This window comes from Winogradskyella sp., from assembly GCF_965656915.1.
Lineage (GTDB): Bacteria > Bacteroidota > Bacteroidia > Flavobacteriales > Flavobacteriaceae > Winogradskyella.
In genome coordinates, this window is record NZ_CBFHMI010000005.1 from 1 (window position 1) to 57671 (window position 57671).

General features: G+C 34.0%; 58 protein-coding genes and 1 pseudogene (1 of these 59 running past the window's edge). 31 read left to right on the top strand and 28 right to left on the bottom strand.

Features of this window, described 5'->3' with window-relative positions; all coding sequences use genetic code 11:
* Positions 1-19 precede the first annotated feature (19 nt).
* From ACTG3Y_RS02760 to ACTG3Y_RS02780, 5 genes are all read left to right on the top strand, one after another.
* A complete protein-coding gene (locus ACTG3Y_RS02760; protein WP_439151398.1) occupies positions 20-793 on the top strand; it encodes a glycosyltransferase family 2 protein in 774 nt (257 codons plus the stop codon).
* A 51-nt stretch (positions 794-844) separates the two neighbouring features.
* Complete coding sequence (locus ACTG3Y_RS02765) at positions 845-1924, top strand: glycosyltransferase family 4 protein (RefSeq protein WP_439151399.1); 1080 nt, start codon at positions 845-847, stop codon at positions 1922-1924.
* A gap of 22 nt (positions 1925-1946) precedes the next feature.
* Positions 1947-2756, top strand: a complete 810-nt coding sequence (locus ACTG3Y_RS02770) for a polysaccharide biosynthesis/export family protein (protein ID WP_439151400.1) — start codon at positions 1947-1949, stop codon at positions 2754-2756.
* Position 2757: 1 nt separating this feature from the next.
* Positions 2758-5118, top strand: a complete 2361-nt coding sequence (locus ACTG3Y_RS02775) for a GumC family protein (protein ID WP_439151401.1) — start codon at positions 2758-2760, stop codon at positions 5116-5118.
* Positions 5119-5209: 91 nt separating this feature from the next.
* Positions 5210-5632: a CBS domain-containing protein gene (locus tag ACTG3Y_RS02780; protein ID WP_439151402.1), complete on the top strand. Its 423-nt coding sequence runs from the start codon at positions 5210-5212 to the stop codon at positions 5630-5632.
* Between the two features lie 23 nt (positions 5633-5655).
* Here ACTG3Y_RS02780 and rpe read toward each other — a convergent pair whose 3' ends face one another.
* The 6 genes from rpe to proC form a co-directional block, all read right to left on the bottom strand.
* The gene (gene rpe, locus ACTG3Y_RS02785; RefSeq protein ID WP_439151403.1) at positions 5656-6318 is read right to left on the bottom strand and encodes a ribulose-phosphate 3-epimerase; all 663 of its coding nucleotides are present in this window, start codon (positions 6316-6318) and stop codon (positions 5656-5658) included.
* 406 nt (positions 6319-6724) lie between these two features.
* Positions 6725-7588: a sigma-70 family RNA polymerase sigma factor gene (locus tag ACTG3Y_RS02790; RefSeq protein WP_094967995.1), complete on the bottom strand. Its 864-nt coding sequence runs from the start codon at positions 7586-7588 to the stop codon at positions 6725-6727.
* Between the two features lie 95 nt (positions 7589-7683).
* Positions 7684-8058, bottom strand: coding sequence for a hypothetical protein (locus tag ACTG3Y_RS02795; protein WP_439151404.1), 375 nt, complete (start codon positions 8056-8058; stop codon positions 7684-7686).
* A gap of 82 nt (positions 8059-8140) precedes the next feature.
* Positions 8141-9340, bottom strand: a complete 1200-nt coding sequence (locus ACTG3Y_RS02800) for a glutamate-5-semialdehyde dehydrogenase (RefSeq protein WP_439151405.1) — start codon at positions 9338-9340, stop codon at positions 8141-8143.
* Between the two features lie 18 nt (positions 9341-9358).
* On the bottom strand, positions 9359-10141 hold the full coding sequence (proB, locus tag ACTG3Y_RS02805; protein ID WP_439151406.1) for a glutamate 5-kinase: 783 nt from the start codon (positions 10139-10141) through the stop codon (positions 9359-9361).
* 5 nt (positions 10142-10146) lie between these two features.
* Positions 10147-10953, bottom strand: a complete 807-nt coding sequence (gene proC, locus ACTG3Y_RS02810; protein WP_439151407.1) for a pyrroline-5-carboxylate reductase — start codon at positions 10951-10953, stop codon at positions 10147-10149.
* A 591-nt stretch (positions 10954-11544) separates the two neighbouring features.
* Between proC and ACTG3Y_RS02815 the strand changes: the two genes are divergently transcribed.
* Complete coding sequence (locus ACTG3Y_RS02815; RefSeq protein WP_439151408.1) at positions 11545-12081, top strand: hypothetical protein; 537 nt, start codon at positions 11545-11547, stop codon at positions 12079-12081.
* Between the two features lie 76 nt (positions 12082-12157).
* On the opposite strand, the gene ACTG3Y_RS02820 is transcribed toward ACTG3Y_RS02815, so the two are convergent.
* Positions 12158-14416: a polyribonucleotide nucleotidyltransferase gene (locus tag ACTG3Y_RS02820; RefSeq protein ID WP_439151409.1), complete on the bottom strand. Its 2259-nt coding sequence runs from the start codon at positions 14414-14416 to the stop codon at positions 12158-12160.
* 219 nt (positions 14417-14635) lie between these two features.
* Positions 14636-14905 carry a 30S ribosomal protein S15 gene (gene rpsO, locus ACTG3Y_RS02825; protein WP_439151410.1) on the bottom strand — a complete coding sequence of 90 codons (270 nt, stop codon included), beginning with the start codon at positions 14903-14905 and terminating at the stop codon, positions 14636-14638.
* A 235-nt stretch (positions 14906-15140) separates the two neighbouring features.
* On the opposite strand from rpsO, the gene ACTG3Y_RS02830 reads away from it, so the two are divergent.
* A complete protein-coding gene (locus ACTG3Y_RS02830; RefSeq protein ID WP_439151411.1) occupies positions 15141-15986 on the top strand; it encodes a hypothetical protein in 846 nt (281 codons plus the stop codon).
* Between the two features lie 50 nt (positions 15987-16036).
* Here ACTG3Y_RS02830 and accD read toward each other — a convergent pair whose 3' ends face one another.
* From accD to ACTG3Y_RS02845, 3 genes are all read right to left on the bottom strand, one after another.
* Positions 16037-16897 (bottom strand): acetyl-CoA carboxylase, carboxyltransferase subunit beta, encoded by an 861-nt coding sequence (gene accD / locus ACTG3Y_RS02835; RefSeq protein WP_439151412.1) that lies wholly within the window; start codon positions 16895-16897, stop codon positions 16037-16039.
* Positions 16898-17113: 216 nt separating this feature from the next.
* On the bottom strand, positions 17114-18181 hold the full coding sequence (gene fbaA, locus ACTG3Y_RS02840) for a class II fructose-bisphosphate aldolase (RefSeq protein WP_439151413.1): 1068 nt from the start codon (positions 18179-18181) through the stop codon (positions 17114-17116).
* 110 nt (positions 18182-18291) lie between these two features.
* The gene (locus ACTG3Y_RS02845; protein WP_439151414.1) at positions 18292-20865 is read right to left on the bottom strand and encodes a BamA/TamA family outer membrane protein; all 2574 of its coding nucleotides are present in this window, start codon (positions 20863-20865) and stop codon (positions 18292-18294) included.
* Positions 20866-20962: 97 nt separating this feature from the next.
* Here ACTG3Y_RS02845 and ACTG3Y_RS02850 point away from each other — a divergent pair, with 97 nt between their 5' ends.
* Positions 20963-21697: a TrmH family RNA methyltransferase gene (locus tag ACTG3Y_RS02850; RefSeq protein ID WP_439151415.1), complete on the top strand. Its 735-nt coding sequence runs from the start codon at positions 20963-20965 to the stop codon at positions 21695-21697.
* On the opposite strand, the gene ACTG3Y_RS02855 is transcribed toward ACTG3Y_RS02850, so the two are convergent.
* Both ACTG3Y_RS02855 and ubiE read right to left on the bottom strand, forming a co-directional pair.
* Complete coding sequence (locus ACTG3Y_RS02855; RefSeq protein ID WP_439151416.1) at positions 21684-22400, bottom strand: porin family protein; 717 nt, start codon at positions 22398-22400, stop codon at positions 21684-21686. The genes ACTG3Y_RS02850 and ACTG3Y_RS02855 overlap by 14 nt on opposite strands.
* 1 nt (position 22401) lies before the next feature.
* Complete coding sequence (gene ubiE, locus ACTG3Y_RS02860; RefSeq protein WP_439151417.1) at positions 22402-23133, bottom strand: bifunctional demethylmenaquinone methyltransferase/2-methoxy-6-polyprenyl-1,4-benzoquinol methylase UbiE; 732 nt, start codon at positions 23131-23133, stop codon at positions 22402-22404.
* 132 nt (positions 23134-23265) lie between these two features.
* Between ubiE and trkA the strand changes: the two genes are divergently transcribed.
* From trkA to ACTG3Y_RS02880, 4 genes are all read left to right on the top strand, one after another.
* The gene (trkA, locus tag ACTG3Y_RS02865) at positions 23266-24615 is read left to right on the top strand and encodes a Trk system potassium transporter TrkA (RefSeq protein WP_439151418.1); all 1350 of its coding nucleotides are present in this window, start codon (positions 23266-23268) and stop codon (positions 24613-24615) included.
* Between the two features lie 12 nt (positions 24616-24627).
* Positions 24628-26121 carry a TrkH family potassium uptake protein gene (locus ACTG3Y_RS02870; protein WP_439151419.1) on the top strand — a complete coding sequence of 498 codons (1494 nt, stop codon included), beginning with the start codon at positions 24628-24630 and terminating at the stop codon, positions 26119-26121.
* A gap of 164 nt (positions 26122-26285) precedes the next feature.
* Positions 26286-26534, top strand: coding sequence for a hypothetical protein (locus ACTG3Y_RS02875; protein WP_439151420.1), 249 nt, complete (start codon positions 26286-26288; stop codon positions 26532-26534).
* A 116-nt stretch (positions 26535-26650) separates the two neighbouring features.
* On the top strand, positions 26651-26935 hold the full coding sequence (locus ACTG3Y_RS02880) for a hypothetical protein (protein ID WP_439151421.1): 285 nt from the start codon (positions 26651-26653) through the stop codon (positions 26933-26935).
* 123 nt (positions 26936-27058) lie between these two features.
* On the opposite strand, the gene ACTG3Y_RS02885 is transcribed toward ACTG3Y_RS02880, so the two are convergent.
* The gene (locus ACTG3Y_RS02885) at positions 27059-28243 is read right to left on the bottom strand and encodes a pyridoxal phosphate-dependent aminotransferase (protein ID WP_439151422.1); all 1185 of its coding nucleotides are present in this window, start codon (positions 28241-28243) and stop codon (positions 27059-27061) included.
* A gap of 18 nt (positions 28244-28261) precedes the next feature.
* A complete protein-coding gene (locus ACTG3Y_RS02890; protein ID WP_439151423.1) occupies positions 28262-29362 on the bottom strand; it encodes a fatty acid desaturase family protein in 1101 nt (366 codons plus the stop codon).
* 143 nt (positions 29363-29505) lie between these two features.
* Between ACTG3Y_RS02890 and rsmG the strand changes: the two genes are divergently transcribed.
* Positions 29506-30132: a 16S rRNA (guanine(527)-N(7))-methyltransferase RsmG gene (gene rsmG, locus ACTG3Y_RS02895; protein ID WP_439151424.1), complete on the top strand. Its 627-nt coding sequence runs from the start codon at positions 29506-29508 to the stop codon at positions 30130-30132.
* A gap of 43 nt (positions 30133-30175) precedes the next feature.
* Here rsmG and ACTG3Y_RS02900 read toward each other — a convergent pair whose 3' ends face one another.
* Positions 30176-31864 (bottom strand): T9SS type A sorting domain-containing protein, encoded by a 1689-nt coding sequence (locus ACTG3Y_RS02900; RefSeq protein ID WP_439151425.1) that lies wholly within the window; start codon positions 31862-31864, stop codon positions 30176-30178.
* A 146-nt stretch (positions 31865-32010) separates the two neighbouring features.
* The gene (gene pruA / locus ACTG3Y_RS02905; RefSeq protein ID WP_439151426.1) at positions 32011-33636 is read right to left on the bottom strand and encodes an L-glutamate gamma-semialdehyde dehydrogenase; all 1626 of its coding nucleotides are present in this window, start codon (positions 33634-33636) and stop codon (positions 32011-32013) included.
* Positions 33637-33775: 139 nt separating this feature from the next.
* Between pruA and ACTG3Y_RS02910 the strand changes: the two are divergent.
* Positions 33776-34383 (top strand): annotated as a pseudogene (locus ACTG3Y_RS02910) (hypothetical protein).
* 149 nt (positions 34384-34532) lie between these two features.
* On the top strand, positions 34533-34781 hold the full coding sequence (locus ACTG3Y_RS02915; protein ID WP_439151427.1) for a DUF6695 family protein: 249 nt from the start codon (positions 34533-34535) through the stop codon (positions 34779-34781).
* On the opposite strand, the gene apaG is transcribed toward ACTG3Y_RS02915, so the two are convergent.
* Positions 34778-35164 carry a Co2+/Mg2+ efflux protein ApaG gene (apaG, locus tag ACTG3Y_RS02920; RefSeq protein WP_439151428.1) on the bottom strand — a complete coding sequence of 129 codons (387 nt, stop codon included), beginning with the start codon at positions 35162-35164 and terminating at the stop codon, positions 34778-34780. The two genes, ACTG3Y_RS02915 and apaG, sit on opposite strands and share 4 nt — an antisense overlap.
* A gap of 137 nt (positions 35165-35301) precedes the next feature.
* The gene (locus ACTG3Y_RS02925; RefSeq protein WP_439151429.1) at positions 35302-36552 is read right to left on the bottom strand and encodes a DUF5103 domain-containing protein; all 1251 of its coding nucleotides are present in this window, start codon (positions 36550-36552) and stop codon (positions 35302-35304) included.
* Between the two features lie 162 nt (positions 36553-36714).
* Here ACTG3Y_RS02925 and ACTG3Y_RS02930 point away from each other — a divergent pair, with 162 nt between their 5' ends.
* From ACTG3Y_RS02930 to nqrF, 6 genes are all read left to right on the top strand, one after another.
* Entirely contained in the window at positions 36715-38067 is a 1353-nt protein-coding gene (locus ACTG3Y_RS02930) for a Na(+)-translocating NADH-quinone reductase subunit A (RefSeq protein WP_439151430.1), read from the top strand.
* Positions 38067-39293: an NADH:ubiquinone reductase (Na(+)-transporting) subunit B gene (locus ACTG3Y_RS02935; protein WP_439151431.1), complete on the top strand. Its 1227-nt coding sequence runs from the start codon at positions 38067-38069 to the stop codon at positions 39291-39293. Before ACTG3Y_RS02930 ends, ACTG3Y_RS02935 begins: the two co-directional genes overlap by 1 nt.
* A 2-nt stretch (positions 39294-39295) precedes the next feature.
* Positions 39296-40090, top strand: coding sequence for a Na(+)-translocating NADH-quinone reductase subunit C (locus ACTG3Y_RS02940; protein WP_439151432.1), 795 nt, complete (start codon positions 39296-39298; stop codon positions 40088-40090).
* 5 nt (positions 40091-40095) lie between these two features.
* On the top strand, positions 40096-40740 hold the full coding sequence (locus ACTG3Y_RS02945; RefSeq protein WP_185788214.1) for an NADH:ubiquinone reductase (Na(+)-transporting) subunit D: 645 nt from the start codon (positions 40096-40098) through the stop codon (positions 40738-40740).
* A gap of 75 nt (positions 40741-40815) precedes the next feature.
* The gene (gene nqrE / locus ACTG3Y_RS02950) at positions 40816-41553 is read left to right on the top strand and encodes an NADH:ubiquinone reductase (Na(+)-transporting) subunit E (RefSeq protein ID WP_439151433.1); all 738 of its coding nucleotides are present in this window, start codon (positions 40816-40818) and stop codon (positions 41551-41553) included.
* Positions 41554-41565: 12 nt separating this feature from the next.
* On the top strand, positions 41566-42876 hold the full coding sequence (gene nqrF / locus ACTG3Y_RS02955; protein WP_439151487.1) for an NADH:ubiquinone reductase (Na(+)-transporting) subunit F: 1311 nt from the start codon (positions 41566-41568) through the stop codon (positions 42874-42876).
* An 89-nt stretch (positions 42877-42965) separates the two neighbouring features.
* Here the strand turns inward: nqrF and ACTG3Y_RS02960 are convergent, their stop codons facing one another.
* From ACTG3Y_RS02960 to ACTG3Y_RS02970, 3 genes are read right to left on the bottom strand one after another with little or no spacing between them, the layout of a single operon-like run.
* Positions 42966-43412 (bottom strand): Na(+)-translocating NADH-quinone reductase subunit F, encoded by a 447-nt coding sequence (locus tag ACTG3Y_RS02960; protein ID WP_439151434.1) that lies wholly within the window; start codon positions 43410-43412, stop codon positions 42966-42968.
* A 54-nt stretch (positions 43413-43466) separates the two neighbouring features.
* Entirely contained in the window at positions 43467-43850 is a 384-nt protein-coding gene (locus ACTG3Y_RS02965) for a cupin domain-containing protein (RefSeq protein ID WP_439151435.1), read from the bottom strand.
* A gap of 13 nt (positions 43851-43863) precedes the next feature.
* Entirely contained in the window at positions 43864-44046 is a 183-nt protein-coding gene (locus ACTG3Y_RS02970; protein WP_439151436.1) for a hypothetical protein, read from the bottom strand.
* A gap of 357 nt (positions 44047-44403) precedes the next feature.
* Here ACTG3Y_RS02970 and ACTG3Y_RS02975 point away from each other — a divergent pair, with 357 nt between their 5' ends.
* Genes ACTG3Y_RS02975 through ACTG3Y_RS02985 form a run of 3 tightly spaced genes read left to right on the top strand, consistent with a single transcriptional unit; the run spans position 44404 to position 46650 of the window.
* Complete coding sequence (locus ACTG3Y_RS02975) at positions 44404-45270, top strand: DUF4846 domain-containing protein (RefSeq protein WP_439151437.1); 867 nt, start codon at positions 44404-44406, stop codon at positions 45268-45270.
* A gap of 20 nt (positions 45271-45290) precedes the next feature.
* Positions 45291-45668, top strand: coding sequence for a Na(+)-translocating NADH-quinone reductase subunit F (locus ACTG3Y_RS02980; RefSeq protein WP_439151438.1), 378 nt, complete (start codon positions 45291-45293; stop codon positions 45666-45668).
* Between the two features lies 1 nt (position 45669).
* On the top strand, positions 45670-46650 hold the full coding sequence (locus ACTG3Y_RS02985; protein ID WP_439151439.1) for an FAD:protein FMN transferase: 981 nt from the start codon (positions 45670-45672) through the stop codon (positions 46648-46650).
* Here the strand turns inward: ACTG3Y_RS02985 and ACTG3Y_RS02990 are convergent, their stop codons facing one another.
* Together ACTG3Y_RS02990 and map are read right to left on the bottom strand one after the other, a co-directional pair.
* A complete protein-coding gene (locus ACTG3Y_RS02990) occupies positions 46651-47433 on the bottom strand; it encodes a class I SAM-dependent methyltransferase (RefSeq protein WP_439151440.1) in 783 nt (260 codons plus the stop codon).
* A gap of 2 nt (positions 47434-47435) precedes the next feature.
* Positions 47436-48254, bottom strand: a complete 819-nt coding sequence (gene map, locus ACTG3Y_RS02995) for a type I methionyl aminopeptidase (RefSeq protein WP_439151441.1) — start codon at positions 48252-48254, stop codon at positions 47436-47438.
* A gap of 125 nt (positions 48255-48379) precedes the next feature.
* On the opposite strand from map, the gene ACTG3Y_RS03000 reads away from it, so the two are divergent.
* Entirely contained in the window at positions 48380-49645 is a 1266-nt protein-coding gene (locus tag ACTG3Y_RS03000) for an acetyl-CoA hydrolase/transferase family protein (RefSeq protein WP_439151442.1), read from the top strand.
* On the opposite strand, the gene ACTG3Y_RS03005 is transcribed toward ACTG3Y_RS03000, so the two are convergent.
* Together ACTG3Y_RS03005 and gpmI are read right to left on the bottom strand one after the other, a co-directional pair.
* Positions 49646-50056: a BT0820 family HAD-type phosphatase gene (locus tag ACTG3Y_RS03005; RefSeq protein WP_439151443.1), complete on the bottom strand. Its 411-nt coding sequence runs from the start codon at positions 50054-50056 to the stop codon at positions 49646-49648.
* Between the two features lie 43 nt (positions 50057-50099).
* Positions 50100-51617, bottom strand: coding sequence for a 2,3-bisphosphoglycerate-independent phosphoglycerate mutase (gene gpmI / locus ACTG3Y_RS03010; RefSeq protein WP_439151444.1), 1518 nt, complete (start codon positions 51615-51617; stop codon positions 50100-50102).
* 261 nt (positions 51618-51878) lie between these two features.
* Between gpmI and ACTG3Y_RS03015 the strand changes: the two genes are divergently transcribed.
* Complete coding sequence (locus ACTG3Y_RS03015) at positions 51879-52274, top strand: ankyrin repeat domain-containing protein (RefSeq protein ID WP_439151445.1); 396 nt, start codon at positions 51879-51881, stop codon at positions 52272-52274.
* A 45-nt stretch (positions 52275-52319) separates the two neighbouring features.
* Here ACTG3Y_RS03015 and ACTG3Y_RS03020 read toward each other — a convergent pair whose 3' ends face one another.
* Positions 52320-53087, bottom strand: coding sequence for a M48 family metalloprotease (locus ACTG3Y_RS03020; protein ID WP_439151446.1), 768 nt, complete (start codon positions 53085-53087; stop codon positions 52320-52322).
* Positions 53088-53202: 115 nt separating this feature from the next.
* Here ACTG3Y_RS03020 and ACTG3Y_RS03025 point away from each other — a divergent pair, with 115 nt between their 5' ends.
* Entirely contained in the window at positions 53203-53628 is a 426-nt protein-coding gene (locus ACTG3Y_RS03025) for a GNAT family N-acetyltransferase (RefSeq protein WP_439151447.1), read from the top strand.
* A 1-nt stretch (position 53629) separates the two neighbouring features.
* Here ACTG3Y_RS03025 and pepE read toward each other — a convergent pair whose 3' ends face one another.
* Positions 53630-54337, bottom strand: coding sequence for a dipeptidase PepE (gene pepE, locus ACTG3Y_RS03030; protein WP_439151448.1), 708 nt, complete (start codon positions 54335-54337; stop codon positions 53630-53632).
* Between the two features lie 151 nt (positions 54338-54488).
* Between pepE and ACTG3Y_RS03035 the strand changes: the two genes are divergently transcribed.
* The 4 genes from ACTG3Y_RS03035 to ACTG3Y_RS03050 form a co-directional block, all read left to right on the top strand.
* Positions 54489-55307, top strand: a complete 819-nt coding sequence (locus tag ACTG3Y_RS03035; RefSeq protein ID WP_439151449.1) for a carboxypeptidase-like regulatory domain-containing protein — start codon at positions 54489-54491, stop codon at positions 55305-55307.
* Complete coding sequence (locus ACTG3Y_RS03040) at positions 55294-56091, top strand: hypothetical protein (protein WP_439151450.1); 798 nt, start codon at positions 55294-55296, stop codon at positions 56089-56091. The genes ACTG3Y_RS03035 and ACTG3Y_RS03040 overlap by 14 nt, the downstream gene beginning before the upstream one ends.
* Positions 56092-56138: 47 nt before the next feature.
* Positions 56139-56645, top strand: coding sequence for a DUF6702 family protein (locus ACTG3Y_RS03045; RefSeq protein WP_439151451.1), 507 nt, complete (start codon positions 56139-56141; stop codon positions 56643-56645).
* Between the two features lie 63 nt (positions 56646-56708).
* Positions 56709-57671, top strand: partial view of a M1 family metallopeptidase gene (locus ACTG3Y_RS03050; protein WP_439151452.1) — the beginning only. Its footprint extends 1335 nt past the window's final position; only the first 963 of its 2298 coding nucleotides appear in the window; its start codon is at positions 56709-56711; the stop codon falls past the right edge of the window.

Here is a 57671-nt window from a genome sequence, read left to right on the forward strand (position 1 = left end):
TTACTTCTAAATTCTCAGGATGTTAGTAAGTATTATAACAGCGACTTACAATAGTGCTAGTACCATTGAAGATTGCATGGCTTCTGTCTTAGGGCAAGACTATACGTATATCGAATACCTAATCATAGATGGGGCGTCTACAGATAGTACCTTAGATACTGTTGAAAAAGCAGCAACTAAAGACGCTCGGATAAAGGTATTTAGCGCACCAGATGAGGGTATATACGATGCTTTAAATAAGGGTATAGCGCTTGCGAAAGGAGATGTTATAGGAGTGCTACATTCTGATGATCTTTTTGCAAATGCGCAGATAATTACAACTGTTGTAGACGTATTGAAAAGAACAGATTTTGATGGCGTTTATGGGGATTTAGAATACGTGACCAAGACAGATACCTCAAAAGTTATTCGCTATTGGAAGAGTTGTAATTATAACTCTAAATTCTTACATAGAGGCTGGATGCCACCGCACCCTACTTTGTTTTTAAAGACATCGGTTTACATCAGCCATGGTGTTTATAATACAGCGTACCATATAGCTGCAGATTACGACCATATATTGCGACTATTTAAAGATAAAGACCTTGTATTTGAATATCTACCTGTCGTCATTACTAAAATGAGAATAGGTGGCATTAGCAATAAGAATTTAAAAAGTATAGCGCTAAAAACAAAAGAGGATTATAAAATTATAACACAAAACAATTTTCCAAAACCCCTGTATACCTTATTATTTAAAAATTTGAGGAAACTAAAACAGTTTAGAAGACTGTTATTGTTAGTTAAAAAATAATACCTTTGTATGACAACTGAAAGTTTATAAATTAATTTAAAAACAATACCTATGTGGCCCATAGACGTTAGTAATTTGCATATTGAAATGATGCTTTTTGCGTTTATCCTGGCATTTCTTGTTTCTTATTTATCGTATGAAACGATAATCACAGTGGCTAAGGCAAAGCACCTTATGGATGAGCCAGATCAACGCAGTAGTCATAAGGGTAAGGTACCTACTTTGGGAGGTATCGCTATTTACTTAAGCTTGCTGGTCGTTATACTGCTAATGGGAGCACTTCTCAATACAAAATTTATGCTTATGGCTATAACATCCCTAAGTGTATTGCTGTTCTTAGGCCTTAAAGACGACTTATTGGTGTTAGCATCGCGTAAAAAATTTACAATGCAAGTCGTTACCGGTATTGTGTTTATAGCTTTCACGGATATCCGTATTACCAGTCTATTTGGTGTGTTTGGTATGACAACTCTTACCTATTTACATTCATTCCTGTTTTCTTTATTTGTCTATGTGTTAATTATCAATGCCTATAATATGATTGATGGCATTGATGGTTTGGCAGGCAGCTTTGGGGTGTTAGCAACACTTTCTTTTAGTACCTTACTCTATTTAGAACACGACATAGATATTGCGCTCATAGGCATTGCAGCGGCAGGAGCGTTAATTGCATTTTTGAGACTTAATTTGTCGCGATTCAAAAAAATATTTATGGGGGATACAGGTACTATGATTGTAGGCTTTTGTTTAGCAATATTAACCCTAAGATTTCTAAATATCACAGCACATAATACCAGCAGTAACTTCCATGATTCAGCCCCAGTTATAGCTATAGCGATACTTTTTTTTCCCCTACTGGATACGCTCCGCGTTTTTGCATTGCGCACGTTTAAGTACAAAACAAGTCCTTTTAAAGCCGATAGGAATCATATCCATCATTGGTTTGTAGATTTAAAACTATCACATCTTAAAGTTTCAAGTGTACTGGTAAATATTAATGCTATTCTGATAGCATCAAGTTTTCTAATGAATTTTAAGGATTGGACGAATAAATTATGGCTTTTGGCTATAACGGGTTCTAGTCTGTATATGGGTGCCTATTGGCTATTAAAGCTACTAAGAAAAAAATAACTTGTTTAATCGAATTTCAATAATGACAGACCCAAACTATTTTACAGTTACAACGAAAAAGGCAATGTGCTATGCCGCAATAGTAGTTTTGTTTATGGGGTTGTTCTCCTGCTCAACAAAAAAACAAATTATATACTTGCAAGATATTGATGCCTATAACGATTCTCAAGTGATTTTTCCAGACAACACCATACAGCCCAATGATATTTTAAGTGTTCAGGTCGCATCTGCTGTAGATACAGAAGCATCAGAGCCTTACAATAAATCAATTCAGGGAGGTAATAGGATGAATGGTGGTGGTATGCAGGGGAATTTTCAAATGCAGGGCTATTTGGTCTCAAAAGCGCTAACGATAAAACTGCCTGTACTAGGCGAGGTATCCGTGGCCAATAAAACATTAAAGGATTTAGAAATAGCGCTTGAAAAACGTTTAATAGAGGATAAACATCTCACGTCTCCAACGGTAATGGTAACTTTATTAAACGCTAAATTTACCACACTGGGGGAAATGGGAACAGGGACGCATTATTTTAACGAAAATAACCTTACTATTTTACAAGCTATTGGCAGGGCAGGTGATTTAAACATTCAAGGAAAGCGCAGCGATATTATTGTAATTAGGGAAGTTGATGGTATACGGCAAATAGGCCACGTGGATTTAACAGCGTCTAATCTTCTTGATAGTCCGTACTATTTTATTAAACCCAATGATGTGATCTACGTAAAACCAAATGACGTACGTGTGCGTTCTGCAGGATTTATTACAGGACCTTCTGCACTTATTGGTTTTGCTACACTTTTAGTAACGACAGCATTGTTAATCACAAAGTAATATGGTAAAAGCATCTCAAAACGGCGCCACTCAGGTTGAAAATAAAGGACATAAAATTAAAAAGGAAATTGCCAAATATATGCGACTTTGGCCTTTTATACTGCTGAGTCTATGTATTGCTGTTGCTTTGGTTTTTATTCAGTTACGTTACACTAAAAATCAATATAAAAGCGTTGCTAAAATTAAAATACTTAGTAGCAATAAAGGTCTGGAATTACCACAAGCTGGTTTTATCTTTAGCAGACCCAATATTAACCTAGAAAATAATATTGAAATTATAAAATCATCTCGCTTATGGCAAGAGTTAGTCGTAAAATTAAATTTAGTCACTTCGTTTCATCAATATGGAAATGTACTTTTAACTGAGATTGACCAGATTCCTTTTGATTACCATTTAAAGGTACCCATATCTTCGATAAATAGCAGTAGTAAATATAAGTTAGAAGTACGAGATACCGGCTTATATATTTTTGAAAATAATGCTGTTGACCCCATGATATTTCCGCAATACACAACCGTTGCTGAAGCTCATGATTTGCCGTTTGAAGTAGCGCCAACAAGTCTAGAAACTATAAAATCGATTGAGGGAACCGTCTATGAAATTCACATAGCCCCAGTTAAAACTGTCGCTGATCGCTTGAGGCAACAATTTAATGTTACCACGGTAGGTAAAGGCAGTGAGCTCCTTGAGTTAAGCATGGAGGGTGAGATAAAAGCCAAATCTGAGCGTATTCTAAATGGCCTGATGGAGGTATTTGAGTTAGATGGCATACGTCTGAGGCAATCCATATCAGAGCGTACTATAAATTTTATACAAGAGCGCTTTAGTGTTTTAGGAAAAGAGCTCGATTCTATAGAAACAGGTATTAAAGATTATAAGGTTGCCAATAATATGTTGAGTGTAGAAACTAAAGCAGCTTCAGATCTCACAAAATTTAATCTATCTGAAGAAGCGTTAGTGGCGATAGAAGCTCAATTTTTGGTATTAAAGTTTATAGAGCAGACCATCACATATCCCTTAGACCGCTTAGAGATTCTACCTAATTTTATCATGGAAGAAGAATTGAGCATCAACTCGGAGATAAAAGCATATAACGAGTTGGTATTTCAATTAGACCGTCTAAAGGTTGATGCCAATACCAACAATCCAAAATATAAACAATTACTCAAAGAATTAGAAGGCTTAAAACAAAATTTAAAGGTTTCATTAGAGTTACTGAAGGTACAACTACAAACCAAAAAGACTGAGTTAGAAGCAAAAAACGAGCGTTATAATGCCGATTTACGAGGCATTCCTAGCATGGAGTTGTATATGCGTAATGTAGAGCGTCAGCAACAAATTAAAGAGACCTTATATTTATTTTTACTACAAAAACGAGAGGAAGCTGCAATTAATAAGGCTATTACAGAGCCTACGATGCAAGTTGTAGAGTATGCGAGCTCTTGGTGGGATCCTATTTCGCCTGTGCCTAAAAATTTGTATGCAATGGCACTGCTTATAGGTTTGGCTGTTCCTATAGGCATTATTTATCTAAGTCTACTGCTCGATACTAAGCTGAGGTCTTCGGAAGTTATGAAATCTGTTTTGGATGGCCTTCCGCTATTGGGAGAAATTCCTTTTGTAAAAAATACAAAAGGCAATCTATTAGTAGAAAAAAATGACAATTCTCCATTTTCTGAAGCGTATAGAATATTAAGCTCTAATCTTAGTTTTGTTTTACCTACTACACCTAAGACAGAAGGGCATGTTGTACTCTCTACATCCACAATAAAAGGAGAAGGTAAAACCTTTACAAGTATTAATTTAGCATTGGCATTGCGTAGCTTAGGTAAACGGGTCTTGCTTCTTGGTGCGGATTTAAGAAATCCACAAATTCATAAATCCTTTGGAGTATCAAAAGATAATCCTGGCCTATCGAGTTATTTATACAATTCTGAAATCAATTGGAAGTCGCTTATAATGTCAATACCTTTGGAGACTTATGACGATTTAGATGTAATTACATCCGGTCCTATACCCCCAAATGCACCGCAACTCCTTAATAATGGAAGGTTAGAAGTCCTTCTTAAGGAGGCAAAATCAGAATACGATTTTATTATTATTGATTCTGCACCAACCTTATTAGTTACCGATAGTATGTTAATAGCGCCTTTAGTTGACCTAACTTTATTTGTAGCGCGTTATGGGTTTACGGATAAAGAGCTACTTAGTTACTCAAAAGATTTGAATGCTACTGGTAAGATTACAAATTTAGCTTACATCTTTAATGGGGTTAAAGCGGTAAGGTCTTATGGTTACAAGTATGGCTATAAATACGGTTATAATTATGGCTATAACTATGGTTATGGAGGTAAGACTTAGGGTATACTTTTTTAGTAACTTATGACTTTTATCATACTTTTTGTGTGTTCTATAAGCTACTTTTATTAGTGAGTAAATAAAACAAGAAGTCATGAGACATATAGAACCCATTTCCACAATAATGAGCAAAGATATCATTGCGCTGAACAGAGATGATGATTTAGAGACAGCAGAACTACTTTTTAAGCGTCATAATATAAGGCATATTCCTGTGGTTAAAGAAGATGTTATTATCGGTATGCTGAGTTACACGGATTTATTGCGCATAAGTTTTGCTGATGCTGTTGATGACGATGAAGTCGATATAGATACCTTAGTCTATAATATGTTTACGATAGAACAGGTTATGGCTAAAAATGTGATTACGGTACCGTCAACAGCAAACATAAAAGAAGTCGCTGAAGTATTGGCAAAACGCGAATTCCATGCCTTACCAGTTGTAGATGATGGCCGTTTGGTAGGTATCATTACGACAACCGATTTAATCAATTATTTGTTGAAGCAATTGAAATAAAAATAGCGCCTTTAGGCGCTTTTTTATGAGTTAGATAGATGTTTAAGACGTTTGATGGTTGCTGTGGGATCATCACTTTTAAATACATGGCTACCAGCGACAAAAGTATCAGCGCCAGCCGCTACTAGTTGTTCAATATTTTTATCGGTAACACCACCATCTATTTCTATACGCGTATCTAAACCTTGTTCGTCTATCATTTGACGCAGTTTTTTAATACGTTTATAGGTGACCTCTTCAAATTTTTGCCCACCAAAACCAGGATTAATGGACATTAATAAAATCATATAACATTCTGGTAAAATATCTTCTAAAACACTAACTGGTGTTGTGATATTTAATACGACACCAGCTTTACAGCCAGCATCTTTAATTTGTCTCAGGGTTCTATGCAGGTGTACTGTAGATTCGTAATGCACGGTGATAATATCTGCACCAACGTTCGCGAATTCTTCGATGTAGCGCTCTGGTTGTTCTATCATTAAATGGACATCTAAGGGCTTCGTTGCATGTTTCTTTATAGCAGCTATGACTGGCATGCCGTATGAAATATTAGGAACAAAATGACCATCCATAACATCAATATGAAACCAATCAGCGTCACTATTGTTTACCAGTTCTGTATCGCGTTGAAGATTGCCGAAATCTGCAGCAAGCATTGAAGGGGCAATTAATTTTGAAGCCATTATTAGAAGTACTTTAAAGTTTTTGCAAAAATACATGAATTTTTTCATTCAAAGGTTCGTAAAAACTGATAGAAAAGATTTTAAGGACTAACAAAGCGGTTGCTCATATACTCTAAATTTTGTGGGTGTATTAAATTAAAATTGAGTTGCGTTTAGAAGAAATGAAACGCAACTGAATAGTTATGAGGTAGTAAAGGGTTTATAAAAGCGAACCCACGGTAATCAGCCGTGGGTCCTTTCATCAATCAAAAAACGAACAGTTATGTTTTATAACTGTCGTTATCTTTATTACGTTATGGCTTAAATTTACAATAAACCAAGCGTAATCAAATATTTATTTCATTTTAACTTTGAATACTTTTATAATTATAATGAATACTTATTGCTAAAGTATTTTTTTCAGAAGTTAACCTAAATAGGTCTTTAATATTTTACTTCGCGAGGTATGTTTTAATCTTCGAATTGCTTTTTCCTTTATTTGTCGCACACGCTCACGAGTTAAATCGAAAGTTTCTCCAATTTCCTCTAAGGTCATAGGATGTTGATTTCCTAACCCGAAATATAAACGAATCACATCAGCCTCGCGGGGCGTTAAGGTTTCTAAAGCACGCTCTATTTCTGTGCGCAACGACTCATGCAATAAATCTTTATCCGGGTTTGGGGACTCACCACTGCGTAAGACGTCGTATAAATTAGAATCTTCACCTTCTACTAATGGTGCATCCATGCTTACATGACGCCCAGAGTTTTTCATAGACTCTTTAACATCGTTAATAGTCATGTCTAACTCTTTTGCAATTTCTTCAGCAGAAGGAGGACGCTCATGACTTTGTTCTAAAAAGGCAAACGTCTTATTAATTTTATTGATAGATCCAATTTTATTGAGCGGTAAACGCACAATACGAGATTGTTCAGCTAGTGCTTGTAAAATAGACTGTCTAATCCACCAAACCGCATATGAAATAAACTTAAAACCACGAGTTTCGTCAAAACGTTGTGCTGCTTTGATTAAACCTAAATTACCTTCGTTAATTAAATCTGGTAATGTTAAACCCTGATTTTGATATTGCTTTGCTACAGATACCACAAAACGTAGATTGGCTTTGGTCAACTTTTCCAAAGCAATTTGGTCACCTGCTTTTATACGCTGCGCTAATTCTACTTCTTCGTCTGCGGTAATAAGATCTACCTTACCAATTTCTTGTAAGTACTTATCCAACGATGCCGTTTCCCTGTTGGTAACCTGCTTGGTAATTTTAAGTTGTCTCATGTAATTCTAAGATTTGTGCAATTTTACTACAACACTATGTTGCTATTAGTATACGTAATAATGCAATAAAATGTTACACAATAATAAAAAAACTTTTAGATCTTTAATAGTTTTATAGAGTCCAGATTAATATCATCTATAGTTTCGTTAGTAAACTTGTAATGACCACGTGTGGTGATTAATCTAAATCTGTAAGATTTAATAGTGCTTAAGGTATTAAGAAATAGCCATTTAGATTTTAGAAGTCTTGGTTTTTGAGATTTTAGACTTAAATCAAAAATATGTTTTCGGCCTTCTTTCTCGGCAACAATATCTGGGGTTACAGCAATCTCACTTCCTTTTTTTAAATAAGATTTTGGTGTTTCATACCCATCAATATCAGCTTTAATATTTGAATACCCCAAATTTTCGAGATAGGAGATAGAATTCGTTAATTCGTCTTCGTATTTGTCTTTATCCTGTGTTATCATAACCTTCAATATAATGATTTCTTTAAAACAACCAAATAATTAGTATTCTTTAACGTTTTGATTTAGTGTCAATTGCGACGAATTATACCCGTATTTGACCATCTCCATAAACATAGTATTTGTTGGTTACTAGCTGATTAAGGCCTAATGGACCTCTGTGGTGTAGCTTGTCTGTACTAATGGCCAATTCGGCACCAACACCCATTTGTCCACCATCTGTAAATCGTGTTGAAGCGTTGTGATAGACTGCGGCACTATCTACATTTTGCATAAAAGTTTTAGCCTCGTCTTTGTCTTCGGTAATTATCGCTGCCGAGTGTTTACCAGAATAGGTGTTTATGATGTCTATGGCTTCATCTAAGGATTGCACTCCACCGATAAGCAGCTTTAAAGCCAAAAATTCTTCGTGCCAAATACGATCAGTCGCAACAATTTCTTTGTGAGATAAGATGCCTGAAATTTTAGAATCTACAAGAATTTCAACCTTATGTTGTTCTAATTTTTCTTGGAGCATCTTTAATCTTAGTTCATATTCTGGAAGATTTTCATTGATTAATACTTTATCGAGAGCATTACAACCTGAAATTTTATCTGTTTTTGCGTTAATGATAACATTGACGGCTTTACTCCAATCAGCATGCTCTGAGACATAAAGAAAATTATTCCCTCGACCACTTACTAGGACGGCACAAGAGGCATTTTCTTTAACAAATTTAATCAGGGCTTCGCCACCACGAGGCACAATTAAATCTAGTGGCTCCGATGGATGTTTAAGAAACTCACGGGTGTCCTCACGTTTGAGGTGCAATAGTTTGATCCAGTCTTTTGATAAACCGTTTTCCTCTAAAGCTTCATGCCAGCATTTTTCTAAGATGAGGTTACTTTGTAAGGCTTCCTTTCCACCTTTTAATAATATTTTATTATTGGCTTTAAAGGCGAGTACAGCAGCTTCGATGGTAACATCTGGTCGTGATTCGTAAATAATTAATATCGTACCAAAAGGTGCTGTGGTATTTACAATGTTTAAGTTGTTCTTTAAGGTTCTATTAGATATTTCTTTCCCGACAGGGTCTTCCTGACGCATCACAGATTTTACGGCTTCAATCATGTCGTCAACCTTTCTGTCGTTAACGATTAATCGATCATACAAAGCCTGGTCGTCTTTTGTAAAGGCCTCCAAATCCTTTATGTTAGCGTCAATAATGTGTTGGCGTTCTCTGTCCAGAATAGTAATCATGGAATTAAGAACCTTATTCTTTTGTTCTGTATTTAAAAGTTTCATTTTAATTTCTTTTAGGGTTTAGGCACTTATAAATTTGGTGCCAATCTGTTTGTTTTTGACAATATCCACAATAACATTTTCGCGTTTACCATTGGCAATGTAGGTTGGGATATCTTTGTTAGCGGTCCCTTTGGCGATTTTTAGTTTTGAAGCCATACCACCACGGCCTTCTCCTTCTTTTTTGTTGGAGGCTTGCACATATTTTTCAACATTCTCATTCGTTTTCACAACATTGAGAATTTTGGAATCATCATCATCTGGATGTCCGGTATAAAGACCATCTGTGTCAGAAAGAATGATTAAGCGATCTGCATTTACCAACTCCGCGACCAGACTTGCTAGCTCGTCATTGTCTGAAAACATGGACATGGTTAGCGATACAGCATCATCTTCATTTGCGATAGGAATGACTCCTTCAGAAAGAAGACCTTCGTAGCAATTAATCATATTTTCGCGATGCTTTCCAGCATCAAAATCACGTTTAGTGGCCAAAACTTGAGCACAACGCATGCCGTAATCATGGAATATACTATAGTAATGGCGCATCATTCTCGGTTGTCCTACTGAAGAATAGACTTGTCGTCGTATCGATTTATCTTTTATATCGGTGTCTCCTAAAATCTCCATACCAGCCATTGCTGAACCTGATGAGACTAGAATAACCATAATATCTTCTTCATAGAGTACAGCAATCTGTCGCACCAGTTCGCGCAAAACGGGTCCTAATATGCGATTGTCTTTGTTTGTTAGTACGTTGGTGCCTACTTTGACGACCACACGTTTTATCTCGTTATTAGTCATACTATTTATTTGTCTTTACCCAATTCTACAGCACGATCAAAAGCGGCATAAGCGGCTTCTTGTATCAGCTGTTTTACATTATTATCTTCCATCGAATCAATGGCGGCTTGAGTAGTGCCTCCTTTTGATGCAACCTTATCTATCCAGGATTTTGGTGATATATTATTTTGGTTGAAGAGCTCTATGGCACCTTCAAACGTACTGCTTACCAGTACTTTAGAATCGTAATCCGAAAAACCCATTTTTAATGCGGCTTCTAACATAGACTGCATAAAATAAAATACATAAGCCGGTCCACTACCAGAAATACCTGTTGAAGCATCAATAAATTTTTCGGTATCGACATGAATTGATGTTCCTGTAGTCTCCAATAAATTTCTGACCATAAGCAATTCAACTTTAGAAATTGCTTTGCCTTCTGTGTAAGATGTGACTCCTTTTCCAACCTGTGCTGGAAGATTAGGCATGGTTCTTATAACCTTGTTCTGATCTAATCCGTGTTGGATGGTTTCTATGGTCACTCCTGCCATTAAGGATACAAAAATTTGTTCCTTATTGAGCATGGGTTTCATGTCTTCAAATAAGGCTTCACTGTGATAGGGTTTTACCGCTATAAAAACGATATGTGCTTTTGGTAAGCAATCATCTAAATTAGTGTAGACATCAAAGCGTTCATCTTTATTTAAATCTTCTATTTTTTTTGGATCGGTATCATATATTCTAAGCTTATGCTTGTTCAATAAAGGGGAACTTGCCATACCTTCGGCATACGTTAAACCCATATTACCTGCTCCAATAACTAATACTTTCATACTATTTCAATTATATACTCTAATTACCACAAGGACTGTACGAGAGTGCCAAATAGAAAAATGAATTTGAAGAATTTTGAAATTACTAACCTTTTCATTCATTTATTGAGCTTTTATAGACTTTTGTGGTGTATCTTTAATAAAATCGAAATTTAATATTTTTCAGAACTACTTAAACTGTCAGTCTGTCGGTGACAAAATGTGAAATTATAACGAAATCCATCATATGTGATGGATTTTTAAATACTGTAGGTTTATATGTAGTAACCCACGCGTTAACCAATCGCACTTATTTGCCGTTACAATACCGTAAGGTGTTATCTGTAATAAATCAAAAGTGTAACGTATACTGCAGCTACAGACCCAAATAGATGCTATTGGATTGCAACGAAGCGTAAAAGGTAACTGAACAGTATGATACTAGTATAATACTCATAAATGTAGCGTCTAATTATGATAAAGGAAGTATCAATGCAAAAAACAGTATGAATCTATATAAACTGATATGTATCAGTATTGTAAAATTGTAATTTAGAGGCTTCTTTTGTAAATTTAATAGAACTATTAATAGTCACTAAAAACATTATAAATATGAAAAATATATTCAGACTTTTTTTAATTACAGTATTCTTAATAGGTTATTCATCTTGTGATGAAGTTGATGAACTTACAGAGGTAGATTTTAACACGACAATTAATGAATCTGTGTTAGTAACTGTTCCAGATGGGAATATCCAAGGTCAAATTTATGACGTCAACATATTAAATTCTGACACAGAGGAATATGTGGATCTTCTGGAGGATGTTGACATCACTAGTTTTACCTATCGACTTGTTGATTTTAACGGTGATAATCAGGGAACTATTGTAGGTTCCTTCTTGTGGATTGAGAGTATTGGAGCGGATGGTCAAGTTCTTGTTAACCATGATATGGTGGTTAGCGAAGAAGTCAATGCCGGAACTGTATTTGAAGTAACTGATGTGAGTTATTTAAATGCAATTGCTAGTCAACTAAAAAGTGGACAGGATGTTTATTTTGGTTTGGGTGGTACAGCCACTTGTGATCCAGAGATGACGTTTACTATAGAAATTACAATCGAATTAGCTGTTACAGCAGATGCCTTATAGTAGTATCATTTAATGAAAATTAAAAAGCCCATCTAATTTTAGATGGGCTTTTAATATATTGAGATTCAAAAAAGAATTAATCCTCTTTCTTATCTTCTTTGCGATTATCTCTATTGCGATTATCACGTCCACGATTGTCGCGACCACGATTGTCTCTTCCTCTGTTATCACGTCCACGATTATTATCACGCTTTGGTCTATCTTCCCAGCCTTCTGGTTTTGGTAAAATAGCTTTACGAGATACTTTCTCTTTTCGTGTTCTGGAATCAATTCCGAAGTACTTGACATCAAATACATCTCCCATGTTCACCACATCAGATACATTTTCTGTACGTTCCCAGGCGAGTTCACTTACGTGCAATAAAACCTCGTTTCCTGGTGCTTCTGTGTATTCTACAACAGCTCCAAAATCTAACATCTTTATGACTTTTACCTCATAAACGCTACCAACTTCTGGCTTAAATAATAAGGAATCGATTTTTGCCATTACAGCGTCAATACCAGTTTTACCAACACCAAGAACTTCAACGATACCTTCTTCTGTCACAGGATCTTCATTGATTACTATAGTGGTGTCTGTTTCTTTTTGTAATTCTTGAATGACTTTTCCACCAGGACCAATTAATGCTCCAATAAATTCGTTAGGAATACGTCTTGTCACCATTGTTGGTGCATGCTCCTTAACTTCGGCATTTGGTTGAGCAATTGTATCTGTTAATTTTTCTAAGATATGTAAACGACCCTCACGAGCTTGTTGTAAAGCATTTACTAAAATCTCGTAGGATAAGCCTTTTACTTTAATATCCATTTGGCATGCTGTAATACCGTCTGCAGTACCAGTTACTTTAAAATCCATATCACCTAGATGATCTTCATCACCTAAAATATCAGATAGTACAGCATACTTTCCAGAATCTGCATCAGAAATTAATCCCATAGCAATACCAGATACTGGTTTTGTCATTTGAACACCAGCATCCATCATAGCCATTGTACCAGCACAAACTGTTGCCATTGAAGACGATCCGTTAGATTCTAATACTTCAGATACAACTCTTACTGTGTATGGACATTCGTCTGGCACCATTCCTTTTAATGCACGTTGTGCTAAGTTACCGTGACCAACTTCTCTACGAGATGTTCCACGAATTGGTCTTGCTTCACCTGTACAAAATGGTGGGAAGTTATAATGTAAATAGAAACGCTCTTCACCTTCTTGAGATGGCATGTCTATTTGGTTAGCATCTCTCGATGTCCCTAAAGTCACAGTTGCTAATGCTTGAGTTTCTCCTCGTGTAAATACAGCTGAGCCATGTGTTGATGGTAAGTAATCTACTTCACACCATATTGGTCTAATTTCTGTAGTTTTACGACCATCTAAACGTAAACCTTCATTTAAAGTTAAATCTCTAATGGCAGCTTTTTCTGCTTTACGATAGTAATCAGATACTAATCCGCCGTAATCTTCTAATTCTTCTTCAGAAAAGGTTGCTTTAATATCTTCTTTGATTTGTTGAAAAGCAGCACTTCGCTCATGTTTAGATGATCCAGCTTTTGCAATGGCATAAACTTTATCGTAGGCCATGTCGTGTACTTTCTTCTCTAAATCTTTGTCTTCTCTTTCTGGCTCATACTCACGAATGTCTTTTTTACCAAATGCTTCTGCTAGTCTTACTTGAGCCGCACATTGTACTTTGATATGTTCGTGAGCAAACTTAATTGCTTCAGCCATTTCCTCTTCAGAAATCTCATCCATTTCACCTTCAACCATCATTACAGAATCAGCAGAAGCACCAATCATCATATCGATGTCAGACTCTTCTAATTGTGCAAATGTTGGGTTAATGACAAATTCTCCATTAACACGACCAACTCTAGCCTCAGAAATGGCACATTCAAAAGGAAAATCGGATAACTGAATAGCTGCAGAAGCCGCTAAACCTGCCATTGCATCTGGCATTACATCATCATCGTGAGACATTAATTGAATCATCACTTGAGTTTCAGAATGGTAATCTTTTGGGAATAATGGACGTAATACACGATCCACTAAACGCATAGTTAATACTTCTCCGTCACTTGGTCTTGCTTCTCTTTTAAAGAAACCACCAGGATAACGACCTGCAGCAGCAAATTTTTCTCTGTAATCTACCGTTAAAGGAAGGAAGTTTAAATCTTTTTGTTCGTAATTGGAAACAACTGTACATAATAACATACATTTTCCTGATTGAACTACAACAGAACCATGGGCCTGTTTTGCTAATTTTCCGGTTTCGATAGAGATTTCTCTACCATCACCTAGGTCAATGACCTCTTTGTAAGTCTTTGGAATCATAAAATTTTAATTCACGCTTCGATATTTAATATATCAAAGTCTTGTTAAACAATGGTCGTTGTGTTGTTGTGTAGTAGTTGTTGTGTGACCAATGAAAAACCGAAGTCCCAAACTCGTTTTGGGATCTCATCTGCTATTTCAATTCGAATGTTAAACTCTTCCGAATGAGTTATTCTATATCAAAAAACCACGCGGTTAGGCGTGGTCTTTACATTGAGATTATTTTCTTAATCCTAATTCTTTAACAATTGCACGATATCTTAAAATATCTTTCTTAGTTAAGTAGTCTAGTAACGAGCGACGCTTACCTACTAACTTCACTAGTGAACGCTCTGTATTATAATCTTTACGATTGTTTTTTAAGTGTTCTGTTAAATGATTAATTCTTGCTGTAAATAAAGCAATCTGACCTTCTGCAGAACCCGTATCGTTTTTTCCGTTACCGTACTTTGCGAAGATTTCTTCTTTTTTGTCTTTTGATAAATACATTCTAATATTATTGTAAATGATTGTTATGTATATGAAAGATTTTCTTTCAAGCGGCAAATATAGTATTTTTTTGTGATGTTTTGTTTTTTTTGAAAGCTTTGTTTGTTCACTAATAGTACTTTTTTAATGGATTCTAGCATAGTGTTTAAGAATAAATCTAAAAAAATATTCTGGAAGCATTAAACCTTTTTTATAAATAGAGGTCTTAATACCATAATAACATTAAAAAATAATCATGAAAAATTTGAATGTAATTAAACGAGGAGTATTAGGTGTAATGGTTTTAGGTTTAGCGTTTACATCTTGTAGCGATAATGACGAGTCCTCAGAGTCAGAGAATCAATTAGAGGAGACTTTAGAGGTGCAGCGATCTGCCGAAATAGATCAAATAGATAATGTGTTAGGAGATCTAATTATAGATGCTTATGAAGAACAAGAAACTAGCATAGATGATAGAAGTGCTTATGCCAATGCAATACCAGAATGTGTTACAATTACAATTGTTGCTCAACAGGGCTATAGACAAGTGACACTAGATTTTGGAACTGAAGGTTGTTTTGTACAAGGGCATATACTTAAAGGACAAATTGTATTTGATTATACAAGAGATCCTGAAGCACAGCAAATTAATATAAATTACAATTTAGTAGATTTCTATTTTGATGCCAAAAATGTTATTGGTAGCAGATCTATTTTAAAAGAGCTTTCTAATGATAACGGTAATCCACAATTCACACATGACTTGAGTATAACGGTTATTTGGCCAAATGGTGTGCAGGCCTCTAGAGAAGGGACTCGCATAAGAGAATGGGTTGAAGGCTTTGGCAGCGGAGTATTTAGTGATAACGTATTTGAAATAACAGGAAACTGGACCGCTACTTTTGTGAATGGTAACACACATACATATGAAGTAATAGTGCCTTTACGAAGAGAAGTCATCTGTGCTCATGTTGTAAGCGGGTCTTTCGATGTGCAGCGTACAAATTTTGGTGGCATCTTTGATTTTGGTGATGGGGAATGTGATAATATGGCAACCTTTACGTTTAATAACGGACAAGAAATAGATATTGTATTAAACTAAATGATTAAACAGGTTTTAATAAAAAAGCGAGCCGTCAGGCTCGCTTTTTTTTATTCTCTTAAGGGTTGATTTTTTATTAAATCAATATATAAATTAACCTTATTTTTTAAGTCTTTACGATGGGTTATAAAATCTAAAAAGCCGTGTTCTAATAAAAATTCTGACGTTTGAAACCCTTCTGGTAATTCCTGTCCTGTGGTATCTCTTACGACTCTTGGTCCTGCAAAACCAATTAAGGCACCTGGTTCTGCAATATTAATATCTCCCAACATAGCAAACGAAGCTGTTGTTCCACCAGTTGTAGGATCTGTACATAACGATATATAAGGTATGCCAGCATCTGCAAGCTGTGCTAATTTAGCCGACGTTTTGGCCAACTGCATAAGTGATAAAGCAGCCTCCATCATTCGCGCACCACCAGATTTACTGATAATCATAAACGGTGTTTTCTTTTTTAAGGCATAGTCTGCTGCACGCGCTATTTTTTCACCGACTACACTTCCCATAGAACCACCGATAAAGGTGAAATCCATACAGGCAATAACTAGATCTTCGCCTTTAGATTTGCCTACTGCTGTTCTAACCGCATCCTTTAAATTTGTTTTGGCTTGTGCTGCTTTTAAACGCTCAGGATATTTTTTAGTATCAATAAACTTTAAGGGATCTTTTGAAGATAGATTAGCATCTAATTCTTTAAATTTATTATCGTCAAATAAGATTTCAAAATACTCTTTGCTACCTATTCTTACATGGTAGCCATCTTCCGGACTGACATAGTAATTTTGTTCTAATTCTTTAGTATCTATAATTTTTCCGGTAGGTGATTTATACCAAAGACCTTTGGGCGTATCTTTCTTTTCTTCAGTTGAAGTTTGAATTCCTTTGTCTTTTCTTTTGAACCAAGCTGTCATATAAGTTACAATATTTTGGATTCTCGATTAAAACATTAAATCTTTTTAATCGTTGTTTTAGTTAGCTGTTATGCAAATGTAAAACATATAAAATTACTACATTCTATCTTAACTCAAAAATCAACTTTTTGTGATTTGAAGTATCTCAAAAAAATAAAACCCATTAAAACAGATTTCTGCTTTAATGGGTTGATTTATAATTTAATAGATTAGCTGTTATAGCGTATCTACATTGTTTAGATCTTCAAACGCTTTTTTAAGTCGTTCTACAAAGGCTTGTTCCCCTTTACGTAGCCAAACTCTCGGGTCATAATATTTTTTGTTAGGTAAATCAGCACCATCAGGATTTCCTATCTGAGTTTGTAAGTAGTCCTTATGGTCTTGTACGTAATCTCTAACACCACTTAAAAATGCCCATTGCATATCGGTGTCAATATTCATTTTTATAACGCCATAGCCAATCGCTTCTCTGATTTCTTCTAAAGTAGAACCAGATCCTCCATGGAATACAAAATCAATATGATTATGCTCTACATTGTATTTTTTTGAAACATACTCCTGTGAATTCTTTAGAATTTTAGGAGTCAGTTTTACATTACCTGGTTTGTAAACACCATGAACATTTCCAAAAGCTGCAGCAACCGTAAACTGATCACTCACTTTACTTAATTCTTCATAAGCATAAGCCACTTCTTCTGGTTGTGTATATAATTTAGATTCATCGACATCACTATTATCTACTCCATCTTCTTCACCACCTGTAATACCTAATTCAATCTCTAAAGTCATACCCATTTTGCTCATACGCTCTAAGTATGTCTTACAAATTTCTATGTTTTCTTCAATTGGCTCTTCAGAAAGATCTATCATATGCGAGCTGTAAAGTGGCTTTCCGGTTTCTTTAAAATGTTGCTCACTGGCATCTAGTAAACCATCAATCCAAGGTAATAGTTTTTTAGCACAATGGTCGGTATGTAGTATAACAGGTACTCCATAGGCTTCAGCCATTAAATGAATATGTTTTGCTCCGGCAATAGAACCAGCTATGGCAGCTTTCTGGCCCTCATTACTTAGTCCTTTACCAGCATTAAATTGTGCTCCGCCATTTGAGAACTGAATAATTACTGGTGCATTTAAAGCTTTAGCAGTTTCTAAAACACCATTTATAGTGTTAGAACCAATAACATTTACAGCTGGTAAAGCAAATCCTTTTTCTTTGGCTAATTTGAAAATTTCCTGAACTTCTCGTCCTGTTGCAACGCCAGGTTTGATATTGTGACTCATCTTTATATAGTTGAAAATTAGACTGTAAAAATACGTAAAATTTGAGTAATTTTTTAGCGACTATCCGCAATAAATACCGAAAACGATGTAGTTTTTAAGTGCTAATAAAATTAGAAAGGATAGTTAATACCAATATTGTAAACGGCATTTCGGAAGTTGTAATTTCTAAACCATCTGTTGCCAATACGTTGTGATGGGTCATAGGTTTTAAAACCAACATCGAAACGCAATACGAAAAAATCAAAATCGTAGCGTAAGCCAAAACCTGAACCAACAGCAATGTCTTTTAGAGAATTTAAACTATTAAAGGTTGCAGCATCTTCCTCTACATTATCCAATACATTCCAGATATTACCTGCATCAACAAAAAACGCACCTCTTAAATTTCCAAAAAGGCTAAAGCGCTGCTCGGCACTCAGATGAATTTTAAAATTAGCTTCATTAAATTCGTTAGTAGTATTAGAGCTTCCTGGTCCTAAATTATAGGCTGTCCATGCTCTGTTGTCATTTGGTCCTCCGCCAAAGAAACTTTCAGCAAATGGTACACTGTTGGAATTTCCGTAAGGAATGGCAATACCAGCATAACTTCTAAAAGCCAGAACATTTTTTCGTCCTAAATCAAAGTATTTAATATAGTCAATTTCAGATTTGAAATACTGCGAAAAGGTGACACCAAACACCTCATAATTACCATCATTATTTTTTGGTGTACCAAAAACTTCAGCCAAATTAGATAATAGATTACCTGCTAATTCTATTCTCCATTTAAAAATTGAAAAATCATTGTCAAATAAATTGGCCCGTTTGTCTTTTTTATAATCAAAACTCGTAGAAAAAATTAGGTTGTTCTCTGTTAAACGTTCTTTGCGTTCTTCAATATTATTAACTGTTAAAAAATCGTCATCGTTAGAGCTTAAACTTGTATTTCCGTTTAGAACGTCGTTAATAAATTGGTTGGCTTGATTAGGTATGCTTAAATTGTCATTAGTAGTTATATAGCCAATACTTTGGGCAATACTGTTAAGTCTTCTGTAGGAATTAGTATATACACCAAAATAGTTATCTGTGTTAAGGTTTTTTACATACTGTATATTAAATAGTTCTAATGTATTTGTAACCGTGCTAGATGGATACCAATTGTAGCTTAATAGGCTCGATAAGGTTTGCTTATCTAATCCTATATTTTGCTGACTAGTTGCCGACAGATTTATAGCTGTACTTGGAGCCATGTATTTCGGAATGATGCTATCTGTATTAAATGGTGTAAATAAACGTGGAATTACGAGCCTAATATTGCCACCAAACTCATTAATATCAAAAAAGGTGTTTTCAGATTGTGCTCCATCCTTTGAAGCTCCAATAGCTGCTATACCACTAATTTCTAGGGTTTCTGCACCTCTAAAAACATTCCTTATTTTTAAACCTGGAGTTACAGAAAACCCTATGGTTTGAATATTACTTTGAGAAACATCTAAATCAAAACTCAACTGGTATTTTTTTCGAGGTGCCAAATATATATTTGCTGTCAAGGTGGTATCAACTTCATTCGGAACATAGTCTATACTTGGATATCTAAACATTTGTAAATCATTTAGGTAACGTGATGTCCTACTTCGGGCCAAATCACTGTATGTATCTCCTTCATTTATAAATACAGCATCTGTTAATGCCTTAGGTCTAAACTTTAACTTGTTCTTACTGTAAAGATTATAGTTTTTAAACCGTGTTGTATCAGATATAGCTTTAAAGCGATTATCAAAATTGTCATCTGTAAAAATATTTACTTCTTTTATTTTATAAACCTTAAAAGGCTCAGTCGATGTGGAGTCATCTCCTCTTATGACACGATCTGATATAATCAATTCAGTATTGATTTTATGATTGGTATCAATAGTATCTGTTACAAACCGTATATAGTCTTGTCCGAAATAATAGAATCCTGCATTACGCAAATAGGAATTTATGCGCTCGCGTTCATTTTCGAAATTTTGTTCGTCGTATTGTTCACCTTTTTTTAATAAGGTCGCTTTTTTGAATTTAGGATATAAGGCTTCAATAGCAGGTGTACTAATTATTGGTTGTATTGCGTCTAATATATAGGGTTCTTTTTTAGTAATTTTATAGGTTACCTGAGCGCGCTTATTGCTATCTCTTACGATTTCATAGTTGACTTCATTATTAAACCAACCCTTGCTGTAATAATATTTTCTTAAATTGGTTACAGTTTTAATTGTTTTTTCTTCATCTAAAATAGTAGGTGCCTCTCCGGTTCTTTTTAACCACGCGTTAAAATTGCGCTTAGATTCAATAGATCTATCAAATTGTTTTTCAGATAATAGCGCTGTTCTACGTTTTACTTTTGTACTATCGCTAAGGATATTAGCCTCAATTATAGAATCTATATTTGGTCTGGCTAAATTGTACACATGTAATTTCAATGGAAAACTTAGAAAACCATCCATTCCAAGATTAGTTCGTTGTAGGATGATATTATTAATACGCTCATTTTGATTGACTTTATCATCAACTAAAATGGTATTCTTGGTTATGAGGTGTTCTCCGGTTTTTACGCGCTTTACGACATTACAAGAGCTTAGAGTTATAAAAACGCTTAGAAATACCAATGACTTACAAAGTGATTTGAAGGATAATGTTGGTATTGAAATGCCTGATTGTAAACTCAATGGTTGTGGCGTTTTTTTGATATTGATTATTAGTTACAAAAATTAGTCCAAAAAAGGTTTACTTTGTAATAACACTAACAAATGTAAAGACATTTTAATGGTTACAAAGCATCAGATAAAGTTAATTAATAGTTTAGCGCAAAAAAAATATAGACAGCAACATAAATTGTTTGTTGTCGAAGGAATTAAAGGTATAAGTGAATTTATTAATTCTAGTTTTAAGTTGCATAGCTTATATACAACAAAAGCAATTTTTGATGCACCAAAAGAAAGGACTTTTGAAATTACAGAAAAAGAACTTCGAAAAATTTCATCCTTAAAAAATCCAAATGTAGCATTAGCTATTTTTAATAGTCCAGAATCGTCTAAGCCTAAACAGGAAGGGTTAATTATTGCTTTAGACGACGTTAGAGATCCAGGAAACTTGGGAACAATCATTAGACTTTGTGATTGGTACGGTGTATCTGATTTAATTTGTAGTACTACTACAGTAGAGTGTTACAATCCAAAAGTGGTACAGGCAACAATGGGCTCATTAACGCGTGTTAATGTTAATTATACAGATTTAGAACAGTTTTTGAAAACTAGTAATACGGAAGTGTTTGGTACTTTTATGGAAGGTGAAAATATCTATAAGCAGTCATTACCAGAACATGGTATTGTAGTTTTAGGAAATGAAGCTAATGGAATTTCTGATGTTATTGAATCCTTTATAAATCAAAAAATTTCAATTCCTCGATTTGGGAAAATTCAATCTACTGAAAGTTTAAATGTTGCTAATGCAACAGCGATAGTTCTTAGTGAATTTAGGCGTCATACTATTGAAATGTAAAGTTTATAAAAATGCCTCTGGTTTGCATTTTTGCTACGTTGCCTGTCCATGGACTATTAGGGTCTTCATCTCTTACAATCTCATCATTCATGGCAAAAACTCCTCTTATGGAAGGGGTAAATTTAAAATACAGTAAATAAAAGTCAATACCAAAACCTATTTCGTAGAAGTAGGTGTTTTTTGTCATCCTGAATTGACCTGAGGCATTATCGTCAGGATTATCTTCATTACTCGATAAATTGAGCGCCATTGAAACACCACCAACAATAAAAGGCTTAAAGTTGTTAATACGTTTTGTAGATGCTTTTAATAATAAAGGGACATGTACGTAAGTAGACTTTACTTCTCTAAGCAGATCAGCATCATTAAATTCCATACCTGCAAAGTAACTTTCATCGTATTGTAAGTTTCTGGTGGTGAAAAATACACCTGGCTCTAAGCGTAAATTTAGATAATCATTAATACGCATATCACCAATTAAACCTAAATGAAATCCGAATGTATTGTCTACTAAGATATCTTTTAAATCTTCTTCGTAATCAAATTTAAAATCGTATTGGTTGAAACCAATAAAATAGCCCCAAGACAAGAATTTTTGATCAATATTGTCCACGCTATTAGCTACTTTTTCTTTGGTAAATAGCTGTGCGGTCAAAGTGTTTACTGAAAATAGAAGAGTTAAAATGATTACTAAGTGCTTCATGTTATGATTTAGATGCTGAATAAATTGTAGCTACGCCCATGGTTTGTGGTTGGTCTACGACATTTATAAACCCAATTTTTCTTAAAATATTGTTTAAAGCGTCTCCATATGGAAAAACAGAGGCTGAGTCACTAAGATATTTATAAGCTACTCGGTCCTTTGAAAATATCTTACCAATTGTTGGCAAAATAAACTTAGAATAGGTGTTATATCCAAATTTATAAACAGGATTTGTCGGTACGGAAGTTTCTAAAATAACAAAAAGACCTCCTGGTTTTAAAACGCGCAGTATTTCTGCTAATCCTTTTTCCAGATTCTCAAAATTACGCACACCAAATGCAACAGTAATGGCATCGAACGTATCGTTCTCAAAAGGTAAATCTTCAGAATCACCGATGACCATAGAAATAACACCATCTAACTTTTTAGCCGAAATTTTCTTTCGCCCAACTTCTAACATACCATCGCTAATATCTAATCCTATAATTTCTTTGGCGCTGGTTTTTGTGAGACTAATTGCTAGATCACCTGTTCCGGTAGCTATATCTAAAATATTTTCAGGATTAGATTTCTTAACCATATCAACCACTTTGTTACGCCATTTTATATCAATTCCGAAAGAAATAACACGGTTCAGTCCGTCATACTCCTCAGAAATGGTATCAAACATTTGGGTGACCTGAGCCTTTTTAGAAGCTCCACTATCTTTATATGGTTTTACTTTTTCAGCCATTAAAAATTTTTGGCAAATATAAGGCATTATAAGGGTTCATAATAGTCAATTGGTACAATTATATCGATTTCAAAATAAATTTAAGCTATATTTATGTGTATATTTGCCTCCTTATTTTGAACACATTTTAAAATGAAGATAATTATCGCGGGTGCAGGAGAGGTAGGATTTCATTTAGCAAAATTATTATCCTACGAGTCGCAAGAGATAACACTCATAGATACTAAAAAAGATAGTTTATCTTATGCCGGTGAGCATTTAGATATTAGAACCATCAAAGGCGATGCTACATCGATATCCATACTCAGAGAGGCACGAATTGATACTGCAGCGCTCTTCATTGCTGTCACATCTTCAGAAACTACAAATATTACAGCCAGTGTATTAGCTAAACAGTTAGGTGCACAGCGTACAATTGCAAGAATATCTAATACAGAATTTATTGATGAGAAAGAGACCATTGGGTTTTCTCAGTTTGGAATAGATGAACTAATTTCTCCAGAGTCTTTAGCTGCAGCTGAAATAGAGTTATTATTGAAACAATATGGGTTTAATGACACCTATGAATTTGAAGATGGTGCTTTAACCATGCTAGGCTTGCGTTTGTCTAGAACAGCGACGTTTGTAGATAAAACTGTAAAAGAAGCAGCTGAATTATATTCTGAGTTGCATTTTATCCCTATTGCTATTCAGCGTTATGGAACACAATATACCATCATACCACGAGGTGATACCATTTTTAGGGAAGGTGATAAGGTTGTATTTATGACCTCTAAAGGTGGTGATGCCGAGTTGTTTGAACTCTCAGGGAAAGTTAAAACAGAGATTAAAAATGTAATGATACTTGGTGGTAGTAAAATAGGGTTTAAAACCTCTAGAGATTTATGTGCCAGTAAATTCAATGTTAAACTTGTAGAAAATAGAAAAGCGGTTGCGGAAGATTTAGCTGAACTTTTACCAAATGCACTAGTCATTTGTGGAGATGGTAGAAATGTAGAAATTTTACAAGAAGAGAATATTTCTGAAATGGATGCTTTTATATCTGTAACTGGAAACTCTGAAACTAATATTATGTCTTGTCTCTTGGCAAAGTCTAAAGGAGTGAAAAAGACCATAGCATTAGTTGAGAATATGGATTATTACCAATTATCACAGTCTATTGGTATCGATACACTTATTAATAAAAAATTACTTGCTGCAAATAATATATTTAGATACATTAGGAAGGGTGAGGTTGTAGCTATGACCAAACTGACTAATATGAATGCAGAATTACTTGAATTTGTAGTTAAGCCAAATTCAAAAATCACCAATAAAGTGATTAAAGAATTGAATTTTCCAAGATCAGCTATTTTTGGAGGAATCATAAGAGATGGTAAAGGATTAATACCTTTAGGTAGCTTTAAAATTGAATCTGGAGACCGTGTCGTTGTATGTTGTCTGCCACGCTCTATTTCTGAAGTAGAAGCTTTTTTCTCTTAGGTTATGTCTAGAATGAAACTCAACTATAAAATCATCTTTCATTTTTTTGGATTATTACTGTTATTTAATGGTGGTTTTATGCTTGTGGCTACTTTGATTAGTCTCATTTATAAAGATGGAGTCACACTAGAATTATTTCTTGCAGGCTTAATGACTTTACTCATTGGTACATTTGCAATGATTGGTACGAGGAACCATCATAAAGAGATGAATAAACGCGAAGGTTATATTGTTGTAGCCTTTGGTTGGATTGTAATGTCCTTAACAGGTACGTTACCGTATTTGGTAACAGAATCGATTCCGTCATTTACAAATGCCTTTTTTGAAACTATGTCTGGCTACACTACAACAGGTGCTAGTATTCTGAATGATATAGAGATAATTCCCAAAGGTGTTTTGTTTTGGAGGAGTACCACACATTGGATTGGTGGTATGGGAATTATTGTATTAGCTATTGCTATATTACCCTTATTAGGAGTCGGAGGTATGCAGCTTTTTGCAGCTGAAGCGCCTGGACCTGGTGGGGATAAATTACATCCTAGAATTACAGATACAGCAAACCGATTATGGCTCATTTATGTAGGTTATACAGCAGCTGAAACCATTTTGTTGCAAGTTGCTGGAATGTCATTTTTTGATGCTATTAACCATGCATTAAGTACATTATCTACAGGTGGATTTTCAACTAAAAATGCCAGCGTGGCCCATTGGAATGATAATCCTGCTATACAATACATTATTATCTTTTTTATGTTCTTGGCTGGTACAAATTTCGTGTTAAGTTATTTCTTATTTAAGGGTAAAGTTTCTAAAATAATTAATGATGATGAATTTAAATTGTACTTTAAATTTATCGCAATATTCACTGTAGTAGCAGCTTTACTGATTTATTTTAGAGCGGACGTGTCTCAATCTTCTATTGTGCACCCTATGACTTTAGGAGAAGGTGAGAGTGCTATACGACATGGCTTATTTCAGGTACTTGCTATTGTGACGACTACAGGTTTTGTAACAGCAGACTATACCATGTGGACACCATTTTTAACAGTATTCTTTTTTGGACTTATGTTTTTAGGAGGTTCTGCTGGTAGTACAGCAGGTGGTGTAAAAGTGGTACGTCAATTAATACTAATTAAAAACGGTTTTTTAGAATTTAAGCGTGCTTTACATCCTAACGCTATACTACCTGTAAGATATAATAACAAGGCTGTTTCTGGTGATATTGTATTCAATATACTTGGATTCTTCATTTTATACATGTTATCGTTTATTGTTGGTGCATTAGTATTTTCTATGTTTCAAATTGATTTTGAATCTTCAGTTGGTTTGGCAGCATCAAGTTTAGGTAATGTTGGTCCTGCGCTGGGTGAATTCCGACCAGTCAATAATTATGCTGCACTTCCTGCATTAGGAAAATGGTGGGCATCATTTTTAATGCTTCTGGGGCGTTTAGAATTGTTCACCGTACTCATATTATTAACACCATTTTTCTGGCGAAACAGATAAATATTTCAACTTTTTTTTGAATATTATAATTTAATGTGAGCCTATATGTTTACTAGCTTTAATATTGGTAAATGCTTCAATCTTAGACTATAGTTGTGATACGGCTTGTAACATTTTTAATAATTAAACGTCATATCTATGTAACCAATTAAAAAATATCAATCATGGAATTAGTCATTAATCAAAATTTAGAATTTGTATCAGAACCCGCTGAGGTGTCTCATTTCACATCTCAAGGCTTATTAAATTCTAATTACAAATCAGTTGTGAAGCACAATTTTAACAAGTCAACGACAAAATCAATTTTTGGGATTAGACAGCGTATTAAATCTTCACAATTAAATATGGTAAATCATACAGCTGTTATCTTAAAGCTATCCGTATTTGCCATCGCCTTAGTAGCTTTATTCTAAGAATAAATTACTTAATCTGATCTTTTAACTGGCACTTTTTTAAGTGTCTTTTATATTTTGTCACTCAAAGAGATGTGGTCTTTTAACTCTTGTTTTAACTTATAAACTTTGTATTTATGGCAATTCAAGCAATGAACATAACGATAAAGAATAATAACATAATGCGATCTAAGCGTGAGAAGTTTAAAAGAACTTTGGGCGGTTATGGAAAAGGAAGTAAAACAGAATATAACCTACCAAAAGCTTCTGCAAAGCAACTCAAGGATATTGCTAAGCGTTTAAAAGAAGAACAGCAGTTACGAATGATAAAGGTTATTGTAGTTACTGTTATTCTGTTTTTAGGAGTTATTATTCTATTTGCCTATTCTGCAGAAGTGTTACGTGAATTTCTATGGTTGTGATTTAGGTCAGAATAAAATCTAAAACTATAATTTGAAATCTAAATTGTGTCAAATTTAAAAAAGCTATAATATCTAAAAGATGTTATAGCTTTTTTGTAAAAAAAGGCGATTGATGAATTTATACTAGCATAACGCCAGTTTAATACGTTTAATTGCCTCTTTAATATTTTCTTGTGATGCTGCATAAGATATTCTTATACATTTAGGGTTTCCAAATGCTTCACCTGTAACAGTTGCTACTAAGGCTTCTTCTAAGAGAAATAAAGACATGTCTGAAGCATTGTTTATGGTTTTTCCTTTAATGGTTTTTCCGAAATAGGCAGACACATTTGGGAAAACATAAAACGCACCTTCTGGTTCGTTGGTTTTAAAGCCTTCAACATCATTTAATAGGTCTAAGATGAGTTTTCTACGTTCTTTAAACTCATCAACCATATAAGAAATTTTATCAGGTGATGCTTCAAGTGCAGTTATTACAGCGCGTTGTGCTATACAGTTAGCACCACTGGTTACTTGTCCTTGCATTTTATTACAGGCTCTGGCAATCCAATCTGCAGCTCCAATATAGCCTATTCTCCAACCTGTCATGGCAAATGCCTTTGATACACCATTTACAGTAATAGTTCTATCGTACATGTCTTCAAACTGAGCCATGCTATGATGACCACCAACAAAATTTATATGCTCATAGATCTCATCTGATACTACATAAATATTAGGATATTTCTTTAATACATCTGCCAAAGCTCTAAGTTCTGCTTTATTATACACAGATCCGCTAGGATTACATGGCGAACTGTACCAAATCATTTTAGTTTTTGGAGTAATGGCAGCTTCTAATTGAGCCGCTGTCATTTTAAAATCGTTATCAATATCTGTTTTTACTTCAACAGGTACTCCCTCGTTCAGCTTTACAATATCACTATAGCTTACCCAATAAGGACAAGGTAATATAACTTCGTCTCCCTTGTTAAGCATTACAGATGCAATGTTATAAAGTGCCTGTTTTGCACCAGTAGAAACTACAATTTGAGGTAGGGTGTAATCTAAACCATTATCTCTTTTAAACTTTGCGATTATAGCATTTTTTAGATCAACATAACCATCAACAGGTGTATAACTGTTGTAATTGTCATTTACAGCTTTAATAGCTGATTCTTTAATAAAATCTGGAGTATTAAAGTCTGGTTCTCCCAAGCTTAATCCAATAATATCTTTACCCTCTGCACGCAGTTCTCTGGCTTTTGCAGCCATGGCAAGGGTTGCTGATGTCGATAGATTATTAACTCTATCTGAAAGTTGGTTCATGTTAATGTAATAATAGAATTATGCTTGCATTGAAGGGCGCATTCCCATTTCTTTTAAAAATTTGAAATGTGCCACAATTGCTTTTCTCGTAGTTTCGTATTCTTTATATGGTAAATTAAATTCCTTAGCGGTATCTTTTACAATCTTTGCTATTTTTCCGTAATGAATGTGACTAATATGAGGAAAAATATGATGTTCTACTTGATGGTTTAAACCACCTGTATACCAATTCACTAACCAATTCTTTGCGCCGAAATTTACTGTAGTTTTTAACTGATGAATAGCCCAAGTGTTTTTCATAGTACCATCTTTTTCTGGCATCGGCATTTCTGCTTCATCCATAACATGTGCCAGCTGAAAAACAACACTTAAGATTAAACCAGCAACATAATGCATAATAAAAAAACCAATAAGGATTTTGTACCATGCAATATCTGTAAGTACTATCGGTAGTACTATCCACATGGCGATATATATAAGTTTAGAGATGACTAACTTACTCCAATTCACTACTGGGTTAGGTAATTTTCCATAAGACAACTTACGTTTCATGTAGCGACGCATTTGCTGAAAATCTGTAGTAATTGCCCAGTTAATGGTCAATAATCCATATAATAGTATAGAATAGTAGTGCTGAAATTTATGATGCTTATGCCACTCAGCATGTTGAGAAAAACGTAAGATTCTACCAGCTTCAAGATCTTCATCATGACCATGAATGTTGGTATAGGTGTGGTGTAATACATTATGTTGTACTTTCCAGTTATACACATTCCCTGCTAAAATATAAATGCTACTTCCCATAAGTCTGTTGACCCATTCTTTGTTGGAGAACGAACCATGATTCCCATCATGCATAACATTCATCCCAACACCTGCCATACCAATGCCCATTACAATGGTGAGAAGTAATTGTGCCCATGTTGGAATATCTAAGGTTAATAATAAAAAGTATGGAGTTAAGAATAATGTAAACATAACAATGGTTTTTAGCCAAAGTTGCCAATTACCAGTGCGTTTAATATTGTTTTCTTTAAAATAATTGTTAACCCTTTTGTTTAATGTTCTAAAAAACTTTGCTGAGTCAGTTCTTGAGAAGGATAATGTTTGTTGTGCCATGTAATCTAATTTATGATTATAACGTAAAGTATTAAAATACCTTATAATTGAGCTCAAATATAATTAATAATTAAAATAGTCCATTGACAGTTAATGTTAATTTATACACATTAAAAAGTGTATTTTTGCCAAAAATATATAAAATGGAACTTATCCTTAAGTATTTTCCTGACTTATCTGATGCTCAAATTAATCAATTTAAGGCTTTAGAAAGTCTTTATAAAGACTGGAATGCCAAAATAAATGTGGTGTCGCGCAAAGATATAGACGAGCTTTATTTAAGACATGTGCTTCACTCTCTGGGTATAGCAAAAGTAATAGAGTTTAGTGATGGGTCTAACATATTAGATGTTGGCACTGGTGGTGGCTTTCCTGGTGTTCCTTTAGCTATATTATTTCCCAATTGTAACTTTCATTTAGTAGATAGTATCAATAAGAAACTAAAAGTAATTAATGCTGTTGCAGAAGCTATAGGATTAGATAACATTAAAACAACGCACAGTAGGGTAGAAGCCATATACGAAACCTATGATTTTATAGTAAGTAGAGCAGTAACTGCTATGCCAGAATTCACAAAATGGGTGAAGGGTAAGATTGCAAAAAAGCAAAGAAACGATTTAAAAAATGGTATTCTTTATTTAAAAGGAGGTGACTTAACCGAAGAGTTAAAACAATATTCTACGGTGAAAGCTTATTTACTATCAGACTATTTTGATGAAGAATTTTTCGATACAAAGAAAGTGATACACCTACCATTAAAGCACAAATAAAAAAAGCCTTTCAGCTGAAAGGCTTTTTTTATTTGCTGTTTGATTAATTAGCTAGAAATTTTGTTGTAAAGGTTGCTTTATTCTTGCTTGAAACATTTAAAATGTAAAAGCCTGAAGCTAGTTCTAATGGAATTGATGTTCTACCACTTAAAGTCATTGATGTGTTGAACACAACTTTTCCAGTAAGGTCAACGATACTAATATTCGCTTTTTGGGTCTGGTCTGAGAGTAAAACTAATTCGTTGTTTATTGGATTTTTTTCTAATTGAAAAGAATACAAATCACTATTGGAAACACTTAAAGGCGGATTTAAAATTTCATTAAGTGCAAAGGCTACATTGCCTTCAGTTAGTTGCACATGAGGTTCGCTATCAGTTGGTATATAGGTGTTTACAAAAGGCGTATTATTTGTTGTTGCACGACCAGCAATATCAATATTGTGATGCCAATCAATTTCATCATCAGTTATTTCTAATGCTAATGCACTTACCGAAGGGATAAAATTAAACTTATCAATATTGAGGGCATTAACGAAATCGCCAGCAAGTCCGCCACCTCCTCCAACATCTCCTGTTACACCAGCTAAATCGAATAACCCGCCAGGTGCGGCATCTATGCCATCAGAATATAAAAAAGCTTCACTTTCTGCCATAGAGCCATCAACTTCAACACCAAATACCTGAATTGAGATACTACTAGCTAAATTCGTTAAACCTGCAGCTGGTGTAAAATTAACATCAATAAAAACGTTAGCCGTAAATATTCCTACGGGAACACTCAGTGTGGTATTAATCACGGAGTAACCATTTGTAACAGTGGGTCCAGTATTGCCAACGGCAAAATATGGGTTATTTTCTCCGCTACCATTAATAATAGCAACATTGCGCACAGTTTCTGGAAAACCCAAAGGTGTTAAAGCATTTATATTAGTTTCAAATATGCCTCTAAAAGGGTGTGCTTGAGGTAAGGTTAGTGCTGGGTCAAAAGTCACTAAATCTGCACCAGACAAATGCGCTTCCAAATGGTCGGTTAATAATTGCCTTGCAGCAGCTGATTTCAGTAAACCATTAATGATTGGTTGTACTTCTGCAACAGGATTTGTTCCATTAAATGCCAAATAGTTCAATTGGTGTTGTAGCCCAATCGGAACATTTGCACCATGATGAGGTGAGTCAAAAGAAATATACAATCTCGTGTCAGAATCGAGGCTATTAGCTTCCATATAATTAAGAGCATAACGCGATATTATACCTCCCATACTCGGGCCTATAATAACATTTTGTTCGGGACTATTACTTGCCTTTGCCGTATTGATAATGTTTATTAACTCTACTAATAGCAGAGCATTACGTTCCATAAAATCTGCTCCTCCATCGATGATGGCACCATCTGCTGCTCTGGTATACGTTGGGAAGTTTAATACCACAACATCAAAACCTTCATCTCTAACAAGGTCTGCTAAATTTTGTGGCCCTTGTGAACCATTAAAATCTAAAAGACTATATAAGCCAGCTATGTCTCTGGTATCTCCAGGGTCAAAGCCATCAACGACAATTATTGGCTTATCCAATATGTTGTCAGCGCTTAAAAATATCTCATATTCTCCTTCGCCAGGATAATTGGTTGCTTCTCCATATGGAGCTAAGTCTGGTGCTATACTAGCGGTAAATGCTGTTTGAGCAAATATCAGTATAGGACAAAATAATAAAATTAAAAAGTATTGTTTTTTCATAAAAATTTTAGTTTGACAATAGCTGTAGAAAGATACAAAGTTTATAGATTGAATTAAGCATTTTTAAGTTTAGATTTTGAAATAAATAAAAAAAACCCTTGAAAACATGTGTTTTCAAGGGTTTGTCAATCAGTGTTTTAAATGTCTTATCCTAAGAAAGGGTATCTGTAATCTGTTGGAGTTACAAATGTTTCTTTTATAAGTCTTGGTGACACCCATCTTAGTAAATTTTGCGCGCTACCTGCTTTATCGTTAGTACCAGAAGCTCTAGCACCACCAAATGGTTGTTGACCAACTACAGCTCCAGTAGGTTTATCATTAATATAGAAGTTACCTGCTGAATTTTGTAATGCTTTTGTAGCTTCTTCAACAGCATAACGATCCGTTGATAGTATCGCACCTGTTAAAGCATATTCGCTAGTTTCGTCAACTAATTTTAATGTCGCAGAATAATCAGCTTCATCATAAACATAAATAGTGATTACTGGTCCAAATAACTCCGTACACATGGTGGTGTACTTAGGATTAGTCGTTACTATTACTGTTGGTTCTATAAAATAGCCCTTTGATTTATCATAACCACCGCCAGCAATTATTTCAGCATCACTATCTGCTTTAGCTCCATCAATATATTTGGCTAATTTGTCAAATGACCCTTCATGAATAACTGCGGTTATAAAATTGCTCATATCCTCCGGAGATCCCATTTTAAAAGATTTAAGGTCTTCTAAAAGATGTTTTTTAACATCAGGCCATAGGTTGGTAGGAATGTATGCTCTTGATGCTGCACTACATTTTTGTCCTTGGAATTCAAACGCTCCTCTAGCAATTGCAGTTGCGACTTGCTTCGCATTGGCAGATTTATGAGCAACAATAAAGTCTTTACCTCCGGTTTCTCCTACAATTCTTGGATATGTTTTATAGTTATGAATGTTTTCTCCGATTTGCTTCCATAATTCTTTGAAGATAAAAGTAGAACCTGTGAAGTGCAGACCAGAAAAATCGGGACTGGCTAATACTGTATTTGTAATCATAACCGGATCACCAAAAACAACATTTATGACACCTTCTGGTACACCTGCTTCTTTAAACACATCCATGATTACTTTTGCCGAATAGACTTGACTATCACTTGGTTTCCAAACAACAACATTACCCATTAAAGCCATACAAGCTGGCAGATTTCCTGCAATCGCAGTAAAATTAAATGGTGTTACCGCATATGTGAAACCTTCTAGTGGTCTATATTCAACACGGTTCCATGCATCACTAGTGCTCTCTGGTTGTTCCATGTAAATATCAGTCATAAACTGTACATTGAACCTTAAGAAATCTATGAGTTCACACGCCGCATCAATTTCTGCCTGATGAATTGTTTTAGATTGTGCAATCATGGTTGCAGCATTGATTTTTGCTCTGTAAGGTCCTGCAATTAATTCAGCTGCTTTTAAGAATATACCTGCACGTTGTTCCCATGGCATTTGAGACCATGACTTGCGAGCTGCAAGAGCTGTTGCAATAGCTTCATCTACATGTTTTTTTTCAGCTAAATGATATTCACCAACAATATGTTTATGGTCGTGCGGAGGAGACATGGTTCTGGTATTTCCAGTTTCTACATCTTTACCGTTAATATATAAAGGGACTTCAACCTTACTATTAAACATGGCTTTATAAGCTTCTTGAACCGATTTGCGCTCAGGAGAACCTGGTGCATACGATTTTACAGGTTCGTTAACAGCGACTGGTACATTAAAGAATCCTTTTCCCATAATATGTTTTATTTTTTCGTTTAAATTTTAAAGTGCAAAGGTACAATTTTTAAAGTAGAATACTAAGCGGTTACAGGCGAGAAATTGCCCTACAGAAATATATTTTTTGTAAGTTGCCTCTAAATATTTTTTCCCCATAATGATAAAAAAAGATGCAATTATATTAACACTGGCTTATCCTGAAACAATAGTGTCACATGCTGAGGAATGGTACTCTCCTTTATTAAAATATGTATCTGTTGGAAGTAAACAGCATGTAAGAGCAGGGCACGCTGCATTGGTGTTAATTGATAAGAGTCAGGTGTTTTAGAATACCATGATTTTGGACGATATATAACTCCTTCCCCAAATCGAAGAGTAAGAGGAAGACAAACCGATTTTGAACTTAATTTTCCTATTAAGGCAATTATAGAGAATGATGTCATTTCTAATTTGAATGACATTCTAGTGTTTTTAGCAACACATCCAAAACTTACGCATGGAGATGGTAATCTATATGCTTCTGTGTGTAACGCTGTAGACTATAATTTAGCTAGAACTCATATTACTAAAATGCAGAACAAAGACTTTATTAGGTATGCTGCGTTTATAAAAGATGCTTGTAATTGTGAACGTTTTGTTACAGATGCCTTAATTGCTTCGGTTGCTGATGAGAAAATAAAAAAGAGATTAAGGAAATCGAAGTGGTTTACTCCTAGTACGATTGGAAATGTGGTGATAGCCGATACTGAAAACCATATTTATTGAGTTTCCGAAATAGGTGATATACAAGAATTTCAATCTACAGTTAGTAGGGAAAACAGACGATTATTTTTAGATAGATTAAAGGGTTATAATCCAAGTTTAATCGGTACCATAGAACCAAAGCACAATGACATTAAATCCGACCATGCACAATGCTGGGTGGTGTAGCAGCAGGTGCGTGGTTTGAAATCCATGACTTAAATAGTTCTGTTGAATATCGATTTAGACGTATTTCTCCTTATGGAAATGTAGATGCAGATGGAATTTATAAGCTTAAATCAAAAGGATTTCAAATAGAATTAGAGTATAAATTTATTCAGTATTCAAACTGTAGTTTCTATCATATAGATCAAAATTCTACACAATTCCGATTTGAATTTTTAGAACACTTTAAAGATTAATTAAGTGCGAACGGAGCGCTTAATTTAAAAGAAGGTATATAAACCTTGAATTTGCTGGCTTTAGTGAAATTCACCATGTTGTAATGACCTTTCATTGCGCCAAATGGAGACGTTAAAAGGCAACCTGAATTGTAAGTATGTTTTTCACCTGGCTTGAGAACAGGTTTTTTACCTATAACACCTTCACCTTCAATAATTTCTTCATTATTTAAGGCGTCTAATATTTTCCAGTGTCTAGAATTTAACTGAACAGAATCTTTACTTTGGTTTTCGATTGTTACTTTATAACCAAAAGCAAAGTGCACTTTATAATTCTTATAAAAAGTGCCTTCAAAATTAGTTTCTACTGAAATTTTAATCCCGCTTGTAACTTGTTGTACCATAAAGATTTTTAAAATCTATGCTAAAATAAGATATTTTTTTAATGAAACACTTAAAAATCGATGAAGTGACCATTATATTTAACAAACGTTTAATATCAGTGGTTTAAAGCTCTTAATAGATGTTAAAATAGTACTTTTTAATTAGATATATCTACAGAAGTTGCCTCTCCGTAACCAATAAGTCTATCATATCTGGCTCCTAAATCTCTATAGTAAACTAATACCTTATAGTTGTTTTCTGTCTGCCAGAAGTTTCCACTTATGGCTCCTTCGTCTAACTTGCCAGTTTCTTTATCAACCGTAACGTATTTATAGTTAAAAAATCCTTGCTTTAGTCGCATCATAACTTCGTACATACCACTCTCGGTATTGAACTCCATTTTTGTTAGAGGTTCTATTGCGAAAGCATTAAAATTGCCATAAACATGGATATCCTTATCAATTATTTCTGGATGTAATAGTGAGAAATGGATCATGGTGTAATCAGCTTCAATATCAACATTAGAACGATCAATAGCTGTGATTTGAAAATTTCCGTTAATATCTGGATTGTAAGTGTATGGATTATTTTTCCGAGATCGATTCGCAAACAGGTAATTGTGATAAATATCTTTCAGGTCTATATATTGAACACCAATATTTGCAGCTCTTACATCTTTATTTTCAAAAAATAGATATTCATTGCCTCCCCAAAACGCAGATTCCGTATCGTATCTATATATGAGTTCGTTTCCAAGAGTGTATTGTGGTTTCAAATCTGAAATAGCAGTGTTTAAATTATTATTTTGAATAATAATTGTTTTAATGGTTTGGAGTGGATTATTAAAATTGATGCTGTTAGAGTTAATCACTAAATCTACTGATTGTTTCTCTGCAATTACTTTAACGTCTCTGGATCGCTTAACCTGTACGCCAACGTTTACTAGATCTTCATATACCATAAATTTTCGTGTAAACATCAGTTCGTCATAATCATCATAAATAGAAATCATGTAATTCCCTGTCTTAAGAAGTGCTCTGGTTTGCAGATTAGGTAATTGCAATTTGTAATGCGAATAAACCTGATAGGTATTAAATGAATTGTAGTATTCTAAAATTCTCTGATTGTCTAATCCTCTTAAGTATTCAGCTTTTGCTAAAACAGAAGGAGTCCAATCATAATTAAAGTGCTCAATAACGTAGTAGAAGTCCTCCTCATTGGCATTTAAGGCATCAAACTCTAGAATTAATGGCTCACCTAACCTAAGGATAGGAAGCTGTCCTTGTGTAGTATTACTTTTAAATTTTATGGTTTTAATAAAATCTGGAGGTGAAACTTCTTTTACTTGTCCGGTTATAAGCCAAGAACTTGATAAGAAAAGTAAAAGTAGAACTATGTGGTTTTTCATTGTATAAAATAAGTATTGTATAAAGATAATCAAATTCTGTGCCTTTGTCCATTTAAGTTATTTATAATGGGTATAAATAAAAAAGATGTTTTAATATGAATTTTTTTTAAGCATTAATTCGTAAATTTGCACGGATTTTTAGATAACTAATCTTTAAGACATATGTCAAAAGACATCAGAATTAAAAAGGGTTTAGACATAAAGTTGGTCGGTGCAGCCGAGAAAACTACAGAAAATGCTATTATTAGCAATTTCTATTCTATTAGACCTGAAGATTTCCACAGTATTATACCAAAACTTATTGCAAAAGAAGGAACGCGCGTTAAAGCGGGTGAAACATTATTTTACAATAAGGATAATGAAGCAATGAAATTTGTTTCTCCAGTTTCTGGTGAGGTAACTGAAGTACAACGTGGACCAAGACGTCGAATCGACGCCATAAAAATTACTGCAGATAAGGAGCAATCTTTTGTAGATCATGGAAAATTTGATTTATCTGCTGATGTAGAAAAAATTAAAACCCATTTGTTAGAATCAGGGTGCTGGGTCTTTATAAAACAAAGACCGTATGATGTCATTGCAAATCCAAATAATAGCCCTAAAGCTATTTTTATCTCTGGTTATGCTAGTGCACCTTTAGCAGCAGACTTAGACTATACCCTAGCAGGTAAAGAAGCAGAATTACAAGCTGCTGTTACAGCATTATCTAAATTAACCGATGGTGGTGTGCATGTATCAGTTGGTAAAGGCTCAAATTCGCCTTTAGCTAATTTAAATGGTATCACCACTTATGCAGTTTCAGGTCCTCATCCATCAGGTAATGTCGGAACTTTAATTAATAAAGTGAATCCTGTAAATAAAGGAGAAACGGTTTGGACTGTAAATGCTCAAGATTTAGTAATAATTGGTGACCTACTATTAACAGGGAAATTTAATGCAGAACGTATTATTGCGTTTGCAGGATCTTCTGTGAAAAAGCCGAGATATTTTAGAACTAAAATTGGTGCAGAAGTCGCAACAATGATATATGATAATGGTGTTGAGAAAGACGGCAATGACCGTATTATATCAGGCAATGTATTGTCTGGTAGGCAAATAGCGCCAGATGGAAATTTAGATTATTACAGCAATGTAATAACCGTAATACCAGAAGGTGATGACTATGAATTCTTTGGATGGAACAAACCTGTATTTGACAAAGTGTCAACATCAAGAGCATTAACATTTTCATGGTTAACTCCGAAAAAGAAATATGATTTAGATACTAATACAAATGGTGAGCATCGTGCATTTGTTGTAACAGGTAATTACGAAGAGGTATTTCCTTTAGACATATATCCACTACAAATACTTAAAGCCTGCATGTACCAGGATTTAGATGAAATGGAGGCTTTAGGAATGTATGAGGTGGCGCCTGAAGATTTTGCATTAACAGAATTTGTATGCGTATCTAAACAACCACATCAAAAAATAATAAGAGAAGGATTAGACTTAATGCTTAAAGAGATAGGATAATGGGTTTAAAACAAAGTTTACATAATTTTAAAGAGAAAAATAAAGACAAAAAGTGGCTTCCTGGTTTTAATGCCCTTTTTACGTTTTTATATATGCCAAATGAGACAACTCATAATGGAACTCATATAAAGGCAGCGGACGATTTAAAGCGAACAATGAATACCGTAATCATAGCACTTGTGCCATGTTTAGTATTCGGTATGTTTAACGCAGGATATCAGCATTACTTAGCACTTGGTGAAATAGAAGCTGCTAGTGGATTTTTAGGATCTTCATTCTGGACCTTAGACAACCTTATCATAGGAGCTTGGACTATATTACCATTAGTTGCTGTGTCTTATGGTGTTGGTCTTGCCGTAGAATTTGTATTTGCAATAATAAAAGGACATGAAGTAGAAGAAGGTTACTTAGTAACTGGTATGCTGGTGCCTTTAATTGTACCTGTTGATATTCCATTGTGGATGCTAGCAGTTGCTGTAATTTTCGGAGTTATTATTGGTAAAGAAGTTTTTGGCGGAACCGGAATGAATATTCTTAACCCTGCACTTACTATTCGTGCATTTTTATTCTTTGCATATCCAACATGGATGTCTGGTGATAAAGTTTGGGTTCATGGAGCAGTAGAACGTGATCAGATGATTGCAGCTGGTCAAAATGTAGATGCTATTTCTGGTGAAACCTTATTAGGAGCATACGCACAGAATAACTCATTAGCAGGTATTGACTATTGGGATATGTTTTGGGGATTAATTCCAGGATCGGTCGGTGAGACCTCAAAATTCTTAATTATTATTGGTGCATTATTCTTAATATTTACTAAGGTTGGTAGTTGGAGAATAATGCTGAGTACATTAATTGGTGCCTTAGTAATGGGATTAATTTTCAACGGTGTTGTTGATGCTGGTTGGATTGGTGAAACCAGTAAATTCTATGGCTTAATGAGTGTACCATTCTGGCAACACTTAATTATAGGAAGTATTTTGTTTGGTGCAGTATATATGGCTACAGATCCTGTTTCTGCGGCACAGACCAATAAAGGGAAATGGATTTACGGATTCTTGATAGGATTTATTTCAATTATGATTAGAGTCTTTAATCCTGCATATCCAGAAGGAGTATTCTTAGCGATATTATTAATGAATGTTTTTGCACCTACTATTGATCACTATGTGGTACAAGGTAATGTAAAACGTAGAATGAAACGTGTTAAAGTAAAAGCAGCGTAACCATGGAAAACAGAACAGATAAAAACTCTTATACTGTAATTTTTGCCATAGGAATGGTGTTAGTTGTAGGATCATTATTGGCTTATTTAGCATCGTCTTTAAAACCAAGAATTAGCGAAAATCAAAGATTAGAAAAACAGCAAAATATCTTATATGCTATGGGCATAAATGATAATGATGAGACTAGTGCTGTTTTTATCTCTACAGATAAAGCTCCAGAAGCTTTTTCACAGAATATAGAAGATCAAATTGTAATCACTATTGAAGCTAACGGCAAAGTGTTGAAAAGACAAACACGAGACGAGTACTTTGAAGAAACAAAGCAGGAACCTTACTTAATAGATGTTAAGAAACAACAAGCAAGTGCTAAAGCTGGAGGAGAACGTAAACTACCATTATTTGTTGGTAAGAATACCGAAGGAAAAACGGTTTATGTAGCTCCAATTTATGGTAAAGGCTTATGGGATGCAATTTGGGGTTATGTAGCAATGGATGAGAATATGATTGTTAGAGGAGCTTATTTTGACCATAAAGGCGAGACACCTGGTTTAGGTGCCAACATCAAGCAACGTTACTTTATGGACGATTTTTATGGAGAACATTTACTGACTGAAAGTGGTAGATTTAAAGGAATTACTGTTGCTAAAGGAAATGCGGATCCTAAAAATAATGATAAAACAGACAATGAGGTAGATGCTATTGCAGGTGCAACAATTACAGGTGATGGTGTTTCTGCAATGATAAAAAATGATTTAAGGTTGTATAAACCTTATTTTGATAATTTAAAAACTAAATAAACACTATGGGACTTCTTTCTAAAAAAGACACTAAGTTAATTACAGACCCATTAGCGGATAATAATCCTATTACGATTCAAGTACTTGGTATTTGTTCTGCGCTGGCAATTACTGCTGAATTAGAAGCATCTATTGTAATGTCAATTTCAGTATTATTTGTAATGGGTGTTGGTAATGTTGTTATCTCATTGATGCGTAATATTATACCTTCAAAAATTAGAATTATTGCTCAATTAATTGTTGTGGCAACGCTTGTAATTATTGTAGATTTAGTACTTAAAGCTTTTGCTTATGAATTGAGTAAAACACTATCAGTATTTGTTGGTTTAATCATTACTAACTGTATCATTATGGGACGTTTTGAAGCTTTTGCTTTAGGTAACGGTCCTTGGCGATCGTTTTTAGACGGTATTGGTAATGCATTAGGATATGCCGTAATCTTAATCATCGTTGGATTCTTTAGAGAGCTCTTAGGGTCAGGCACGTTATTGGGTATTCCTGTATTAGGAGATCCAATTGAAAAAACAGGATTGTATTCTATAGGTTATGAAAATAATGGCTTTATGTTATTATCTCCAATGGCATTAATTGTGGTTGGTATCATTATTTGGGTACAACGTAGTAGAAATAAAGCATTAATAGAAGACTAATCAGTATACAGTCAACAGTCAAAGTAAAAAAGTGATAAACTGGAAATTGAGACTGAGATTGAAAACTAATAGAATATGGAACACATAGAATTATTTTTTAAATCGATTTTTATTGATAACATGGTATTTGCAACTTTCTTAGGAATGTGCTCTTACCTGGCAGTGTCAAAGAAAGTTTCAACAGCAGTAGGTCTTGGTGCAGCAGTAATATTTGTACTAGCTATAACGGTACCACTAAACTGGTTATTGGATCAGTATATACTGCAACCAGGTGCTTTATCTTGGTTAGGTGAAGAATATGCGAGCTACGATTTAAGCTTCCTATCTTTCATTATGTTTATTGCAACCATTGCTACAATGGTACAATTAGTTGAGATTGTTGTTGAGAAGTTCTCACCATCGTTATACAACTCACTTGGTATATTTTTACCATTAATTGCGGTAAACTGTGCTATTTTAGGTGGATCTTTGTTTATGCAGTCTCGAGAAATTGCCACATTAGGATTAGCACTAAATTATGGAGTTGCATCAGGTATAGGATGGTTCTTAGCCATTTTAGCGATTGCGGCTATTAGAGAAAAAATTAGATATAGTAATGTGCCAGCTCCTTTACGAGGGTTAGGAATTACATTTATCATTACAGGATTAATGGCAATTGGCTTTATGAGCTTTGGTGGTATGCTAACAGGTGGTGATGATGAAGCTGCATCTGAAGATAAAACAGCTGTTATAGAAGTAATTGAAGAAGATATTAATAAAGAAGAGGCTAAAAGTAAGTCTGACTTAGAATTAGCTGAAAATACAAACAAGTAATTGATGAGTATGATGATATTAGCCGCAAATACAGTCGGAACTATAATAGCAACAGTGGCTGCCTTTTTATTGGTAACTTTATTGTTGGTTGCACTATTATTATTTGTGAAGCAAAAACTTTCACCTTCAGGACCTGTAAAGATCCTGATTAATGGTGAGCGTGAAATTGAAGTAGCTTCTGGTAGCACGTTATTAAATACCTTAGGTAGTAACAAGGTATTTTTACCATCTGCTTGTGGTGGAGGTGGAACTTGTATTCAATGCGAATGCCATGTTCTTGAAGGTGGTGGCGAAGCACTACCAACTGAGACACCACACTTCTCTAGAAAAGAATTAAAGGAAGGTGCGCGCTTGGCTTGCCAGGTGAAAGTAAAGCAGGATATGGAAATCACCATACCAGAAGAGGTATTTGGTATTAAAAAATGGGAAGCAACTGTTGTACGTAATTATAATGTAGCTTCTTTTATTAAAGAGTTTGTAGTAGAGATTCCAGAAGATATGAATTACAAAGCAGGTGGGTATATTCAAATTGAAATTCCACCATGCGAAATAAAATATTCTGATATTGATATTACGGCTCATCCAGAAGAACATGATACACCTGATAAATTTCAGGCAGAATGGGATAAGTTTGGTCTTTGGCCATTAGTAATGAAGAACACAGAAACTGTTGAGAGAGCTTATTCTATGGCTTCTTACCCAGCTGAAGGACGTGAAATTATGCTTAATGTTCGTATTGCAACTCCACCATGGGATAGAGCTAAAAATCAATGGATGAATGTTAATCCTGGTATTGCATCGTCATATATTTTCGCTCAAAAACCAGGGGATAAAGTTATTATTTCTGGTCCTTACGGTGAATTTTTTATCAATGAATCAGATAGTGAAATGCTTTACGTAGGAGGTGGTGCAGGAATGGCACCAATGCGTTCACATTTATATCACTTATTCAGAACAATTAAGACAGGTCGTAAAGTAACCTATTGGTATGGTGGACGATCTAAGCGAGAGTTATTCTATATAGAACATTTTAGAAATTTAGAAAAGGACTTTCCTAACTTTAAATTCTACATGGCACTTTCTGAGCCATTAGAAGAGGACAATTGGAAGGTGAAAAAAGATATAAATGACGAAGAAGGAGATGGTTTTGTAGGATTTATTCATAATTGTGTAATAGATAATTATTTAAATCATCATGACGCACCAGAAGATATAGAATTATACTTCTGTGGCCCACCATTAATGAACCAGGCCGTTCAAAAAATGGGTGAAGATTTCGGAATCCCAGATGAACACATTAGATTCGATGATTTCGGAGGATAGACAGTAATCGAAATTATGAAAAGTAATTCTGAATTTATCTTCAGAAACTTAGATAAAAAAAACCAGTACAATTGTACTGGTTTTTTGTTTTATACACTGAGCTCTTTTTGTACGTGATTTTGATATTTAAACAATGCGCTACAATCCATAATATTGTTTATGCCATCTAACTGACATAATGTAGAAACTACTTCACATAAACCATTAAACAAAATATCACTATCTTTTAAATTATCTGGTTTATGACAGAAGTTTCTTCCTAATCGGTAGCCACAACCTTTTAAAAACGAAGCTTCAATCTTAAGAAGTTCTAACGGTCTATAACCGTTGAATTTGCGTCCTAAGTTCTGATGGACTAATCCAACGTAGTTTAATTTAACCGAACCGTGGATGTCGGTCATATGTCCCCAACTATCTTTATTATCTAAAATATTTCCAACCGCACATTGTGTACAATTTTCTGGGTTCAAGGTATTATTATGAAATGCTTTATAAAGCTTGTGTATGGCACTGTCAAAACGTGAAGTAGTTTTCATAAATATTTTCTTTTTCAAGAAAAAGATACAAAAACAAGAGCAAAATTAAAAACACTACTTGTATTCTATAATTAAAAACTCTGCAATAGTTTGGCCAATATTTAATACTTCGTGACTAGTGATTGAATCTTTACTAAAACTATAACCATCTGGTATATCTACTTCGCGAGTACCTTTAATATCTGTTATTCTAAATTTTCCTCCGCGTAATGTATAACCAAAATGCGGGTTGTGGTAGTGTTTTTCGTGGCCAACGCCAGGATTAAAGACACATTTTAATACTCTTAGCTCATCATTGTTTTTTAATACTTCACATACAGGCTGGCCTTTCCAACCTGCCTCTAATGGATCAGGTAAAGTTTTAGGTTCCTCACAACTGACACCAATAATTAATAGAAAAGACCAAAATAAACGTAAAACAAAGTGATGCTTTTTCAAAAGTCTTGAATTTCTAATAAAGTATATTGTCTAAAATCCTGTCTAGTGTACCTTCTTTTCTATGGATTTTATGATCGGATGTGAAGATCTTACGTATATCATTTCTAAATTCTATTAATTCCATATCTGTAAACTCGTGATACTGTATGTTTTCATCAATCTTATCTAAACTCTCTTGCTCAGATCTTGTTAACATTTCTTTATACATTTTATTAAAATCATCAGCTGAAGTGAGTGATTGAATAAAGTCTAGTTCTTATTTGGTTTCATTATCATCAATATTAGCACAAAAGAGAAGTATGTAAGTTTTTAATTCTGATTTAGTCCATTGGTTAGGTTGTAATGACATTGTGTTAGGTGTTTTAAATTAATATTAAACTATAGAATTGACTTTTGTTTAATGATCATAACACATAGTTGGTCAATGTAGGAATTTGGAGCTAATAATACGTTGTGTAACAGTTCTATAAAAATGTCACAAAAGCATTGACTTTAAAGTTACATAATTTTATGGGCGATATAACAAAATCTAATTTTATTTCGTTAAGAATCTATGAAGCGATTAGTTATTATAGTCCTACTTAGTGTGATTGTTATAATTGTTGGGCTTATACTTTTTCCTCAACACAATTCGGTCAAAACAATTGCGGCTGCAATAGAATCAACAAGTTTAGTAAATAAAGATAGTTTAACAATAAACGGAAGAGTTAATATTCCTAAAGGATATAGACGTGTAAGCTGTGATACAGGAAGTTTTGAAGAATATCTTAGAAATTATAAATTAAAGCCATTTGGAAGTAAAATCGTTAATTATGATGGTTCTAAATATTTTTGGCAAGGTGGACATATTGGTATTTTGCAAATTCCTGTTCCTAAAAATGGATTACAACAATGCGCAGATGCACTGATTAGAATTAGAAGCGAATATCTATGGGATAACAATAGGAAAGACGAGATAGGTTTTAATTTTACTTCTGGTCATTATTGTTCATGGAATGGATATGCAAAAGGACACAGACCAAGGATAAATGGAAATAAAGTCTCATTTCACAAAACAGCTAGTGAAAACCATTCAAAAGCAAACTTTTATAACTATTTGAATTTAATCTACATGTATTCCGGAACACTATCATTATATAATGAACTAGAATCTGTTAAAGCAAAGGATTTAAATATTGGCGATATGCTCATAAAAGGTGGTTCACCAGGACATATAGTAATGATTTCTGATGAAGCCATTAATAAGAATGGCGATAAGATATTTTTATTAATTCAGGGAAATACTCCAGCGCAGAGTGTTCACTTAGTTAAGAATCTTAAAGATGCTTCAATTTCTCCGTGGTATCATTTAAAGAATAATGCAGTAATTCCAGTTTCAAATTACACGTTTAGTAGCGCTAAATTTGTGAGGTTTAAGTAGCAAGTTTGTATCTTTGCATTATGAGTAAACCACTGTCACCACAAGAAATTCATAATTTAGCCATGAACCATGTTGGCAAGGACTTAGAAACAAGAGGATTTGAGTTTATTGCCATTAATAGCAAGTTAAAAAGGCATCCTCAGTTTGTCTGTATAGACAAGAAGAATCAATATTTTTTTGTAGTTGTAAGAGCCGTAATTTTGCCTGAGAATCCGAATAATTATGATGTTGTTTGGATGGAGACATTTAAAAAGCACGCCTATGAAAAAGATGCTAAAGTATTATATGCTGGTGTTGGTTTAGGTAATCCTAATGGAGAAGACTTACCTATTTACTTAAACGAAGAGTATCTTATTGAATATAACGGTATTCAAGTTATTGAAATGAATCTTAATTAATATGAAGAAATTACTAGGATTACTATTAGTTGTTGTGTTATATGCTTGTAGTGAAGATGTATCTGTAAATGTTAAATTAACAGGTCCTGTTTTTGGTACAGGTTTTAATATTCAATACTATTCTGAAGAAAATACTAACTACCAAAAAGAAATAGACAGCTTATTTAATGTCGTTAATCAATCACTTTCTACATACATTCCTAGTTCTGATATTTCACGATTAAATAGAAATGAAATGTCAGAAGTAGATACCCATTTTCAAAAAGTGTATAAAGCCTCAAAACTAATTTATAGATATACAGAAGGTGCGTTCGATCCTACGATTGGCAATGTAGTTAATGCCTGGAATTTTGGAGCGGAACAAAATAAATTTCTTACTGATAGCACAACAATAGATAGTTTAATGCAATTCGTTGGTTTTAATAGAGTAGGTTTAAAATCTAATTTGATTAAAAAGCCAGACGAAACTTATTTAGAATTCAATGCTATTGCAAAAGGCTATGGAATTGACGCTATAGCAGAGTTTTTAGAATCTAAAGGTGTAACAAATTATCTTGTAGATATTGGAGGAGACTTAAGAGTATCTGGTATAAATTTAGAAAGTAACAAAGGGTGGACTGTAGGTATTGACGATCCTAATTTTGATGGTACCCAATCCTATTCGAAAGTTTTGGTATTAAAAGATGAAGCTATGGCAACATCTGGTACCTATAGAAAGTTTAAGATTGATGAAAACGGTAATCGTTATGCTCACATTATTAATACTAAAACAGGCTACCCTACTAAAACTAATAATTTAAGCGTATCTGTAATTGCACCAGATTGTATGACTGCAGATGGTTATGCTACGGCATTTCAGGCTATGGGAATTGAGAAGGTTACAGAATTTTTAAAATCACACCAAGAATTGAAAGCATATTTTATTTATGAAGATGAAGATAATGCATTACAAACCTTGTTGTTAAATGGCTTTCCTGAGTAACTATTTATAAACCACAGGTATAATTTCACCTTTGGCTAATCGATATTTATTGATAGACTCATCGGGAAGTTTACTGGTATAATCAACTTCTTCAACTCTAAATCCTATTGAACGAAGTTTGTCAAAGTAATCTCTACCATAAACTCTAACATGATCATATTGACCAAATATTTTTGCGCGCTCTGCTTTATCAGTAATTGAATCATCTTCAAAGGTTACTTCTCTGTTTAAGTCCTGAGGAATTTGAAGAATACCATAACCACCAGGTTTCATGACTCTATACAACTCTTTCATGGCTTTGGTGTCATTTGGTATGTGCTCTAATACATGATTACATAGAACTATATCATAAGTATCATTAGAAAACGGAAGATCACAGATATCAGCTTTTACATCTGCAATTGGAGACTCTAAATCTGTAGTTGTATAATCTATATGATCTAGTTTTTTAAAACGATTTAAAAAGCATTGTTCTGGTGCAAAATGCAGAACTTTCTTTTTTTGATTCTTCTCAGATTCATTAGAAAAAAAATCGGTTTCATTTTTTAAGTACAACCAAAGTAATCTGTGACGCTCTAGTGAAAGGGTAGATGGAGATAATATATTTGGTCGTTGGTTGCCATAGCCATAAGGTAAAAAAGACCTAAAACTATTACCATCAATAGGATCAGTATAGGTGTTTCCTTTTAATACTAGTTTTAAAAATGGGCGAAGTAAATAACTAAACCTAATTAAAAATGGTCTGGGAATTATGTTTAGAAAAAATTTAAACAATGATTTCATTACTAAAGCACAAATGCTTCTTTTCTAAATTGGTCTTCTTCAGTAGATGTAATTCCTAAAGCTTCATGCACGTATGCGAAAGTAGAAAGTATTTCTGGTTGTCCATCAACTATAGCCACATCATGTTCAAAATGAACACTAGGTTTACCATCTTGAGTAACAATTGTCCAGCCGTCCTTTAGTTGTTTTACTTTGTGTGTGCCCATATTTATCATTGGTTCTATAGCAACCACCATGCCTTCAATAAATTTTTTACCTCGTCCTCGTCTTCCATAATTTGGCATCTCAGGACCCTCATGCATTTTTCTTCCAATTCCATGTCCAACTAATTCGCGAACGACTCCATAGCCATGACCTTCACAATGCTGTTGTATGGCATAACCTACATCTCCAACACGATTTCCTTTACGTAACTTATCAATACCAACATAAAGCGATTCCTTAGTGATTTGTATTAACTTTTTAGTGTCTTCCGCTACATTTCCAACTTCAAAAGTATAGGCATGGTCACCATAAAAATCATTCATTAAGGCGCCGCAATCTATCGAAACAATATCTCCATCTTTTAATGGAGTGTCAGTTGGTAATCCGTGTACAACAGCTTCATTGACACTACAAAGCAATGTTGAAGGACAATCATATAAACCTTTAAATCCTGGCAAAGCGCCATGATCTCTTATAAATTCTTCGGCAATTGTATCTAAATAATTGGTAGTAACACCTTCTTTAATTTCTTTGGCGAGCATTCCTAAAGTCTTAGATACAACAAGTGCACTTTGACGCATTAATTCTATTTCTTCTCTGGTTTTTACTATTATCATTGTTCTCTAATTGAGCCACAAAGATAGCTAATTAAAGCAATTTTAAAATAATAACAAAAACATGATAAAAGACAGTTTTTTTCTTTATTTTCTAAGGTAAGTTTGCACTCTAAAAATTAATTTCAATGTATAAAACAGTTAGTGCCGAGGAGGCCTTAAAAATTGTAAAATCTAACGACAAAATATATCTTCATGCAGCAGCGGCTGTTCCTAATGTTCTTATAAAAGCACTTACCGATAGACACGAAGAATTACGGAATGTAGAAATTTGCCAATTACACACGGAAGGAGATGCTCCATATGCAGATCCTAAATACGCAGATAGTTTTCATGTAAATTCTTTTTTCATAGGTAAAAATGTAAGACATACATTAAAAGCAGGTAATGGTTCTTATACTCCAGTATTTTTAAGTGAAGTTCCACTTTTATTTAAACGTAATATTGTAGATGTAAAAGTTGCTTTAATACACGTGTCTGTGCCAGATATACATGGTTATTGTTCTTTAGGCGTTTCTGTGGAAGCAACTTTAGCTGCAATAGATAATGCAGATCACGTTATTGCTCAGGTAAATAAACAAATGCCAAGAACTTTTGGAGATGGAATTATTCATGTAACCGAAATAGATGCTTTTGTAGAATGCGATGAACCTTTACCCACGCATCCTAACACCATTCCTACAGAAACTGAAACTAAGATTGGTGATTATGTTGCTGAGTTAATAGAAGATAGAAGTACCTTACAAATGGGTATTGGTAATATTCCAAATGCGGTCTTATCTAGATTACATAATCATAAAGATTTAGGTTTACATACTGAAATGTTTTCTGATGGTGTTATTGATTTAATCCTAAAAGATGTGATAAATGGTAACTATAAAGGTGTTAATCCAGGGAGAGCAATGGCAACCTTTTTAATGGGATCTCAGCGCCTTTACGATTATGTCGATGATAATCCTTATGTGGAAATGCGCTCATCCGATTATGTAAACGATGTTTCTATAATCAAAGAAAACCCTAAAATGGTCGCTATCAACTCGGCTATTGAGGTTGATGTTACAGGTCAGGTTTGTGCAGATTCAATAGGTTCTAAAATGTACTCTGGTGTTGGTGGACAAATGGACTTTATCAGAGGAGCATCACTTAGTGATGGAGGAAAAGCAATCATAGCTTTACCATCTATAACAAAACGAGGAGTGAGTAGAATTGTTCCTGCCCTAAAACAAGGAGCTGGTGTTGTAACCACAAGAGCTCATATTCATTATATCGTAACTGAATACGGTGTTGCCAATTTATATGGAAAAACGATTAAGGACCGAGTTAAAGCACTCGTAAATATCGCACATCCGGACCATAGAGAATCAATAGATAAGGCTTATTACGAATTGATGTAGTTATTTAAACCAACTAAATAAACCACCTTTTCGTTTTGCACCTTTAATATTTGGAGTTTCATTGGTAATCATCTGGTAGATTTCTCCCCAACCGAGAATTCCTCCTATGTTACGATCATCAATAAAAAGATCTGCGTGAATTTTTCGGCTTCGACTGTAGTCAAATTTTTCTTCGGGGAAACTTGCGTTTACTGCATAAAAGTCAATGCCATTGTTTTTGCAAAAATCAACAGCCTCCTGTAATTTGGTGCCACTTCTGTATGTCCATAAAATAAGTCGATGACCATCTTTTTGGAGTCGTTTTAAAGTTTCAAAAGCAAATATTCGAGTTTTTCCAATTTTTGGATAGGCATCTTCAACGATGGTGCCATCAAAATCTACCGCAATTATTAATCTATCCTGAAAATTCATATGAGTAATTCAATTCTATAACAAAGGTACAATAATAAGGCCTTTATACAAGGCTGTGTTGCGTCATAGCGTCGGGTTTTGGTATTCCCATTAATTTTAAAATAGTTGGTGCAATATCCCCTAAAATACCATTGTCAATTTTGTTGAGATCTTTATCTATAAGTATAATTGGTACTGGATTGGTGGTATGTGCTGTATTAGGTGTACCGTCAGGATTTATCATGGTTTCACAATTGCCATGATCTGCAATTAGGATTGTTGTATAATCATTATCTAATGCTGTTGTAACGACATCTTTTACACATTCATCAACGGCTTCACAAGCTTTAATTGCCGCTTCCATTACCCCTGTATGTCCTACCATATCTCCATTAGCAAAATTTAAACATACAAAATCTACATCTCCTTTATTCAACTCTGGTACCAATGCATCTCGCAATTCGTAAGCGCTCATTTCTGGTTTTAGATCGTAGGTTGCTACTTTAGGAGAATTTCTTAATATTCTTGTTTCGCCTTTAAATGGTAGTTCTTGTCCTCCTGAAAAGAAAAAAGTAACATGAGGATACTTTTCAGTTTCTGCAATTCGTATTTGTTTTTTGTGATGCTTTTCTAAGACTTCCCCTAGTGTTTCTGAAAGGTTGTCTTTATTAAATACAACGTTGATGCCTTTAAAACTATCATCGTAATTCGTCAGCGTAACGTAATAAAGATTTAGTTTATGCATGTTGTATTCATGGAAATGCATTTGCGATAGTGCTTGTGTCAATTGGCGTCCACGATCAGTTCTAAAATTAAAGAATATAACAATATCATCATCCTGAATTGTTGCAATTGGCGAATTGTTGCTGTCTGTAACTACGAGTGGTTTTATAAATTCATCCGTTATATTTTCTTCGTAACTTTCTTGTATTGTTTTTAATACATTTTGAGTCTGCGTGCCTTTTCCTCCAACAATAGCATCATATGCAAGCTTAACGCGTTCCCAGCGTTTATCTCTATCCATGGCATAATATCTACCAGTTACTGTGGCTAACTTTCCTGTTGTTTTATTTAAGTGGTCTTCTAATTCTGAAATAAAACCATAGCCAGACTTAGGATCTACGTCTCTACCATCCGTAAATGCGTGCACAAAAACATCTTTTAATCCGAAGTCATTAGCGGCATTTAACAATCCAAAAAGGTGGTTTATGTGAGAGTGCACGCCACCATCACTCACGAGTCCTAAAAGATGAACTTTTTTATTATTAGTTTTTGCATAATTAAAAGCATCAACTAATACTTGTTCTTTTTGAAGGGTATTATTATCAACAGCAAGATTAATTTTTACCAAATCCTGGTAAACAATCCGTCCTGCACCTAAGTTCATATGGCCAACTTCACTATTGCCCATTTGCCCTTCAGGTAAACCTACATGAAGCCCATCTGTTCTTAAGCTTGCGTTGGCATATTTATTATATAGCGAATCTATAAAAGGAGTTTGTGCATTATCTATAGCAGAGACTTTAGGGTCTGGTGATTTTCCCCAACCATCTAAAATCATTAAAATGACTTTTTTATTCATGTCTTTTTTCTTATCAATTTCAAATATACTATTTAGATCATAAAATTAAATTTCAAAATAAAAAAATAAAAGGTTATCAGTTTTTTATGCTTAGTTAAACTTTAGATTAATGAACAATCCGTTTTTTGGATACTATTAACACTTTTGTTTTCAAATCGTTAAATGTTTGTTATATCGCATTTTTAGATGTAACAGTTTCAATCTAATGTCGTCTATTTGATATAATCAAAAAACAATCAATTAATTTAAGAAACTTTCATCATGAAAAAATCAGTAGTAGTTTTAGCCTTAGCAATTGGCTTTAGTTTTAGTAATTTAAATGCAACAAATAACGTGTTAAATTCGGATGTATCTGAAATTTATGCAAGTGTTTTAGAAGTTAATCCATTATGTAAAGCCGTAGCGACAGGAGATATTAAAGAGGTTAATCGACTTATAAAAGGTGGAGCAGATTTAGATATTAAATCTAATGCCATGTTACCAATTCACTATGCCGCAAAATATAATCGCGTGGAGATTATTAAGATACTCATTACAGCAGGATCCAAAATCCATGCAACTTGTGACTTAGGCTATACAGCATTAGGGCACGCAAAAAAAGCAAATGCCAAAGAAGCGGCACAGTTTTTGAAAAGATTTAAAAACAAGAATGTCTAGTTAAAGACAATTATTTGAGTTAGTTAGTTAGAAAATGCGTCTTTTTTAAGACGCATTTTTGTATTTACGTATAGCTTCTCTAATCTTCTCTATGCGGTTTTCAGGATCTGGATGGGTACTTTGAAATTCAGGTACTCTATTTGGTCCTGCGGCAGCTTTTAAAATCTCCATAACTCCAATCATTTCTTCAGGATTATAGCCTGCTTCCAGCATAAAATAAACACCTAATTCATCACTTTCTAATTCATCACCTCTTCCATTTTTTAGAAGTTGTCCCTGTCCAAATTGTTGCGCTACTCCTCCCATATCAATGGCAGAGCTGCCCATTGCAAAAACTTTCCAGAAGTTGGCGTTAGTGATACGCTCATTAGAATGTTTACCTAGCACATGACCTATTTCATGACCCAATACACCAGCTAGTTGATCTTCGTTTTTAAGTTGAGAAAATAAGGCGTAGGTAATAAAAATTTGTCCACCAGGTAATGCGAAGGCATTGATTGTACGTTCATTCGCAAGGAGATGAAAATCATATTTATAAGGAGTTTTTTTAGCTACACTATTATTAACAAGCTTGCTGCCGATATTGTCTACCAAGGCCTGATAATTGTTATTTGGATGCAGTCCGCCATGTTGTTGTGCCATACCAGCTGCGCTTTGCAGCCCAATAGCTATTTCTTCTTTTGGTGATAATGAAATGGCTTGTTTTTTACCTGTGTAAGGATTTATTTCTTCCTGACTGCACTTTCTTAAATATGCAAATCCGGCGATTAGGACAAAAATAAAAATTCTAACTTTAAAATTACCTCTTCTCATAGTGGTGGCGTTAATGCTTTCAATTTACAAAAGTTTGACACAAAAATTTTAAAAAAGTCATCGGTTTTGTGCTCAAGATTTTAAAGCTTTACTTTTATGAGATTAAATATTTGTTATGAATTATCAGTTCAAAATTACTCCTAAAGAAGATTTAGACCTTGTAATTGCTTTGGTTTATGAGCTTGATGAAGCTAAAATTTCTATAGAAAATTTAACATCTCGGTTTAATGAGATGATTACTCAAAATTATGAATGTGCAGGTGTTTATGTAAATGGCAAATTAATAGGGATCTCGGGTTTATGGTATTGTACAAGGCATTATGCAGGTAAATCCGTTGAACTTGATCACGTCTATATAATGCCAGAATACAGAAATAAAGGCTTAGGAAAAGAATTTATGGACTGGATACAGACATATGTGAAAGTCAAAGGATGTCAATCCACGGAATTAAATACTTATGTTCAAAATTATCCTTCACATAAGTTTTATTACAACGAAGGTTACGAGATTTGGGGTTATCACTTCTATAAAAATATTTAATCTATTTTAAAAAGCTCAAATCAGTATTAGTACTTATCTCGTAAGGAGATTTGTTGTGCTCGAAGATTCTGGCATCAAGCGTTCCTTTTAATGAAATTGAGTCATCAGAAACGCTAATCCAACTGCCTTCTCTTATACCTATAACAGGCTGTGTGTTAAAGGCGTGAAATTCTTTAATTCGTGTTTCTCTTGTTTCACCCATATGCTTACTATCTGGATTAGGGTCTAAATAATGTGGATTTATATTAAAAGGAACTAAACCCAATGTTTTAAAACTAGGTGGATATACTATTGGCATATCATTGGTGGTATTAATAGTTAAACCACAAATGTTGCTACCTGCACTTGTACCTAGATAAGGAGTACCTGAGTTTACAGCATTTTTAATAGCAACTAAAACTTCATTTTTATATAGTTGAGCCACCAAAACAAAAGTATTACCGCCGCCGACAAATATACCTTCAGCATTCGCAATGGCTTTTTTTGCATCATTATATTCATGAAGACCAACAACAGATTTGCCAATCTTAATAAATGCTTTGGCTGCTATTTCGGTGTAATCGTTATGAGAAATTCCACCTGGTCTTGCATATGGAATAAATAGAATTTCCTTTACGGAATTAAAATGATCTTTGAGTTCATCTAATAAATATTCTAAATATCCACTACCATGAATTGTTGATGTACTTGCTATAAGTATAGATTTCAAAATTCGAATTTTTGTAAAGGTAAAAGTTCTAATGGCATTTATAAAATTTAATTGTAATTATAGATATAACACGATTTAACAAACATTTACCAGTGATTTTTTATGAGAATTAAATAATAAAACCGAACTTTATTAAACTTAAAAAAAGCAAATGAAAAAAACATTACTCATAATATTTAGTCTTTTTACAATTGCAGTGTTTTGCCAGGATATAGAACGGAGTTCCATTAATGGTAAAATTGTGGTATCTACCGAAGATAAGGAAGGTGTTACAGTATATAATACATCATCTAATAAAGGTACAGTTACAGATGAATATGGATATTTTTCAATAAAAGTTGCTTTAAATGACGTAATAGAATTTGGAGCATTACAATTTAAAGACTTTAAAGTGTCCATAACTGAAGATATATTAAAATCTAAACGTCTTACAGTAATTTTAGTGGAAGAGGTGAATAAATTAGATGAGGTGGTTCTTTTACCTTTTGACCTTACCGGAAATCTAAATGCAGATTTAGAAAATGTTAGAACTTATAATGTAAGTTTAGATGATGTTTATTTTGGTTTAGATCATATAGCAGATTTTGAGTTTTCTGCAGACTATAAAACAAGAGCAAATAATCTAGCCGTTAGTGAGTATAATCCTAGTGTTGAGAACATGCTAAATCTAGTTAATTTGGCGAGTTTCTTGGTGAGTCAGGTTGCAGATATAGATAGCGAAAACCCTCTATCAGAGAAAGAAAAAGCACTTAAAAAAACACCCTTTAAAGAGGCCTTAGACAAATATAGTATCAATTATATTCATGTCAATTTCGATATTCCTCTAAACCAGGTGGAGGCTTTTCTAGATTATGTCGAAAAAGAAGGTGTAGATGAGGAATTACTTGAAAAAGATAAAGAACTTCAATTCCTAGAGCGTATTACAGAATTAAGTAAATCTTTCCTAAAAGATACTGGTGAGAAAAATTAGAATATTAAGTACGTTATCCACGGTATTTATAACACTAATGCTTACCGCTCAGCGAAAAGACTTAGATGGTCAGATTATTGGCGATGATGAGGTTGAAGGTATTCATATACTTAATAAATCAGCTTCGAAATACGATATCTCAGATGAAGACGGAAAGTTTGTAATTCCGGCAAAAGCCAATGATACTATATTTATTTCAGGACTTATATACAAGGTAAAGGAAGTTATTATTACTGCAGAAATGGTAGAACTTGGAACTTTTAGTGTTGCTTTAGAAGAAAAGATAAATGAATTAGATGAAGTTATAGTTGGTACAATTTTAACAGGCAGTCTTCAATCAGATTTAGAAAATTCTGATTCTAAACCAGAGATAAATTTTTACGATTTAGGCATTCCAGGCTATAAAGGAAAACCATTAACTCAAAATGAGCGTAAATTGCATGATGCAGATGCTGGGCCAATGGGTTATATAGGTTTAGGCGGAGGTGTAAACCTGCATAAACTTTTAAATAAAATAAGTGGTCGTACTAAAAAGCTAAAAGCTATTGTAGAATTAGATAGTAGAGACAAATGTATAACTAGATTAAGAAGGGAGTTTGAAGAAACGTTATTTAACGAAGATACTTTATCCGAAAATTTAAGAAATGAATACTTTTTGTTCTGTATGGAAGACCATTCATTCATTTCACTATGTAATGAGAATAATGACCTTAAATCGTTAGAATATCTTCAAGCTAAACTTGTGGCTTATAACGAAAACAGAGAAACAAAAACCAAAGATTAATTTTGGAATACTTTTTGGAATAAATAAGATAAATTAGAATTTACCCCATGAAAAATATCAAGTATATATTAATATTACTTGTTTTTGCGACTTTAATCTCAAGTAGCGAAAAGCATGAATATTATGTTAGTGTAACCACTGTAGAGTATGCCAAGAAGCAAAAATCGATACAAATCATAAGTCAAATATTTATAAACGATTTTGAAAAGTTATTACGTCAGCGATACGATGAGAGCATCACTTTAGATATACCAAATGAAGATAAAATGGTAGATGATTACATGAGTAGATATCTTGAGGATAAAATCAAATTAATGATAAACGGCAAACCTGTAAATTTTACTTTTATTGGCAAAGAGTATAAGGATGATATCACTTACTGTTATTTAGAGGTTGAAAAAGTTAGAAAAATTAAATCAATAGAAGTGACAAATAAAGTACTATTCGATGTATTTTCTGAACAGCAAAATATTGTTAGAATAAAAATGCTTGGTAAAAATAAAAGCTTTTTACTTCTTCCAGATAAAGATAAATGCGTGTTAAACTTTGATTAAAAAACTGTCAAAACGCGACTAAATTCCTATTTTAGGCATCATTTTTAATAACATAAATTCAATATGAAAATTCTTAAGTATTCTTTATGCGCTTTTCTTATGATTTCAGTAAGTGCATTTGCTCAAAATGAAATTAAACCAGAGCGTAAACCTGGTCATACTAACGAAAACAAATTTAAGCAGTTGTATGACGAGTTTGCCACACCTAATATGTTTAGAACAGGTTCTGGAGCTCCTGGTCCAGCATACTATCAGCAGCAAGCGGATTATAAAATGGATATTGAAATTGATGATGACAATGCTCGTCTATATGGTGATGAAACAATTACTTACACAAACAATTCACCCGACGAATTAAAATATTTATGGGTGCAATTAGATCAGAACATGCGTGCCAAAGATTCTAAATCTCCACTAATTAACAGTTCTGGTATAGGACCAGCAACAACGTCATCTAGAGCCGTAAGATCTTATTTAAAAGAAAGATTCGACGGAGGTTTTAATATCGAGCATGTTAAGGATATTAATAACAACGACTTACCTCATACAATTAACCGCACAATGATGCGCGTAGAGTTACCAAAACCAATGAAGACTGGAGATAAGTTTTCATTCAAAATAAAGTGGTGGTACAATATTAATGATCACGTTAAGGATGGTGGTCGTTCTGGTTTTGAGTATTTTCCAGAAAATGATAATAGAATTTATGTAATGGCACAGTTCTACCCACGCATGGCTGTTTATAATGACGTAGAAGGTTGGCAGAATTCTCAATTTTGGGGACGTGATGAATTTGCGCTTCCATTTGGAGATTTTGATGTAAATATTACAGTTCCAGCAGATCATATCTTAGACGGGACAGGTTATTTAGTCAATAGAGAAGAAGTATTTACTAAAGATATGTTGAAACGATTTAAGCAGGCAAAGAAATCTTACGATGAACCTGTAATGATTGTGACTCAAGAAGAGGCAGAGAAAACTGAAAAGACCAAAAGTAAGGATAAGAAAACCTGGAAGTTATCAGCA

Bases quoted from the DNA above. Each gene is read 5' to 3' on its own strand.
- ACTG3Y_RS02800 (WP_439151405.1), bottom strand. From the start codon at position 9,340: ATGAAACTTTTAAATACAGAACAAAAGAATAAGGTTCTTAATTCCATG.
- ACTG3Y_RS02850 (WP_439151415.1), top strand. From the start codon at position 20,963: ATGGTTACAAAGCATCAGATAAAGTTAATTAATAGTTTAGCGCAAAAA.
- ACTG3Y_RS02790 (WP_094967995.1), bottom strand. From the start codon at position 7,588: ATGAGACAACTTAAAATTACCAAGCAGGTTACCAACAGGGAAACGGCA.
- ACTG3Y_RS02855 (WP_439151416.1), bottom strand. From the start codon at position 22,400: ATGAAGCACTTAGTAATCATTTTAACTCTTCTATTTTCAGTAAACACT.
- ACTG3Y_RS03045 (WP_439151451.1), top strand. From the start codon at position 56,139: ATGAAAAATATCAAGTATATATTAATATTACTTGTTTTTGCGACTTTA.
- ACTG3Y_RS02940 (WP_439151432.1), top strand. From the start codon at position 39,296: ATGGAAAACAGAACAGATAAAAACTCTTATACTGTAATTTTTGCCATA.
- ACTG3Y_RS02820 (WP_439151409.1), bottom strand. From the start codon at position 14,416: ATGATTCCAAAGACTTACAAAGAGGTCATTGACCTAGGTGATGGTAGA.
- ACTG3Y_RS03000 (WP_439151442.1), top strand. From the start codon at position 48,380: ATGTATAAAACAGTTAGTGCCGAGGAGGCCTTAAAAATTGTAAAATCT.
- ACTG3Y_RS02980 (WP_439151438.1), top strand. From the start codon at position 45,291: ATGAGTAAACCACTGTCACCACAAGAAATTCATAATTTAGCCATGAAC.
- ACTG3Y_RS02815 (WP_439151408.1), top strand. From the start codon at position 11,545: ATGAAAAATATATTCAGACTTTTTTTAATTACAGTATTCTTAATAGGT.
- ACTG3Y_RS02770 (WP_439151400.1), top strand. From the start codon at position 1,947: ATGACAGACCCAAACTATTTTACAGTTACAACGAAAAAGGCAATGTGC.
- ACTG3Y_RS03020 (WP_439151446.1), bottom strand. From the start codon at position 53,087: ATGAGAAGAGGTAATTTTAAAGTTAGAATTTTTATTTTTGTCCTAATC.
- rsmG (WP_439151424.1), top strand. From the start codon at position 29,506: ATGGAACTTATCCTTAAGTATTTTCCTGACTTATCTGATGCTCAAATT.
- ACTG3Y_RS02885 (WP_439151422.1), bottom strand. From the start codon at position 28,243: ATGAACCAACTTTCAGATAGAGTTAATAATCTATCGACATCAGCAACC.
- ACTG3Y_RS03015 (WP_439151445.1), top strand. From the start codon at position 51,879: ATGAAAAAATCAGTAGTAGTTTTAGCCTTAGCAATTGGCTTTAGTTTT.
- ACTG3Y_RS02960 (WP_439151434.1), bottom strand. From the start codon at position 43,412: ATGAAAACTACTTCACGTTTTGACAGTGCCATACACAAGCTTTATAAA.
- ACTG3Y_RS02870 (WP_439151419.1), top strand. From the start codon at position 24,628: ATGAAACTCAACTATAAAATCATCTTTCATTTTTTTGGATTATTACTG.
- rpe (WP_439151403.1), bottom strand. From the start codon at position 6,318: ATGGCTTCAAAATTAATTGCCCCTTCAATGCTTGCTGCAGATTTCGGC.
- ACTG3Y_RS02925 (WP_439151429.1), bottom strand. From the start codon at position 36,552: ATGAAAAACCACATAGTTCTACTTTTACTTTTCTTATCAAGTTCTTGG.
- fbaA (WP_439151413.1), bottom strand. From the start codon at position 18,181: ATGAGTCACAATATCAAACCTGGCGTTGCAACAGGACGAGAAGTTCAG.
- ACTG3Y_RS02985 (WP_439151439.1), top strand. From the start codon at position 45,670: ATGAAGAAATTACTAGGATTACTATTAGTTGTTGTGTTATATGCTTGT.
- ACTG3Y_RS02830 (WP_439151411.1), top strand. From the start codon at position 15,141: ATGAAAAATTTGAATGTAATTAAACGAGGAGTATTAGGTGTAATGGTT.
- ACTG3Y_RS02970 (WP_439151436.1), bottom strand. From the start codon at position 44,046: ATGTTAACAAGATCTGAGCAAGAGAGTTTAGATAAGATTGATGAAAAC.
- ACTG3Y_RS02930 (WP_439151430.1), top strand. From the start codon at position 36,715: ATGTCAAAAGACATCAGAATTAAAAAGGGTTTAGACATAAAGTTGGTC.
- ACTG3Y_RS02780 (WP_439151402.1), top strand. From the start codon at position 5,210: ATGAGACATATAGAACCCATTTCCACAATAATGAGCAAAGATATCATT.
- ACTG3Y_RS03005 (WP_439151443.1), bottom strand. From the start codon at position 50,056: ATGAATTTTCAGGATAGATTAATAATTGCGGTAGATTTTGATGGCACC.
- ACTG3Y_RS02890 (WP_439151423.1), bottom strand. From the start codon at position 29,362: ATGGCACAACAAACATTATCCTTCTCAAGAACTGACTCAGCAAAGTTT.
- ACTG3Y_RS02775 (WP_439151401.1), top strand. From the start codon at position 2,758: ATGGTAAAAGCATCTCAAAACGGCGCCACTCAGGTTGAAAATAAAGGA.
- ACTG3Y_RS02765 (WP_439151399.1), top strand. From the start codon at position 845: ATGTGGCCCATAGACGTTAGTAATTTGCATATTGAAATGATGCTTTTT.
- nqrE (WP_439151433.1), top strand. From the start codon at position 40,816: ATGGAACACATAGAATTATTTTTTAAATCGATTTTTATTGATAACATG.
- trkA (WP_439151418.1), top strand. From the start codon at position 23,266: ATGAAGATAATTATCGCGGGTGCAGGAGAGGTAGGATTTCATTTAGCA.
- ACTG3Y_RS02880 (WP_439151421.1), top strand. From the start codon at position 26,651: ATGGCAATTCAAGCAATGAACATAACGATAAAGAATAATAACATAATG.
- pruA (WP_439151426.1), bottom strand. From the start codon at position 33,636: ATGGGAAAAGGATTCTTTAATGTACCAGTCGCTGTTAACGAACCTGTA.
- ACTG3Y_RS02900 (WP_439151425.1), bottom strand. From the start codon at position 31,864: ATGAAAAAACAATACTTTTTAATTTTATTATTTTGTCCTATACTGATA.
- ACTG3Y_RS02795 (WP_439151404.1), bottom strand. From the start codon at position 8,058: ATGATAACACAGGATAAAGACAAATACGAAGACGAATTAACGAATTCT.
- ACTG3Y_RS02975 (WP_439151437.1), top strand. From the start codon at position 44,404: ATGAAGCGATTAGTTATTATAGTCCTACTTAGTGTGATTGTTATAATT.
- gpmI (WP_439151444.1), bottom strand. From the start codon at position 51,617: ATGAATAAAAAAGTCATTTTAATGATTTTAGATGGTTGGGGAAAATCA.
- proB (WP_439151406.1), bottom strand. From the start codon at position 10,141: ATGACTAATAACGAGATAAAACGTGTGGTCGTCAAAGTAGGCACCAAC.
- ACTG3Y_RS02760 (WP_439151398.1), top strand. From the start codon at position 20: ATGTTAGTAAGTATTATAACAGCGACTTACAATAGTGCTAGTACCATT.
- ACTG3Y_RS02915 (WP_439151427.1), top strand. From the start codon at position 34,533: ATGCTGGGTGGTGTAGCAGCAGGTGCGTGGTTTGAAATCCATGACTTA.
- ACTG3Y_RS03025 (WP_439151447.1), top strand. From the start codon at position 53,203: ATGAATTATCAGTTCAAAATTACTCCTAAAGAAGATTTAGACCTTGTA.
- nqrF (WP_439151487.1), top strand. From the start codon at position 41,566: ATGATATTAGCCGCAAATACAGTCGGAACTATAATAGCAACAGTGGCT.
- map (WP_439151441.1), bottom strand. From the start codon at position 48,254: ATGATAATAGTAAAAACCAGAGAAGAAATAGAATTAATGCGTCAAAGT.
- ACTG3Y_RS03035 (WP_439151449.1), top strand. From the start codon at position 54,489: ATGAAAAAAACATTACTCATAATATTTAGTCTTTTTACAATTGCAGTG.
- ACTG3Y_RS02990 (WP_439151440.1), bottom strand. From the start codon at position 47,433: ATGAAATCATTGTTTAAATTTTTTCTAAACATAATTCCCAGACCATTT.
- ACTG3Y_RS02935 (WP_439151431.1), top strand. From the start codon at position 38,067: ATGGGTTTAAAACAAAGTTTACATAATTTTAAAGAGAAAAATAAAGAC.
- apaG (WP_439151428.1), bottom strand. From the start codon at position 35,164: ATGGTACAACAAGTTACAAGCGGGATTAAAATTTCAGTAGAAACTAAT.
- accD (WP_439151412.1), bottom strand. From the start codon at position 16,897: ATGACAGCTTGGTTCAAAAGAAAAGACAAAGGAATTCAAACTTCAACT.
- ACTG3Y_RS02875 (WP_439151420.1), top strand. From the start codon at position 26,286: ATGGAATTAGTCATTAATCAAAATTTAGAATTTGTATCAGAACCCGCT.
- proC (WP_439151407.1), bottom strand. From the start codon at position 10,953: ATGAAAGTATTAGTTATTGGAGCAGGTAATATGGGTTTAACGTATGCC.
- ACTG3Y_RS02945 (WP_185788214.1), top strand. From the start codon at position 40,096: ATGGGACTTCTTTCTAAAAAAGACACTAAGTTAATTACAGACCCATTA.
- ubiE (WP_439151417.1), bottom strand. From the start codon at position 23,133: ATGGCTGAAAAAGTAAAACCATATAAAGATAGTGGAGCTTCTAAAAAG.
- rpsO (WP_439151410.1), bottom strand. From the start codon at position 14,905: ATGTATTTATCAAAAGACAAAAAAGAAGAAATCTTCGCAAAGTACGGT.